This window comes from Chroococcidiopsis sp. CCALA 051, from assembly GCF_003015105.1.
Lineage (GTDB): Bacteria > Cyanobacteriota > Cyanobacteriia > Cyanobacteriales > Chroococcidiopsidaceae > Chroococcidiopsis > Chroococcidiopsis thermalis.
On sequence record NZ_PYCI01000038.1, the window covers coordinates 1 to 49500 of the forward strand.

General features: G+C 44.7%; 46 protein-coding genes, 1 tRNA gene and 3 pseudogenes. 17 read left to right on the forward strand and 33 right to left on the reverse strand.

Annotated features, from left to right (window positions below):
* The first annotated feature begins 416 nt into the window (after nucleotides 1-416).
* Nucleotides 417-773 (forward strand): PleD family two-component system response regulator, encoded by a 357-nt coding sequence (locus tag C7Y66_RS11535; RefSeq protein ID WP_106545690.1) that lies wholly within the window; start codon nucleotides 417-419, stop codon nucleotides 771-773.
* Between the two features lie 74 nt (nucleotides 774-847).
* Here the strand turns inward: C7Y66_RS11535 and C7Y66_RS11540 are convergent, their stop codons facing one another.
* The 3 genes from C7Y66_RS11540 to C7Y66_RS11550 all read right to left on the reverse strand — a co-directional run bounded on the left by C7Y66_RS11540 (nucleotide 848) and on the right by C7Y66_RS11550 (nucleotide 5392).
* Nucleotides 848-2632, reverse strand: a complete 1785-nt coding sequence (locus C7Y66_RS11540) for a right-handed parallel beta-helix repeat-containing protein (RefSeq protein ID WP_146149777.1) — start codon at nucleotides 2630-2632, stop codon at nucleotides 848-850.
* Nucleotides 2633-3189: 557 nt separating this feature from the next.
* A complete protein-coding gene (locus C7Y66_RS11545; protein WP_127023917.1) occupies nucleotides 3190-4110 on the reverse strand; it encodes a hypothetical protein in 921 nt (306 codons plus the stop codon).
* A gap of 247 nt (nucleotides 4111-4357) precedes the next feature.
* The gene (locus C7Y66_RS11550) at nucleotides 4358-5392 is read right to left on the reverse strand and encodes a GDP-mannose 4,6-dehydratase (RefSeq protein ID WP_106545692.1); all 1035 of its coding nucleotides are present in this window, start codon (nucleotides 5390-5392) and stop codon (nucleotides 4358-4360) included.
* A 526-nt stretch (nucleotides 5393-5918) separates the two neighbouring features.
* On the opposite strand from C7Y66_RS11550, the gene C7Y66_RS11555 reads away from it, so the two are divergent.
* Complete coding sequence (locus C7Y66_RS11555) at nucleotides 5919-7160, forward strand: glycosyltransferase family 4 protein (protein ID WP_106545693.1); 1242 nt, start codon at nucleotides 5919-5921, stop codon at nucleotides 7158-7160.
* A gap of 58 nt (nucleotides 7161-7218) precedes the next feature.
* On the opposite strand, the gene C7Y66_RS11560 is transcribed toward C7Y66_RS11555, so the two are convergent.
* The gene (locus C7Y66_RS11560; protein ID WP_106545694.1) at nucleotides 7219-8604 is read right to left on the reverse strand and encodes an alpha-amylase family glycosyl hydrolase; all 1386 of its coding nucleotides are present in this window, start codon (nucleotides 8602-8604) and stop codon (nucleotides 7219-7221) included.
* A gap of 24 nt (nucleotides 8605-8628) precedes the next feature.
* Nucleotides 8629-8949 (reverse strand): hypothetical protein, encoded by a 321-nt coding sequence (locus C7Y66_RS11565; protein WP_106545695.1) that lies wholly within the window; start codon nucleotides 8947-8949, stop codon nucleotides 8629-8631.
* 267 nt (nucleotides 8950-9216) lie between these two features.
* Here C7Y66_RS11565 and C7Y66_RS31770 point away from each other — a divergent pair, with 267 nt between their 5' ends.
* Nucleotides 9217-9390 carry a hypothetical protein gene (locus C7Y66_RS31770; RefSeq protein ID WP_199197377.1) on the forward strand — a complete coding sequence of 58 codons (174 nt, stop codon included), beginning with the start codon at nucleotides 9217-9219 and terminating at the stop codon, nucleotides 9388-9390.
* 245 nt (nucleotides 9391-9635) lie between these two features.
* On the opposite strand, the gene C7Y66_RS11580 is transcribed toward C7Y66_RS31770, so the two are convergent.
* Nucleotides 9636-11135: a S10 family peptidase gene (locus C7Y66_RS11580; protein ID WP_370143933.1), complete on the reverse strand. Its 1500-nt coding sequence runs from the start codon at nucleotides 11133-11135 to the stop codon at nucleotides 9636-9638.
* An 84-nt stretch (nucleotides 11136-11219) separates the two neighbouring features.
* Between C7Y66_RS11580 and C7Y66_RS11585 the strand changes: the two genes are divergently transcribed.
* Entirely contained in the window at nucleotides 11220-12560 is a 1341-nt protein-coding gene (locus C7Y66_RS11585) for a cytochrome P450 (RefSeq protein ID WP_106545715.1), read from the forward strand.
* 2 nt (nucleotides 12561-12562) lie between these two features.
* On the opposite strand, the gene C7Y66_RS11590 is transcribed toward C7Y66_RS11585, so the two are convergent.
* On the reverse strand, nucleotides 12563-12763 hold the full coding sequence (locus tag C7Y66_RS11590; RefSeq protein WP_106545696.1) for a hypothetical protein: 201 nt from the start codon (nucleotides 12761-12763) through the stop codon (nucleotides 12563-12565).
* A 42-nt stretch (nucleotides 12764-12805) separates the two neighbouring features.
* Between C7Y66_RS11590 and C7Y66_RS33375 the strand changes: the two genes are divergently transcribed.
* Nucleotides 12806-12886: a hypothetical protein gene (locus tag C7Y66_RS33375; RefSeq protein WP_370143934.1), complete on the forward strand. Its 81-nt coding sequence runs from the start codon at nucleotides 12806-12808 to the stop codon at nucleotides 12884-12886.
* 43 nt (nucleotides 12887-12929) lie between these two features.
* Nucleotides 12930-13151: a DUF1579 family protein gene (locus C7Y66_RS33380; protein ID WP_370143935.1), complete on the forward strand. Its 222-nt coding sequence runs from the start codon at nucleotides 12930-12932 to the stop codon at nucleotides 13149-13151.
* 190 nt (nucleotides 13152-13341) lie between these two features.
* Here C7Y66_RS33380 and C7Y66_RS31780 read toward each other — a convergent pair whose 3' ends face one another.
* The 13 genes and pseudogenes from C7Y66_RS31780 to C7Y66_RS11660 form a co-directional block, all read right to left on the reverse strand.
* A complete protein-coding gene (locus C7Y66_RS31780) occupies nucleotides 13342-13548 on the reverse strand; it encodes a hypothetical protein (protein WP_199197380.1) in 207 nt (68 codons plus the stop codon).
* 18 nt (nucleotides 13549-13566) lie between these two features.
* Complete coding sequence (locus C7Y66_RS11605) at nucleotides 13567-14694, reverse strand: PepSY domain-containing protein (RefSeq protein WP_158265907.1); 1128 nt, start codon at nucleotides 14692-14694, stop codon at nucleotides 13567-13569.
* 26 nt (nucleotides 14695-14720) lie between these two features.
* Entirely contained in the window at nucleotides 14721-17255 is a 2535-nt protein-coding gene (locus C7Y66_RS11610; protein ID WP_146149778.1) for a TonB-dependent siderophore receptor, read from the reverse strand.
* Nucleotides 17256-17291: 36 nt separating this feature from the next.
* A complete protein-coding gene (locus C7Y66_RS11615) occupies nucleotides 17292-19871 on the reverse strand; it encodes a TonB-dependent receptor domain-containing protein (protein WP_106545699.1) in 2580 nt (859 codons plus the stop codon).
* A gap of 144 nt (nucleotides 19872-20015) precedes the next feature.
* Nucleotides 20016-20984: an AraC family transcriptional regulator gene (locus C7Y66_RS11620; protein WP_106545700.1), complete on the reverse strand. Its 969-nt coding sequence runs from the start codon at nucleotides 20982-20984 to the stop codon at nucleotides 20016-20018.
* A gap of 145 nt (nucleotides 20985-21129) precedes the next feature.
* Nucleotides 21130-21324: pseudogene (locus tag C7Y66_RS11625) on the reverse strand (ABC transporter ATP-binding protein); the annotation flags it as partial.
* Between the two features lie 123 nt (nucleotides 21325-21447).
* A tRNA-Pro gene (locus C7Y66_RS11630) sits at nucleotides 21448-21521 on the reverse strand.
* Nucleotides 21522-21567: 46 nt separating this feature from the next.
* On the reverse strand, nucleotides 21568-21930 hold the full coding sequence (locus C7Y66_RS11635) for a DUF1818 family protein (protein ID WP_106545701.1): 363 nt from the start codon (nucleotides 21928-21930) through the stop codon (nucleotides 21568-21570).
* Nucleotides 21931-21949: 19 nt separating this feature from the next.
* Nucleotides 21950-22474: a sterol desaturase family protein gene (locus C7Y66_RS11640; RefSeq protein ID WP_199197382.1), complete on the reverse strand. Its 525-nt coding sequence runs from the start codon at nucleotides 22472-22474 to the stop codon at nucleotides 21950-21952.
* Between the two features lie 103 nt (nucleotides 22475-22577).
* A complete protein-coding gene (locus C7Y66_RS11645; protein WP_106545702.1) occupies nucleotides 22578-23579 on the reverse strand; it encodes an energy transducer TonB in 1002 nt (333 codons plus the stop codon).
* 111 nt (nucleotides 23580-23690) lie between these two features.
* On the reverse strand, nucleotides 23691-24761 hold the full coding sequence (locus C7Y66_RS11650) for an LOG family protein (RefSeq protein WP_106545717.1): 1071 nt from the start codon (nucleotides 24759-24761) through the stop codon (nucleotides 23691-23693).
* Between the two features lie 190 nt (nucleotides 24762-24951).
* Nucleotides 24952-25284, reverse strand: a pseudogene (gene trxA / locus C7Y66_RS11655) (thioredoxin); the annotation flags it as partial.
* A gap of 378 nt (nucleotides 25285-25662) precedes the next feature.
* Entirely contained in the window at nucleotides 25663-26826 is a 1164-nt protein-coding gene (locus tag C7Y66_RS11660; protein ID WP_015154476.1) for a GuaB3 family IMP dehydrogenase-related protein, read from the reverse strand.
* 549 nt (nucleotides 26827-27375) lie between these two features.
* On the opposite strand from C7Y66_RS11660, the gene C7Y66_RS11665 reads away from it, so the two are divergent.
* The 3 genes from C7Y66_RS11665 (at nucleotide 27376) to C7Y66_RS11675 (ending at nucleotide 32437) form a co-directional block, all read left to right on the forward strand.
* On the forward strand, nucleotides 27376-30012 hold the full coding sequence (locus tag C7Y66_RS11665; RefSeq protein ID WP_106545718.1) for an endonuclease MutS2: 2637 nt from the start codon (nucleotides 27376-27378) through the stop codon (nucleotides 30010-30012).
* A gap of 159 nt (nucleotides 30013-30171) precedes the next feature.
* The gene (locus C7Y66_RS11670) at nucleotides 30172-30771 is read left to right on the forward strand and encodes a DUF3038 domain-containing protein (RefSeq protein ID WP_015154474.1); all 600 of its coding nucleotides are present in this window, start codon (nucleotides 30172-30174) and stop codon (nucleotides 30769-30771) included.
* Nucleotides 30772-30919: 148 nt separating this feature from the next.
* Nucleotides 30920-32437: a DUF4335 domain-containing protein gene (locus tag C7Y66_RS11675; RefSeq protein ID WP_106545703.1), complete on the forward strand. Its 1518-nt coding sequence runs from the start codon at nucleotides 30920-30922 to the stop codon at nucleotides 32435-32437.
* Nucleotides 32438-32558: 121 nt separating this feature from the next.
* Here the strand turns inward: C7Y66_RS11675 and C7Y66_RS11680 are convergent, their stop codons facing one another.
* From C7Y66_RS11680 to C7Y66_RS33385, 3 genes are read right to left on the reverse strand one after another with little or no spacing between them, the layout of a single operon-like run.
* On the reverse strand, nucleotides 32559-33020 hold the full coding sequence (locus C7Y66_RS11680) for a ferredoxin (RefSeq protein WP_106545704.1): 462 nt from the start codon (nucleotides 33018-33020) through the stop codon (nucleotides 32559-32561).
* Nucleotides 33020-33406: a DUF1257 domain-containing protein gene (locus C7Y66_RS11685; protein WP_039716584.1), complete on the reverse strand. Its 387-nt coding sequence runs from the start codon at nucleotides 33404-33406 to the stop codon at nucleotides 33020-33022. Before C7Y66_RS11685 ends, C7Y66_RS11680 begins: the two co-directional genes overlap by 1 nt.
* Nucleotides 33407-33458: 52 nt before the next feature.
* Nucleotides 33459-33668, reverse strand: coding sequence for a DUF2997 domain-containing protein (locus C7Y66_RS33385; protein ID WP_039716585.1), 210 nt, complete (start codon nucleotides 33666-33668; stop codon nucleotides 33459-33461).
* A 336-nt stretch (nucleotides 33669-34004) separates the two neighbouring features.
* On the opposite strand from C7Y66_RS33385, the gene bioA reads away from it, so the two are divergent.
* From bioA to C7Y66_RS11705, 3 genes are all read left to right on the forward strand, one after another.
* Nucleotides 34005-35285, forward strand: a complete 1281-nt coding sequence (gene bioA / locus C7Y66_RS11695; protein WP_106545705.1) for an adenosylmethionine--8-amino-7-oxononanoate transaminase — start codon at nucleotides 34005-34007, stop codon at nucleotides 35283-35285.
* A 109-nt stretch (nucleotides 35286-35394) separates the two neighbouring features.
* A complete protein-coding gene (gene bioB / locus C7Y66_RS11700) occupies nucleotides 35395-36384 on the forward strand; it encodes a biotin synthase BioB (RefSeq protein ID WP_199197386.1) in 990 nt (329 codons plus the stop codon).
* 73 nt (nucleotides 36385-36457) lie between these two features.
* On the forward strand, nucleotides 36458-36997 hold the full coding sequence (locus C7Y66_RS11705) for a GNAT family N-acetyltransferase (RefSeq protein ID WP_106545706.1): 540 nt from the start codon (nucleotides 36458-36460) through the stop codon (nucleotides 36995-36997).
* Nucleotides 36998-37052: 55 nt separating this feature from the next.
* Here C7Y66_RS11705 and rppA read toward each other — a convergent pair whose 3' ends face one another.
* Nucleotides 37053-37742, reverse strand: coding sequence for a two-component system response regulator RppA (gene rppA, locus C7Y66_RS11710; RefSeq protein WP_106545707.1), 690 nt, complete (start codon nucleotides 37740-37742; stop codon nucleotides 37053-37055).
* Nucleotides 37743-37939: 197 nt separating this feature from the next.
* Here rppA and hisG point away from each other — a divergent pair, with 197 nt between their 5' ends.
* Nucleotides 37940-38584, forward strand: a complete 645-nt coding sequence (gene hisG, locus C7Y66_RS11715; RefSeq protein WP_106170681.1) for an ATP phosphoribosyltransferase — start codon at nucleotides 37940-37942, stop codon at nucleotides 38582-38584.
* A gap of 73 nt (nucleotides 38585-38657) precedes the next feature.
* Here the strand turns inward: hisG and C7Y66_RS11720 are convergent, their stop codons facing one another.
* From C7Y66_RS11720 to C7Y66_RS11740, 5 genes are all read right to left on the reverse strand, one after another.
* The gene (locus tag C7Y66_RS11720) at nucleotides 38658-39350 is read right to left on the reverse strand and encodes an ABC transporter permease (protein ID WP_015154463.1); all 693 of its coding nucleotides are present in this window, start codon (nucleotides 39348-39350) and stop codon (nucleotides 38658-38660) included.
* Nucleotides 39347-40129: an ATP-binding cassette domain-containing protein gene (locus C7Y66_RS11725; protein ID WP_015154462.1), complete on the reverse strand. Its 783-nt coding sequence runs from the start codon at nucleotides 40127-40129 to the stop codon at nucleotides 39347-39349. The genes C7Y66_RS11720 and C7Y66_RS11725 overlap by 4 nt, the downstream gene beginning before the upstream one ends.
* Before the next feature lie 129 nt (nucleotides 40130-40258).
* A complete protein-coding gene (locus C7Y66_RS11730) occupies nucleotides 40259-40720 on the reverse strand; it encodes a TspO/MBR family protein (RefSeq protein ID WP_015154461.1) in 462 nt (153 codons plus the stop codon).
* 91 nt (nucleotides 40721-40811) lie between these two features.
* Entirely contained in the window at nucleotides 40812-41285 is a 474-nt protein-coding gene (locus tag C7Y66_RS11735; protein ID WP_106545708.1) for a TspO/MBR family protein, read from the reverse strand.
* Nucleotides 41286-41482: 197 nt separating this feature from the next.
* Nucleotides 41483-42217 carry a glutathione peroxidase gene (locus C7Y66_RS11740; RefSeq protein WP_015154459.1) on the reverse strand — a complete coding sequence of 245 codons (735 nt, stop codon included), beginning with the start codon at nucleotides 42215-42217 and terminating at the stop codon, nucleotides 41483-41485.
* Nucleotides 42218-42375: 158 nt separating this feature from the next.
* Here C7Y66_RS11740 and C7Y66_RS33390 point away from each other — a divergent pair.
* Nucleotides 42376-42531: pseudogene (locus tag C7Y66_RS33390) on the forward strand (SAM-dependent methyltransferase); the annotation flags it as partial.
* 65 nt (nucleotides 42532-42596) lie between these two features.
* Here C7Y66_RS33390 and C7Y66_RS11750 read toward each other — a convergent pair.
* Complete coding sequence (locus C7Y66_RS11750) at nucleotides 42597-43124, reverse strand: GAF domain-containing protein (protein WP_106545720.1); 528 nt, start codon at nucleotides 43122-43124, stop codon at nucleotides 42597-42599.
* Nucleotides 43125-43206: 82 nt separating this feature from the next.
* Here C7Y66_RS11750 and C7Y66_RS11755 point away from each other — a divergent pair, with 82 nt between their 5' ends.
* Complete coding sequence (locus C7Y66_RS11755) at nucleotides 43207-43422, forward strand: hypothetical protein (RefSeq protein ID WP_106545709.1); 216 nt, start codon at nucleotides 43207-43209, stop codon at nucleotides 43420-43422.
* On the opposite strand, the gene C7Y66_RS30510 is transcribed toward C7Y66_RS11755, so the two are convergent.
* The 3 genes from C7Y66_RS30510 to C7Y66_RS11765 all read right to left on the reverse strand — a co-directional run bounded on the left by C7Y66_RS30510 (nucleotide 43410) and on the right by C7Y66_RS11765 (nucleotide 45476).
* Nucleotides 43410-43565 (reverse strand): hypothetical protein, encoded by a 156-nt coding sequence (locus tag C7Y66_RS30510; protein WP_199197385.1) that lies wholly within the window; start codon nucleotides 43563-43565, stop codon nucleotides 43410-43412. The genes C7Y66_RS11755 and C7Y66_RS30510 overlap by 13 nt on opposite strands.
* Before the next feature lie 99 nt (nucleotides 43566-43664).
* Entirely contained in the window at nucleotides 43665-44900 is a 1236-nt protein-coding gene (locus C7Y66_RS11760) for an LL-diaminopimelate aminotransferase (RefSeq protein ID WP_106545710.1), read from the reverse strand.
* Nucleotides 44901-45014: 114 nt separating this feature from the next.
* The gene (locus tag C7Y66_RS11765) at nucleotides 45015-45476 is read right to left on the reverse strand and encodes a GNAT family N-acetyltransferase (RefSeq protein WP_106545711.1); all 462 of its coding nucleotides are present in this window, start codon (nucleotides 45474-45476) and stop codon (nucleotides 45015-45017) included.
* Nucleotides 45477-45692: 216 nt separating this feature from the next.
* On the opposite strand from C7Y66_RS11765, the gene C7Y66_RS11770 reads away from it, so the two are divergent.
* Entirely contained in the window at nucleotides 45693-46598 is a 906-nt protein-coding gene (locus C7Y66_RS11770) for a LysR substrate-binding domain-containing protein (protein WP_106545712.1), read from the forward strand.
* Nucleotides 46599-46720: 122 nt separating this feature from the next.
* The coding region (locus tag C7Y66_RS11775) for a bifunctional acetate--CoA ligase family protein/GNAT family N-acetyltransferase (protein ID WP_106545713.1) at nucleotides 46721-49500 on the forward strand (2780 nt) is incomplete at its 3' end.

Below are 49500 nucleotides of genomic sequence, written 5' to 3' on the forward strand. Positions count from 1 at the left end.
ATAGCGGTTTTCAATTGGATGCAATACACGTCTGGTAGGGGCGCTTTCTCGCTCGCGCCCCTACAAATGTCATCCATACAATCGAGAATTGCTATAAATCACAGCAAGAATGCCAGCGTGTCCAAAAGTGGCTCAAAGATGAATTTAACTAGATTGTTTCTGCTTCAACTAAATTAATCTAGGTCAGCCAATAGTCTAAATGTGTAAATTTTACACATTTAGACTTGCTAATTTTGCTTTTACTGTTATAGCTACTTCCTTGCTATCTGATGTAGCTCGTTAGGTAAATCTCCGCCACGCTAGTTTAGGAAAGCAAAATTCATCTTTATTAACAGCAAGTTTTCCGTAACAGTTTTTGTTACGTATTTGTAAAATTTACTTTTTATCTTTGTCACCTCATATTCAAAAGAGCTGTAATGGAGATTTTAGTAATTGATTATGATGAATATTCTCTACTATTAATTGACGATTTTCTTACCTTGAACAATTTTCAAGTTCTGACTGCAAATAATGCTCGAACAGGTTTACAAATAGCTAGAGAACAACAGCCAAACTTAATTATTTGCGAACTCAATCTACCGAGGCTAAGTGGATACGAAGTTTTAAGAATATTGCGCAGCGAACCATCTACAGCTGGTATACCGTTTTGGTTTCTTTCATTTGAGGCAGACATGGCAACTCGTCGCCGTGCTTTACAACAAGGAGCTGACGGTTATTTTACTAAACCTATAAACTTAAACGAATTACTCTCGGCAATTCGAGATCGGTTTTGACTGCGATCGCCGAGTCGCCGAGACATTTTACGAAAAGCGATCGTATGCTGGTGAGAGCAGCTATGTATGAAGAGTCATCTTTCTAGAAAAGTGTCTTGTGAATCGCCCTGAATAGAGGAACCTGCAACCAACCCAACAGCACCATATTCGTAAGCCCCCACATCTGGCTTTCCATCAGGTATAGGCATGTTTATGCCTAACAAGGGAACCGCAGCGTCGATCGAAGGAGAATGACTGCGCAGGCGAAAGTTCCCTGTTCTCGGATTTACAAATTCCGAAGATACAACCCCTCCCCGATTATTCGAGATTGCAGCGCCACCACTCTTGTCGTAATATGTCGTTCCTGGCAACTGTGCAATATTGTTCGATATCCGGCTATTCTTCGTGCCACCACCCTTACCATTCCAGTTTCCGGCGAAAAAGACAGCCTTATCGTCATAACCCCAGAGGGTATTGTTATCTACAAAAACGTCCTTGATAGCGTGACCGTTATAGTGAATGAATATTGCCCAATTAATTCGCCCACCAGTATTAGTAACATTGTGATGGATGTATGCACCATGCGTTCCATCATCTAGATAAATTGCCATACCTTTTCCATTGTCAACAAAAGAAGTGTTGACTAAGCCAATGTAATTGTATGCAATGACACCACCCTCAAGAGTTCTCTTATCTGTCGGGCGATCGCAGAAATTGCAAATATAAATTCCCGATTGTCCGCTGTCAAGCAGTAGCCGCCCCGTGTCGGAGATGGAGTTATACACGATCTGGGAACGACGTATGCTTCCGGCATGAATCCCCGTGCCAGCACTCTTTCGCACTGTATTTCTGAAGATCCTATTGTCATTACCACTGACAATAATTGGAGCGCCCTGGCTGCCCCAAGCTAAGTCCTCAACAAAATTATTCTCAATGGTTGTGCGACTGCCTGATATTGAGATTCCCGCACCCCATCCGTGTCCGATATACGAATTCTTAACGGTATTATCGGAACCCGAGACAGAAATTCCTGGAAATGCCACATAGCCGTGACCGTTGTAATTTGCTTGAAAGGGAGAATGGTAGCGAAAGATCGAGCGATCGATCGTGCAGTTGACTGCATTCTCCATCCGCACGGAAGCACCTCGAAAGACGATGCCTTTGATTGTCACATTTTTGCGCTGACTCAGATCGAATCCCCACAGTCTTACTTGAGCTTCAACAAGCTTTGATGTCAGCATCTCTTTATTTGGTGGATAGATGTAAAGGGTTGAATTTCCCCAATACCATTCACCTGGCGCATCAAGTGCATTTAAGTGGTTGATGATAAAGCCTCTACCGCTGCCCTCAAATTCATGCCACGCAGGGTTAGAGATCGTCTCGGTAATTTCTGTTAGAGCGAGTTTGTTGCCACTAGAAGAAGCGATCTTGCCTATGTTGGGAGCATAAAAGTTATCTCCATTGAGTCCGAGGAAGTAGCCTCCATTCCAAAAGCCGCTAAATACGTTCATGCCGTTCAAAAACTGGACGTTTGCCCTTCCTCTACCATTGTTATTGACTTGTGTAGCGCCCCATGTTCTCGAATCGAGGTAATCGTTACCTACATTAGGATATCGGGCAAGAGAAAGATAGTTGCCTTGAACAAATACGGCATACACCTTTTTGGGCAGTGAAGTACGGAAGACATTATCTGAATGACGAAACCAATTGCTGACAAGATCTGTACCTGTCACTACAACCCGCTCTCCAGGCGCAGCCACAAAGGTCTGTCCGTCTTTCGGTATGACCGTTTCTCTATACACTCCTTGCCTAATAATGCACGTATCATCTGTCCCCATCGATTCGGCAGCTTTCTGAAGTGTTTTCCAGGGTCTTGCCATCGAGCCATTTCCTAATAAATCATTCCCTGACTTTGCATCGACATAGAAAGTAGTGATAGAGGCACTTTTATATGTGGATAATGTCAACATCAGCATAACAAGACCACAGAATAGTACGAGCTTAGAAACTATTTTCGATCTCATATAACTCCAGTTTTTGATATTTTAAAATCTGCTCGATTTTATCGTTAAGTTACATTTTTAGAGAAACTAGTTATATAGGGAGAATGCTTTGTTGAATTTTTGACATTTAGGCAGGCATTATTATGAAGAATAGACAGAATTATTAATGGCAAGCTCAAACCAGTTAATATTAAGGCAAAATCCATTAAAACAAATACAACAATATCCCAGAGATTGCTCCAGAAAACTTGACAATACTCTGGGATTATTTTCTAAGTAAATTAGCAGTTGTAGAATCTTTCTAAAAATAGACTTTCAGGCGAGATTCATACGTCAAAATCTATCTCTAGAGAATGCGGCTTCGCTCTAAATTTATGTTGGAAAGAAGTGTTAGAACCTAGCGTCTTATCCTTTTTCCTAACATAATTGAAGCTTTAAGAAAAACTATAATTATTTAAAACAAACTTGATTTGAAGGATGAGTCTATCTTTCTTAGTAGGAATATTTGCTCGGTGAAAACAAAACTGATCTTCAGCAAATCCCGACCCCGCTTCTCCACAAATATTGACAATTCTCTCACTACCGTAATAATTAATTAAATCTCGTTCAGATTTATCTCTATCTATGGACAACTGATATTGTAGCTTTTTCTGACTATGACTACCTTTCACATAGGCATGGGGACCGCTGTATAGATCTACATCTGTTAGATAAAACAGAAATTGCAAGCAGCGGTAATCATCCAGATCGTAATGAAATAATCCTTGAGCGAATCGCAAGCGCTCATCTAACTGTTCTACAGGAGTAGCAAAACTCCACCAGAGCATGGTACTTTTAAGAATAGGCTCGCCCACTAAATATTTTGCAGCAATTTGCCGTAACTTAGGGTCATCTCCTAACTTTTTAATTGCCGTACAAGATCGGGAAGGCTTATAATGATAGCCAAATAAGAACGGCTTTCCATATTTAGCCTCTTCTTCTTCTTTATTGCTGAGAGTGAAAGGAAGTTCAAATCTACCATTGCCCAAATAATAGGTTTGATTAGTAAATTCTAAAATTTCGCTTAATACATAATTTGGCAAATGAATTCCTAAGCAAACCCCATCTCGTCTTAGATTTTCCACAACGGAATCAACATCAATTTCCGTAAATAAGGAAGAGTCTGCCGTGGGAATAATAAGCTCTGGTTTACTAGCTAATAAAATCATTAGCGAGCGAATAATATGTATACGCCCAAAAATAAACATGAGTAGCCATTGAGGATTTTTGAATCCATGATCGGTATACTCACCTAGCCTTCGTTTAAACTTAAAATATAGCTTGTACCAGTAAGAATAAGAAATAGTTATGCTCATAGCGAATTCTAAATCTTTGCTACTTTGACTTAACTAGGAAAAATATAGTTGTCAATGAATATAGAAAACTTTCTTTTGAGATGCTACTGCAAATTACGAAAGTAAGCGATACAGAAAAAGTCAGAAAAGTTCAGTCCTTTTAATTACGATCGGTTTTAGTTAAGCTTTATTGAAAACCGCGATCGCAATGTTCGGAATTATTTCGTAATTTTGCTGAACTTGCCAGCTAGTAATGCTGAAAGTCATCCTAAAAAGCTGTAGCTAGACCTAAATATTTATCTCTTTCCTTCTTATTGTAGGCTGCTGTCTTCCTACCATTCAAAAGCTCAGCTTGTGCTTGAAGCATCATTTGTACAACAGCACTATCGTTGAGTTTATAATGCGCTTGCCATCCCAGCTTTTTTCTGGCTTTAGCGGGATTACCTTTGCTAACAGCAATTTCTGTTGGTCTGAATAAACTTGTATCTATTACAACACGATCGCGCCAGTCTAAGCCTACACAGGCAAAGGCTGCTGCTACAAAATCTTCTAATTTGCAACTTTCTCCGGTTGCAATGACGTAATCATCTGGCTGCCCTTGTTGTAGCATTAACCACATTGCTTTAACGTACTCTGGAGCCCATCCCCAGTCACGCTGAATAGAAATATCACCTAAATAAAGCTTTTCCTTACTACCTTTAGCAATTCGGTTAGCTGCGGATACAATCTTTTGAGTGACGAATCTCTCCGGTCGCAAAGGAGATTCGTGGTTGAATAGAATACCAGAACAAGCAAACAAATCGTAGGCTTTGCGGTAGTTAGCAACTTGCCAAAAAGCGGATGCCTTAGCTACGGCATAAGGACTTTTAGGGCGGAATGGCGTAGTTTCATCTGCTGCTTTGCCTTCAGTATCTCCAAAACACTCACTCGACGCAGCATTATAAAACTTAATGGGGCGATCGATAAAGCGTAGGGCTTCTAGTACATTTAAAGTACCAAGTGAGATGCTTTCAAAGGTTTCAACTGGTTGATCGAAAGAGAGGCTGACTGAACTTTGTCCTGATAAATTGTATACTTCATCTGGCTGAAATTTATTCAAAATTTGTAAAACACTACGAAAGTCATTTAGGGCAACGGACTCTAATTTCAATTGTTCGCGGATTCCCAGGCGTAGTAAATTTTGGAAAGAAGAAACTTGTGCGTCTCGTGATGTTCCACAAACAGCATAACCCTTATCGATTAACAACTGAGCTAGATACGCCCCATCTTGACCTGATACTCCAAAAATTAATGCTTTTTTCATAAGAAAACTTACTATTTTCCCCTGGAGAACTCAATCGCAAACTATATTTCAAAAAAAATTATGAGTAGTCGCAAGAATTAAACAATTAACAGCGATCGCAAATTTTTATGCTTTAACGTCCAAAGATTTATAAAAACCTGTTTTATAAGGTCGTTTTGTACAAGTTTTTACATTTTAATTGATCGCTATCAGCTTTAAAAGTCTCTAACATATTCCTCTATAAATTTACATTAATCAATACGGATAAGTTCAGGTATTTCATAGCTAAATAAATCGAGTCAAGACAATCGGAATAGAAAAAGCAAAAAGATACGTTTTTTGATGCAATTTGAGAATAGTTATATAACTGGCGATCGCATTAACTTTTCTATAACTTTTAAACATGAGATTTCATAGTCGTGCTAAACGCTACAGCGTCCTGATATCTTGGTATCTACAATAGCTCTAGTCAGACAATATTACTGAACTTTTCTAGAATGACAAAATTTGACTATTGAAGGAATATGTTGAAAAAGCGTAATTGTATATGAAAATTGCTATCTGGCATAACTTACCAAGTGGTGGTGGAAAGAGAGCCTTATATCATCACGTAAAAGGCTTATTGGAGCGCGGTCATACTTTAGAATCTTGGTGTCCTCCAACGGCAGACCAATCTTATCTTCCTTTAAATGAATTAATCAAAGAAAATATAGTACCACTTGCTCAGTCACCTATGAAAAGAAGGAGTAAGTTTATAAAACAGCCATTTTCACCTTATTTTCATGCGTTGAATAGCATCCAAGCGATGGATACACATTGTCAACAATGTGCTGCTGAAATTAACTGTGGTGGCTTCGATGTACTTTTCGCCAATGCCTGTACTTTTTTTCGCACGACTGCAATTGGTCGATATGTCAAAGTACCAACAGCTATTTATCTTCAAGAACCTAATCGGGAGCTATACGAAGCGATGCCAAGCTTACCTTGGGCAGCTATACCACCTCCGGCAAAGGCTTGGTGGTCGAATAGTTATGTCTCAGCATTTCTCAAAAATCTGATTCAGGTACAAGGGTATAGGCTTCAAGTTCGAGAAGAATTACAGAATGCGCGAGCATTCGATGTAGTTTTAGTTAATTCCCTTTTTAGTCGAGAAAGTGTTTTAAGAGCTTATGGATTAGATGCTAAAGTTTGTTATCTAGGAATTGATACCGAACTCTTTAAGCCATCACAAGTTCCTCGCAAGAAAATTGTCGTTGGTCTTGGAAGTATTTATTCTGGCAAAGGACTTGAGCGTGCAGTTCGCGCTATCAGCACAATACAGAAAGAAAAAAGACCAGATTTAATATGGATCGGAAATTTTTCTGTCAATAATTATCAGCAGAAAGTTGCGCAGCTTGCTAGAACTTTAGAAGTTAACTTCATACCCAAGGTGCGGATCGCTGATGATGAGATCGTCAAACTTTTGAGCCAAGCTTCAGTTATGATTTATACTCCTGTTTTAGAGCCATTTGGTTTTGCGCCTCTTGAAGCAAATGCTTGTGAAACTCCGGTTGTGGCGATCGCTGAAGGAGGAGTTAGAGAAAGTATCAAAGATGGAATTAATGGTTTTTTAATTAACGGTGACGATCCAATTCTGATTGGTAAAGCTATCTCTTCTCTTTTAGATAATCCTGATATAGTAGAAAAAATGGGCGAACGAGCTAGAAAATACGTACTAGAAAATTGGAGTTGGAAGCAAGCAAATGACTGTTTAGAAAATTATTTATTGAGCTTAATAGTTAAACGTTAGAAACCGCTCGGGACGCGCTCGGTTCTGCGGTTGCCTCGATCGCGCAAAGAATTACAAGCTATCTGCCTATCTGACACTGTTGCCAAGGTTCGCGAATGAAGTAAAGGGCATCGCGTCCTTGGACTTCCATACCACCTCGATTCTGCGTTCCCCAGCGATTGACAAATTTCTTGCCATTTTGACGACGTTCGACAGCAACTGTAAAGTTATTTCGTAATTCTCGATAACATCCTTCTATATTCGTCAGAGTTAAATCCAGTACCGGAATGTCGAATTTACCTACCGCTTTATTCACCACAAAAAATCCTTCATTGCCTCGTTCCATCAACAAGACAGTTGCGCTGTCAACGGCAGCTAAAGCGTTCTCCTTGACGTTGCCACCTACCTTAAGGCGTTGGCGCATAATTTGACGGAACTTGACACCAGTTTTGATGTACGGCGCATCAGCATTATCCCAGTTGAGTATTAAAGGAGTACCGCTTTCTCTGGCTAGTACGTAAGCTGTCGCCAGGTAGGAGTCAGAAGGATCGTCATAGGGGTTAATCGCACTAGAATTAATCTCCCGAATCGTATCGTGGTTTCTGCCAAAGGTAACGCTACGCGAGTCATCTATGGCTGTTGGCACTCGCAGCGATCGCAAATCTCCACTGCTAGTAAATGCTGCTTTCATCGAGTTGTAAAGGATAAAGTCTGTCACGGCAGCAATCCATTTGTAATCGTCCGCACGGGTGTCGCTATCTGTAATTACCTCCAGATAATTCCAGGTCTTGCCTTGACTTTCGCGATTAATATAATCGACGTACTCTTTAACAACATTTGCTGGCATGTGCTTGGCAGCGTCAAATCGAAATCCATCAATTCCCAGGTCAAGCAGTTTCTTTAAATGAGCCTTTTGAATTTTTTTCACATTGGCAGTATATTTTAGATCGGGAAGTCCCCCCAACCAACAATTCAGCTCCGAGTTTCTGTTTCCATCGCTATAATTGATATCACAGGGTTTCTTGCCAGGATTGCCTGGAGCAGAATGAAAATCATTTTGAGTCAGACCTGGAAATTTAGTTAAATCTTCAAAATTATCGCCACCACCTAAGTTAGCTGTATGGTTGAAAACAACATCAGCAATGACTTTAATTTGACATTTATGAGCTTGAGCGATTAACTGTTGTAAATCTGCTTGAGAACCTTTTCCTTCAATAACGTCATAATCTACGGGTTGATATCGCGCCCACCATTCTTGACTCGAATTAGATTTTTGGGCTGGAGGAATTTGGATGTGAGAGTATCCTCGATCGGCAAGTTGGCAGACAAATTTTCTGACATCATTATAGTTTTGATTAAAAGCATGAAAAATCGCCACTGGTTGTTCTGCTACTTGTGCCAAACCAGGTAAGTTAAAAGCTATGACTAGGGAAATCGCCAAGACAACAAATTTCTGGCAACGCATAAATTTCTAGAAAGCTAAATTTATTTAATTTCCACAGGTCAAAATCCCTTCTTGAGTGCCGTCGGCTTTCGCTTGTACCTCCACCTTGGGTTGCTGTCCTGGGTAGCATCGGACTAAAACTTTATCGCTACTACGAGTCAAGTACAAAACATAAACGGCTTGACCTTTTAACTTGGCTGGAACGAGTTGCGGCGGGGTAGGTGCAGTGGCGATCGCGGGTACTAAACTGGCAATGCCAAGAAATATAATTATTGCTCCGGCGATCGATCCTGAATAACGGTTGATTGATTGCAACATCGGTCTATCACCTTGACTAACAGTTTTGACTAAAGCCTTTTCATTCACTTTTTCGCTCTAAAAAACAGTAATTCATCCAGAAGTATACGATGCAAAATTAGCCAGCGATCGTATTCTTCATTAACAAACTTGGTGAAGACAAGATTGTCAACTGGCGCGATCGCTCCCGATATCTTGCTAAAATGTGACCACATAGCGATCGCTTTTTGGGAGTCAAAATGAAAAGCGTAGGTATACGCGAATTTAGGGACAAAGCTTCTTAGCTATTTAGCAAGTGATGAAGCGAATGCACAGAGCGCACGCTTCGCAAACGCGGTGAAACGTCACGGCAAGATCGTCGGATTTTATCTTCCAGTTAGGGAATCAGATGAAGCAGAAGTTCAAGCAGCATTGATGCGACTTTCCCGAACAGTGGAATCTGCTTTGATTCAAAGCGATCGGGATGAAGAAAAACTCAGCCAAGATTTGGACTTGTCTCAACCCGAATAGTATGCGCTTAGTTGTTGATACGAATATTTTGGTGTCTGAGCTAATCTGCAAGCGGGGACGAGATTTAATCATTCATCCAGAGGTAGAACTATACATGGCACAGATGGCTTAGGAAGAGACTTGTCATGATTTGGGTAAGCGGGTGGAGAGGATGGGACAAAAGGGAGTGTTTTCCCAGAAGATCGGGCAAAATCTATTAACTGAGGCGATCGCTTTAGCTGATTCTACTTTTGGTTAGCAATTATTCAGGCTATGGCATTTTGATAGAACGCTTGCATTTGAGCAAACCATTGCTGGCGTGATTCAGCCCAGGTATAAAACATATGTCCCCCTGGATAATGTTTCAACGTCAGATTTTGGCGAATTTCAGGATTGAGCTTCATCTGACTGACTAAATGGTTGGAGGCAAAATAAGGCGTAACCAAGTCAAATATTCCATGCGAGATCGACACCTGCATATATGGATTGAGCGTCATTCCCACCCGCAGGTCATCCACCGATCCTTGAAATCCTTGTTTCCAATCACCTTTGAAATCAAATTGCCAAGCTTTGAGCGTTTCTAAATTCAGCAGACGGTAGGTTAAATCAGTTTCCACACCTAAAGTCTGCCGCAAATGACTGTTAATTGCTCCTGTAAACAGTCGATCTAAGCCATCTAGCGTTGGGTCAGTGCCTTCGTAGGTCATGCGATCGGGAAACGGATCGATCGCCGTAATTGAAGCATCGTACAACCCGACGATTCTCTGGCGATCGCGCAACAGTTCCCTCGCAAAGACTTCGATTCTAATTCGTCCACCCAGCCGTTCGACAACCGACAGTGGTATTCCAGTTAATCCAGCCAACTGCTGATAAATCGCCTGACGCTCATCTTCAGGAAACGCCTCTCCCATTGCTAGCATTGGGATTAGACTTTGACGGGCAAATTGTTCGGCAGCAGCTATATGAGCTGGCAAATCTCCTCTTTGCCCAGCCCATTGCGCGCGATCGTGATGCGCTGCGGCGGCTGCTAGCGAGGGTAATACTGTTGCCCAAGTCGTCAGGTTATAATCGTTTGCTTCTAATAAGCTAAATTCTAAAGCTGGAGAGATCGAAATCGCGCCAGAAAGACCAACGCCAAATTCTTGTTGCAGCTGGCGAGCTAACTTAGCTACGCGAAAACCGCCATAACTCTCGCCCGCAATGAAAATGGGAGACAGCCAGCGGTGGTGGCGTGACAGAAACCGCACGATAAACTCGCCGATCGCTTTCAAGTCTCGCTCGACACCCCAAAATTGAGTTTCTTTGGATGAGTCTGGCTCGTTAGAATTAGATTTCTCATTCTTCTGCTCTGGAGTTTCTTTCTCTGGTGGCAAAACGCGGCTGAAGCCCGTACCGATCGGATCGATAAAGACTAAATCCGTAAAGCTCAACCAACTTTCAGTATTTTCTACCACTCGCACGGGTGGCTTTGGCAAACTACCGCGATCGCCAAAATCGAGGCGTTTGGGACCTAGCGCCCCCATGTGCAAATAAGCAGAAGCAGCTCCAGGTCCACCGTTGAAAACAAAAGTTAGCGGTCGCGGTGAAGCTGTATCAGTCTTGACGAGATACGCCACATGAAACATTTGGGCGATCGGTTTTTCTCGCTCGAATAACGTTTGCCACTGAGCCAAAGCTGTGTAGCTTATCTGTTGCGATGGCAGTGATAGTGTATGCTCGGTCTGACTGGATTGATGATTTACTGGTAGGTTAGATGTGTCGGACATATCAGGTGGCGATCGCATTGCACACATCACATGGTAGGCGATCGCGCGATCGTGAGTGAAAGATTTATCAGATGGAGAACGATCGTGTTGGCTCAATTACCAAATCCCATTACTAGTCCTGCTTGGTGGCAACTGATGAATTGGATTGCCGACCCAATTGGGTTTCAGGACAAATGCAGTCAAAAATATGGAGATATATTTACCATGCATCTGAGCGGCATCGGCTCTTATGTAGTCATTGGTAATCCGCAAGCAATTGGGGAAATCTTCAACCAAGATGCCAAATTTGATGTCGGTCGTGGCAATGCAATTGCAGAACCTTTAGTCGGGCGCAATTCACTCATGTTAGTCGATGGCGATCGTCATCGACGAGAACGAAAATTGTTAATGCCTCCTTTTCATGGCGAAAGACTACAAACTTACGCCAAACAAATCTGTCTGATTACCGAACAGATTGCTAGCTCCTGGCAAGTCGGTCAATCTTTTGTAGCTCGGACTACCATGCAAAAGATCAGCCTAGAGGTGATTCTACAAGTCGTTTTTGGCTTGAGTGAAGGAGAACGCTATCAACAACTAAAGCCCCTACTCACAGAATGGCTGGACATGACTGATTCTCCCCTCAAATCCAGCATGTTATTTTTACAGTTTTTACAAAAAGATTGGGGTGCATGGAGTCCTTGGGGGCAGATGAAACAGCGACAACATCACGTTCGCGCTTTGCTGCAAGCAGAAATTGAGGAGAGAAGAGCCAAAGATATCAAAGGGCGTGATGTCCTCAGTCTGATGATGGCAGCACGAGATGAAAACGGACAAGCAATGACCGATGAGGAATTAAAAGACGAACTACTGACGATTTTATTTGCTGGGCATGAAACCACAGCAACAACACTGGCTTGGGCTTTATATCAAATTCATCAACACCCAGATGTCCGCGATCGGTTGCTGCACGAACTAGATAGTTTAGGGGAATTAGCCCCAATGAAAATTGCTCAACTGCCTTACCTAAGTGCAGTTTGTCAAGAAACACTGCGGATGTATCCGGTGATTCCCGTCATTTTTCCCCGCATTACTAAATCGCCAACGAAAATTGCCGGATATTTATTTGAAGCCCAAACAGCCTTAATGCCAAGTATTTATTTAGTGCATTATCGGGAAGACTTGTATCCCAACGCTAAACAATTTCAGCCAGAGCGGTTTCTAGAGCGCCAGTATTCTCCTTCGGAATATCTTCCTTTTGGTGGTGGCAGTCGGCGATGTTTGGGATACGCTTTAGCTGGGTTAGAAATGAAATTGGTCTTGGCGACGATTTTATCCAAGTATCAACTTGCCTTAGTAGAAGATAAACCCGTGCAAATACAACGTCGTGGGTTTACGCTTGCTCCCAATGGTGGGGTAAGTATGGTAGTGAGTGCAAAATCTATTTAGAGTCACGGATAAACATTGATGGTATCCCGCAGGCGTTTGTCTTGTAAGTTGACTCCAATACCTTCAAGTGCTGTAATGTGCTGGGCAAACAACTCTAGCTTAGATTCATCTAAATCTACGTCAGGTAGCAGTGAATCTCGAATTTCCTCTCCTCGTGACTTGGGACGGTAGACTTGCCGAACAGCGCGAGAGATTTCTTTCATTAAAAACTCGTCGGTGAGTGGACGTATGAGGTTGAGGTCAAGATGGGAGCGGATCGACCTGTCGAAAGATCGACGGGAACTGAAAGCGTGCGATCGCGCTCGCAGACTCTAGGTTTTGGCTGAAGGAGAGGGCGAGATGCCTGGCTGCGGTCGCACTACCACTCTGATGACGCTCGGCTACGACCCGCAGAAGCAGCGGTACGTGAGGACGTGGATCGGGTCGATGATGACATACCTCTGGGTGTACGACGGTGGCGAACTGGACTTGGCTGAGACGGTGCTAAGGCTCAATTCTGAGGAACCTTCTATAGACAACCGTTGCGGCTCGATTGCTTCCATTTCGGCTAACAAACGAGTGGCAGCACCGACAGAGTGTTTGAGAAGATGACAGTGAGTATCCATACTCGCTTGTTGATATTCAACACTGCGAGGATGCACGGCTAATGCAACTTTACTTAGATACTGCGTCGCGTGGTAAAAATCTAATACCTGGCTGTGGGTGAGTGGCACAAGACACGTCCAATTCTCTGGTGCGCCATCGGCTAACCCTTGATAATGAGCATGGGGATATAATCGCTTTACCTGTTCGACTTCTCGTTGCATCCGTAAAAAAATGTCTCTCGCCCATGTTCCGGTGCGGCAGCCATATAGGTGGTGTGTTGACGTTCTCCTAAAGCATGGAAATTTTCATAACCTAGCCAACTGCCAAAGATAGTCATTCCTAATAACCCAGACCCAACCAGCCAAGGAATTGCTTTTTGATAGCGATTTTGTTCTTTTGGCACGGTTTTAGCGAATATAAGCTATGGGGGTGAATTATCGAGCGCACGTTCGGCTGGCACAATAGTTCGCTTTGACTTGTCGCGTTTTCGCAAGCGCCACATGATAAAACCCGTAACTAATAGGATGGTAGGAGATAAACCAACGAACAGATAGAGAATACGAGAGGGTAGACCGGCAAAAGTGCCAAAGTGTATGGGTACGAATGAGTCAAATATTCGATCTGCCAAAGATTTTTCCGTTGGTACGTCTACCTTCACGATCTCACCACTAAAGCGATCTATAGAAGCAGACATCACAACCTGGTTTGGTAACTCTTTTGCTATGCGAATTACGCCTTCAGGTTTGGTGGGAAAATAAATTGAGCTAATTTCACCAGGGGGCAGCGCAGCACTAGCTTTTTGTAGTAATGCTTCTGTAAGCTGTATGGGGGCTTTATCTGCGGCTTTAGAGACGAGTTCTACTTCTTTGGGTGGCTGTGGACTGAAGGTGAGTGCATAAATGACTGGATTCATCCATGTAGCAAAGTTCCAGATAAACCCAGTCAACATTGCCATTGCCAGAAAGATTGCAACGATAATGCCAACAACTTTGTGTAAATCGTAATTTAGCCTTTTGGTGGTGGCATTCCACTTAATTTTGAATCCAGTTGCCAATTTGCGCCAACCAGACCAAAGCACAATCCCTGTTAGGCAAAGAATTGTTGCCAGTAACCCAACAATGCCAGCTACGTAAGCACCCCACTCACCACCTAGCAGGTTGATGTGGATATCGTACAAGAAATCGTTATAATCATTGTTCTGCGGACTGCCGAGAATTGCTCCGGTATAGGGATGAATGCGGGCAGTCGTCCACTTGTCTCCTGCTGCCCACCACCACGCCGTGACAGGTTTCGCGAGTTCTTTGGGTATTGTCAGGCTTTCGAGAGTCAGTTGGGGAAACATAGCTTGCGCTTTAGTCACGAGAGTGGCGATCGCCAGACGTTCTTGATCTGGGGCGATCGCCACTTGCCCTGCAAATAAGGAAGTTTGCCACTCATCCAAAATCAACAAACTGCCAGTCATGCCGATCGTCGCTGCTAGAATACCAATTGCTAGCCCAATGTAACGGTGGGCGACAAATACAACATCTCGAATTCGTTTTGTTTTCATTATCAAATTCTCCGTTTCTCCCTTCATCAAAACTCCACCGAAACCCGACCCCGAACTGTGAACGGCGCACCAGGATAGACATTAGCCCTGCCAGAAGCACTTACAAAGTAATCCACATTAAACAAGTTTTCAAAATTCAACTGCACCTGCCAGTTATCCCGTCGATAGTAAAGCAAAGCGTCTGTTCGACCATAGGATGGCACTTCAAAGGTATTCTCTGAATCTCCTTGCCTGTCTCCAACAACAAAAACTCCAGCCCCTAAACCCAGCCCTTGTAGCCCGCCTTGTTGGATTTCATACACAGCCCACAGACTACCACTATGCCGTGGAATGCCCTCGAATTCATTCCCTTCAAGCCCCGTAGTATCTTCGGTAATTTTGGCATCGGTGTGAGCATAGCTAGCGATTACATTCAACCCTGGTAGAAGTTCGCCACTTAGATCGAATTCAATGCCTCGAACTCTTGATTCCCCAGTTTGGATGCTGAAGTCAGGATCGACTGGATCGGTAATCAAGGCGTTTTGCCGAGTAATTTCATATGCTGCTAGAGTTGCCCTGAATTTACCATCAAGAGATTCTGCTTTCACTCCTACTTCAAATTGGTCGCCAGTGACTGGCACAAATGGATTTCCTTCTCTATCTGTGCCAAACTCTGGCACGAACGAGCTACTCCAACTGCCGTAGAGAGAAACAGACTCGATCGGTTGATAGACAAGACCTACACGGGGGCTAAAGGCACTATCTTCAAACGTTTCTGAGGTATCTGCCAAATTATCCTCAGTTTTATTGGAAAACCCGTCAAAGCGTCCTCCTAGTAGAATTTTGACTCGATCGCCGATGGAAAGTAAGTCTTGAGCATAAACCCCAATAGTGTCGCTGGTAATTAACTCGTCAGTATCCGGCTCAAAGCGATCGAAGTAATCGTCAAAATCAGATGAACTCAAGTATTCTGGCTCAAATAGATCGAGCGAGGGGACATCAGGTGGAAATTTCAGCGAGAGGTCTTCAATATTGCGCTGAAGTTCTAAACCAAGAAGTAGGTCGTGTTGAATAATGCCAGTTTGAAATTTACCCAGCACATCTGTTTGTAAGGTATAAGTTTGGGTATATTCCTTATTGTCTCTAGCACTACGAATTACTGTACGATTATCCTCTGCCAGCTCCAGTGCACCAATTCCACGCTGTTCGAGATCGAAGAAAAATGCTCTGAACCGATTACGCAGCGACCAATTCTCGCTAAATTTGTGGTCGAGCAAATAACCAACGTTAACAGCCGTGTACTCAACATTATTATCTGGCTCTCCTAAAAACCGAGAGTCAGGAACTGCTCCTAAAGGATTAGGAAAAATAGTACCAACGGTAGGTAATCCTTCTACATCTGGAATAGATCGATCTTCATAACTGCCTTCTAACGTTAGCTTAGTTCTTTCTCCTAATTGAAAACTCAGGACTGGAAAAATGGCAAATTCTTGGCTATCAACAAAATCAATAAAAGAACCAGCATCTTCGTAAGCAATGTTCAAGCGATACAAAATTGTTTTGTTATCGTTGAGTGGTCCTGTTAGATCGAGATTGCCTTGGTAATAGTTAAAGTTGCCAATTGTAGCTTCAATTTCATAGTTTGGATTACTCTGTGGTTGTTTCGTAGTCAGGTTAATTGTGCCACCTGGCTCTCCACTACCGTAAAGCACCGATGAAGGTCCTTTGAGAACTTCAATTTGTTCCACATTGCCAAGATTCACATCGTAGTTAGCAAAATTAAGTCTTCTAATGCCGTCACTCAGAATGCTTCTACCGCTATAAAATCCACGAATATTATGGAGTCCATATTGTGAGGTTGAGACTCCACTAACGTTACGCAGAGCATCATCTAAATCATTTGCGCCTTGATCTTCTAGTACCTGCTGGGGTATCACCTGAATCGACTGGGGAATATCTTGCAAAGGCGTATCGGTGCGCGTCCCCACGCTGGCATTGGGTACGGCATAGCCTTCTTGCTCCCCTGTCACCACAATCTCAAGTTCTGGTGCTTCGGTTTGAGCAGTTGCTTGGGAAGATACATTCAACACCAAACCTTGCTTACTAGGGACTACTTCGGCATTGGGTGCTTGTTTGCTTCCTGTGATGGTTACTCGAATGCTACTAGCATTCAAAGGTTTGACTGTTACTTGTGCAATCTCTGCGGTGGGATTAGTTGCGGTGAATTCTTGTCGATCTGGTAAAGTTAAGACTGCATTTGGTAAATCGATAACTAAATTCTTTTCAACTGACGAAATTGATGGCTGCAATTTTTGTTCCAAAGGAGTGACGAGAATGACTTGCAACCCTTCAGTAGTGGGATTGAGCCTTACCCCCGTAACTTGAGTTATCGTACTATTTTCTCCCTCTTGAGCCAAAAGCTCTTTAGCACTAAAAGAAACAGGTGGTAATTCTTCAATCGTTTTTACTTGAGCAAAAACAGGTTCGCTCCATAACGGCATCACAGCAGCTAAACCAATCCAAACAGCGATCGCTTTCCATCCCACCTTCACACTCCTCATCAACACATTAAATAAGCTCACTTTTTTAGCCAGATACCCTACTTACTAATGTTCCACTTACCAACTAATTGAGTAAGTCAAACTAACTCGCCTACCCCTTTCTAAGGCTATATCTTCATCAGGAGCTGTCAGAGATTGAGTTGGGAACGCAGAATACTCTTCATTTAATAAATTCTCCACACTTAAAGACAGCGTTCCCTCACCTAAACTTAAAGTGCTAATCAAATCGAGAGTCGCATAATCATCTACAGAGCCTTGGTCTAACCCCGATTCAAAACCGCGATCGCGATCGCCAGAATAGAGAATTTGTAACCGATTGCGCCAGTTTGGTGTTGTCTGATGTTCCACGTATGCAGTTAGCTTCCAAGGATTTACACTAATCGAATCAGCAGCAATAAATTCGCCATTTTCATCTTCAAATTCTCCCTCAGTCCAATTTCCACCAACACCAAATTTCCATGTCTCTGCTAGTTGCCAATCTACTGCTGCTTCTATACCGTAGCGGCGTTCTGGAGCGCGGATCGTTTCAAATACATCTTCGGCAACTTCTTGAAAAAACGAACCTAATTCGGAAGAAGAATAAAATGCTGCTAGATAAGCTTGTAGATTCTGCCATTGTCCGCGTATACCAATTTCGTAGCTATCAACGATTTGGGGTTGGATGTCTTCCAAAGAGCGATCGACCGAGCTACCATCAGGTAAATTGTTCAGCACAAAAAAACCAGGATTAGAAAAACCTTGGGCAAAGTTAGCAAAAAGACTAATATTATCAGTCGCTTTGAAAGTTGCACCAATGTTAAAAACTGTCGCATCAAAGCTAGGATCGCCACCCCGAATACTATCACCTTCAAAGGTTGTATAATCATCAACGCTCAATTGAGCAAATTCTTGACGAATTCCACCCAGAACCGAAAAATTGTCCGTCACATCCCAGATTATTTGAGCAAACAAACCAAGTTGGCTGAGACTAAAAGAAGCTTCGGCAAATTCGTCGCTGACTTGAATAATATCTCCGCCACTTGCATCATATGCTTCAGTATCTAAAGTGAAGATTGAAGAACGATTATCTTCATGCTTATAATCTGCTCCTACCAACAATTTTGCATTTTGAAATAAGGATGTTTCTACTTGCAAATTACTGTTGAAAACTTCTCCTTCAGTCATGAACCTGTATACGCCGTCAAAAATCTCATCTCCGGTTCCTCGATAGTCAAACGCAATCGTATCTTCTCTAATCTTTAGATAAGAAAACTGAGCTTGTAATCTGTTGTTCCCTAAAAAAGCCCTGTTGTCGTAAGCTACGCTAGCAATAGTATTTTGATTGCCAGGATCTCTAGAATCAACGTAATCTTGATTGACTCTCAATGCCCGAATTTTTTGTCTATCTGGAATCTCTCTAGTAATTGGATCGGTAATGTAATTAATTTCTCGGCGATCGCTGGCATGATTAACAGAGAATTGCAAACGTTGTTCTTCTCCTAAAGCGATTCCCAACTTACCTAAAAGATTCAGACGTTCTGAACCTGCAAAAGTAGAATTTTCTTGACGAATAATATCGCCTTGTGGGTCGTAAAATTGATTGTTAAATTGGGTTGCCAAATTCAAGTTGTAGTCGAAAATACCTTCTGTGCCAGCAATGCCATAACCCAACTCGTAAGCAAAGCTATCTCCTTCTAAATTTCCTAAAGCAGCAGAAACACCTAATCTAGCTGTCGATTCAAATCCTTCGATTGGTTGGCGGGTAATAATATTCACGACTCCGCCACTACCACCAGCACCATAAATTCCTGTCGCACCATTGACCACTTCGATTCGTTCGACAGTGTTAGGATCGATGCTGGTCAATCCTGTGATGTTAGAAACATTAGAACCTAGAGGCACTCCATCCACTAAAATCTGCGGAGTTCGACCTCTTAAATTAGCATTAAATCGATCTGTATAATCAGGTGCGCCGTACCCTGGAACGCTATAGTTAAGAATATCCTGTAAACTGTTATTTCCTGTAGCTTGTGCTTCAATCTCTTCTCGGTCAATTACTGTTACTGTACGTGGTAGATCTTCAACTCGTTCCTCCGTGCGGGTAGCAGTCACGACAACTTCCATTTCTGATGCTTCGGTTTGAGCAGTTGCTTGGGAAGATACATTCAACACCAAACCTTGCTTACTAGGGACTACTTCGGCATTGGGTGCTTGTTTGCTTCCTGTGATGGTTACTCGAATGCTACTAGCATTCAAAGGTTTGACTGTTACTTGTGCAATCTCTGCGGTGGGATTAGTTGCGGTGAATTCTTGTCGATCTGGTAAAGTTAAGACTGCATTTGGTAAATCGATAACTAAATTCTTTTCAACTGACGAAATTGATGGCTGCAATTTTTGTTCCAAAGGAGTGACGAGAATGACTTGCAACCCTTCAGTAGTGGGATTGAGCCTTACCCCCGTAACTTGAGTTATCGTACTATTTTCTCCCTCTTGAGCCAAAAGCTCTTTAGCACTAAAAGAAACAGGTGGTAATTCTTCAATCGTTTTTACTCGAATTATTTTAACTTGAGCAAAAACAGGTTCGCTCCATAACGGCATCACAGCAGCTAAACTAACCCAAAAAGCGATCGCTTTCCATCCCACCTTCACACTCCTCATTGACACACTCCAACCAGGGCTTATAGAGAAATCTTGGCAATTATTTCAAGTGGAGATAGTCTACGTGAATTCCGAAGGTTAGTCTATCCCTGGAGGAGCAATTTCGATCCCTACAGGAGGAGTTTTGCAGCAGTTAGGCGATCGCTACAAAATAATCTGCTTTCCCAGACGGCACTCTGTAGGCGTAATCCCAAACTTGTCTTGAAAGGCTCTGGCAAAATGCCCCAGATGAGAGTAACCGACTTCGTTGGCGATCGCTGCCACGCTTAATTTCCCTTCTTGTAACAATAATCGTGCTTGTTCTAAGCGATACATACGCAAGTAAGCAAAGGGAGTTGTGCCGAAACAGGCGCGAAAACCTCGCTTCAACTTCATATGCTCTAATCCTACCTGCTGGGCTAGATCGACAACAGATGGAGGGTTAGCGCAGTTTTGTCGTAAGATCTCTCTAGCTTGATAAATCCGCTCTACAGTGTTGCCGTTGAGCGGACGCTCTCGAACTGCTGCTCGTTCGAGTCGTAGCGGTTCGATCCCAAGCGCCAATAGCTCCAGCGCTTTCCCTTGCAGATATATCTGCTTTGTCAGTCCTTGATAAGGGCAAGCTTGGATCTGCCGCACAATGGCGTGCATGGCAGGAGCGAGCGGGCGATCGCGCCAACACTGTTGCCAATCGTTCGATGTTATTAGCATTTGTAGTTCTGGTGGTAGCTCGCCGGAACTATTGCTGTACATTCGCTTGAGCAAATCTGGCTCAAAGCCAATAGAGAGAAATATTCCTTCCCGATCGGCAGGAGATTTCCAGACTTCCTTGGGTGCAATGCCACTGCCGAACAAGGTGTAATGGCTATTCTGACGACGGGTGGGAATCCACAGAGTAATTTCTACTTCATGCTGCCGTTCTTCACAGGCAATAGTACAGACGTTGGGGTTTGTCCAAGTACTGATTCCCAGCCAGATCCCCTCACACAAATCGATCTCCCAGAAGTGTCCGTCGCCCAACAATTGGGGAGCTTTGCCCTTCACTTCGTAAAAATCGGCAGCAAGTTCTGTCTCAACAAAATCAGTGGTTTCGTACAGTTCCCAGATATCCGATTGGCTGAGAGTAATAGTCATAGAATTTTCGATCTATGGCAGAAGGCAGAAGGAAAAAGCCTTGCAGACAAAGGTGACACGCTACTTTGGTGTCCTTATCTTTGGGCATTTGGCTGTATCATTAAGAACAATACAGTAATTGCTAATCAATATCAACTAGCTGAGATTATATATTCGGAGCTAGCGGGCAGATTTGTAGACCGACAGGAGTTTCAATAATTGCTACATGCACTCCGAAAACTTCCTCAAGATTTGCCGGAGTTAACACTTGAGTTGGAGTACCAATGGACTGAAGCTTGCCTTGTTTGAGTAAAGCAATGCGCGAGCTGTAACGAGCGGCTAAATTGATATCGTGTAACACGACTGTGAACCGTCAAGAATCACCGTGGCTTCAGCCCGGTGAGTATATCAATGAGAATAGATAGAGAAAGAGTTCCAGCCTTTAAAACGCCAGAACTCTTTCTGTATAAAGGATTTGATTGAATCGGAGCGGCGGGATTCGAACCCACGACCTCCACTACCCCAAAGTGGCGCGCTACCAAGCTGCGCTACGCCCCGTTTCACAGCTTAGATATCATAGCATAAGAAACTGCGATCGCGCTATTTAGAAAACAAACAGCATTTGAGCCGCTCGGATGAGATCGGGAACTGCATCCGCCGCCCAACTCACCTCAACTCGCCTACCTGTATTTAGAATCAGTCGCAAGCTATAAGCGTGGGGATAGCCTTCTACTTCCATCCAGATAAAATTACTTTCGGCTTCACAGGCGATCGCTTCCTCATCCATCAGTTCCTGCTCCATTTGGCTCATAGTATTTGATAGTTGCATAGACAATCGGCAAAAATCTTGTAATTCTGCCTGCGTCAGTTCGATCGCCCAGTCCTCAGCACCTACTAAACCTTTAAATTCCTTTGCCTCTGGATCGAATCCAATCCGCCAACCTGCGCCACTCTTAACTATGCGCATAAAGTTTTACATCGTCATATCACCACCAGCGTAGTTGTAAATAGCCGCGTTCTGGTTGACTAGTTTCTTCTTCCGTGAGCCATTCTACGGGTTTGTAAGTGCCAAATACCCGATCCCACCAATCTACAGCTAAACCAAAATTGTGATGCCACATACCGTATTTGTGATGGACATAATGCACGGGCATTTTCATCCAAAAGCACTTGGTTGGATTTTCGTGCTGTAACTGGTGGGCATAAGCAGAAAAAGCAGCATAAGCTAAACTGCCCAGAAACCAACCCATCCCAGCTTCAAGGGAGACAAAGAACATGGCAAACATGGCGATGCAGCTACCCTGAACGTAATCCCGAAATTCCCATACTACACCTTGTCCTTCATTCCGACGGTGGTGATCGCGATGTCTTTCACCAATGCGAGGCGAAACGTGCATCAAACGATGCAACCAGTATTCGACTAGACTCGCTAGGATAAATGCCAAGACAAAGCAAACTCCTCCGATTGCTAGCTTTGTTAAATCGAGCATCACTCCTCCTGAATTGGTCATTGGTCATTCGTCATTTGTCATTCATGGTGGCAGCTAGTAGCTTGACTCCTTTCTAGTCACCAGCCACGAGTCACTAGTCACTAATAACTGATAACTTTTTACGTCATCTTACCCATAGATCTAAACCACCAGAGACGTTGATATTAAATGTAAAACTAATTTTGAGGGAATTGTAGGCAAACCCAGAGGGTAAAGGTGCGAAGGGTGCGGCGCGTCTAATGGCACTAAGGGCGGCGGTATCTGTAGTGTTGGAGCCAGAAGGACGGACGATCCGTAGGTTGGTGACTTGACCCGATCGCGTGACTGTGAAAAACACGACAGTTGAACGAGAATTCTGCGTCATCCCTGGTATCCACTGCTGCCTGACTTGTCGCTGAAGTTGCTGCAAGTAAGAACCCATATCGACATCCTGACGAGCATCAATTCCTGGCGCAGCGCGATTAGAACGGTTGGGATTAGCTGCTAGATCGCGGCTGGAAAGCGTCAGCGGACCACCTAACTTGCTCGCTGCTGAAGATCGCGGCTGAGTTCTGGCTGTAGTTCTAGCAGGCGATCGCTCGGTTGCGGTACTAGGACGATTTGCTGGTTTTTGCTCTAGGTTGGGAGTCTTCGGAACTGGTTTGGAGCGATTGGGAGCAGTGACAATCGGAGGTTGGGCTTGAGGAGGCTGGATTTGGGGTTTTGGTGGCTCTGGACTCTCCCTGCGGTTGCTAGATGGCTGCTGGCGGCGGGGTTGAGCGGGTGACGGAGTAGTACGGGAACTAGTTCTAGGCGCAGTTGGGTTATTCGGTCGAGTTGCTAGAGGTCGTCTGCGATTGGCTTTACCACCAGCGACGGAATCGTTTGCTGCCCGACGTTTGGTTTCTGGGGGCGGTTTTTTTGGTTGGGGAGGAACTTCAACAAATTCAAGTGGAATTGGTTCGGCGCGAGATTGCTGTTTTGGTTTTGGTAGAATGCGAATCCAATAATCGAAGCTGAGGAAAAAAATAACGTGTACGAGAAGTGAGATAACGATACCGAACCAAAGAGCATCAGTATTGTTTCTCCTTCTGCCGTCACGCCAGATTTCTTGTTCCGATTGCTGGAATTCTTTTTGCAACACCATGCCGCGATCGCCTCATAACAGCCGTGCCGACAGTTCGTATACCAGTGTATGTCGATCGGGGCAAAAATGGGCAAGGGGCGGTCGCACTTCTGAATAGTTGCCTTGCTTGCCTTACTTCCTTTCTGGATGAGAAGCAGTTTCTTCTGAAGGTTGTCCCATCTGATTGATCCTAGCAATCATCTGATACAAACGCCCCAAGTCTCTTTGATTAAAATAAAGCACGATCCGGGGCAAGTCTATAGTTTCATCCTGAGTTTCTTGAGGTAAAGCCGCGCTTTTTTCAATCTTGCCTTTCACCAAAATATCGCTGAAATTGTCATTCAATTCTTCAACTTCAGCATCAGATAATTCTGCATCAAGCCGAATTACCAATAAATCGCGTACGTAGCGGCTAGAGTGATAAACCCGATAAAATTGCGTGATCGCGTTACAAGCAACATCTAAGTTATCTGTAATCGTATAAAGACTGGGATCTTCAGGACTAACCAAACCTTTTTGAATCAAATGCTCTTGAATATATTCGCTCCAAGCTTCCCAATAGTCTCCCCCTGGGTGGTCGATGAGTACCATCGGCACGGGACCGAACTTTCCAGTTTGACTCAAAGTCATGCATTCAAATGCTTCGTCCTGCGTGCCAAACCCGCCAGGAAACAGCGCCACTGCATCGCTTTCCCTGAGTAAAAACAGCTTGCGGGTAAAGAAATATTTGAAGTGGATTAATTTCGCGTCACCAACAATGTAAGGATTTGCTTCTTGCTCGAATGGTAGTTGAATATTCAACCCAAAAGAATTTTCCCTTCCCGCACCCTCATTTCCCGCCTGCATGATTCCGCCACCACCACCAGTCATCACCATAAACCCTAACTGAGTGACACAACGGGCGAAGTCTACTGCCATTTTATACGCCGGGCTATCTACTGGAGTACGTGCCGAACCAAAAATTGTTACCTTCCGAACGTGACGATAGGTATGAAATAATTCTAACCCTCGCTCCATATCAGCCAGAGAAGCCGCTAAGATTTTCCAGTCGAGACGGTCGATCTCGCTGTGTGCTAACCGAATAATAGTGGCGATCGCCTGCTGGATCAATTGCCGATGTTGCAAATCTGGCAAATGCTCTAACAGGGTAGCTAAGTCCGATTTAAGCGTGTCTATGGTGTCTAATGAACGGGATGAAGTCATGAGTGCTGCTGCACGGGTCGGCACTCTATTTTAGCGAGATTTGGGACATCTGTTGAGAGGAAATTACAGAGACGCAAAATTTCACGTCTTACAATCAGCAGAATTGCTCCCCTGATGAATGTATAGACCAAAAAGCGCCATATAGCCAAAACCTCAGGCGCTTGCAAGTCTTTTTCGTGCTAACCCAGCTCTACAAATACTTTTCTAAAGTATTCGACAGTGTTGTTTTTGGTACTGCACCTACTACCATGTCAACTTTTTGACCCCCTTTGAAAATCATCAGAGTGGGGATACTGCGGATACCGTACTGACTGGCAATATTGGGGTTTTCGTCGGTGTTGAGCTTCACTACCTTGACTTGCCCGTCGTACTGCTGTGCAATTTCATCGACAACAGGGGCGACCATGCGGCAAGGACCGCACCAAGGAGCCCAAAAATCCACTAACACTGGGATTTCACTATCTAGTACTTCTTGCTTAAAAGAAGAATCTGTAACTTGCGCGGCTGCTGACATGCCTGAAAATCCTTGGCTATATTGTTGCTTACTTTGCTGAAAATTTTATCACAGTAAAACCAAGCATTTTTACCTCCTGAGTATCTGTAATTAGATAGATCCTCTGTGGCGATCGCTGTGCGATTGTAGTTGATGTGAAAAGTAAGGATTACTCTACGTGAATTCCCAGACATAAGGAACCGCCCGAACAGTAGTCCGGGCGGAGTGTGGTGTGAGGAGTGAACGGAAACATGCGTCTCCGCTTCCTCTATTGTAGGCGACTGTTTTATTTTTTCCAGTACTCTTTGCAAGATTATGGAAATTTTTAAGTCGGCTGTTTTTGTTTGAGTAAACTTACTTATGCGTGAAGTCAGAAGTCTCCAAGTCAATACTCAAAACGATTGTCACCTACTTACCCATACCGAGTTGCTGCGCCTTTTGATAGACTTTGCCTTCTGTGAGCAATGAAGGAGCTATTACGACTTCGACTTGTTGCATCTCGCGAATGTCTTTTGCCCCCAAAGTTCCCATGCTCGTTTTTAAAGCGCCCAAGAAATTGTGCGTCCCGTCATCGAGTTGAGCGGGTCCGCGTAAAATTTGTTCGCAAGTGCCAGTTGTCCCGACACGAATTCGAGTTCCACGGGGTAGCACGGGGCTAGGGGTTGCCATGCCCCAGTGAAAGCCTTTACCTGGTGCTTCAGCGGCTCTAGCAAAGGGAGAACCGATCATCACGCCATCTGCACCGCAGGCGATACACTTACAGATATCTCCACCTGTAATCAAGCCACCATCGGCAATTACTGGTACGTAATTTCCGGTTTCCTGATAGTAATCTTCTCGCGCTGCGGCACAATCTGCGATCGCCGTGGCTTGAGGTACACCCACACCTAAAACACCGCGAGAAGTACAAGCCGCCCCAGGACCAATCCCAACTAAAACTGCTGCTGCTCCTGCCTTCATTAAACTTAAAGTCACTTCGTAAGTGACGCAGTTGCCCAACACGACGGGCATAGGCATTTCTTGACAAAATTTCGCCAAGTCAAGGTTGGTAAACTCAGATGGGGCTATGTGAGCTGTGGAAACAACAGTAGCTTGAATAAAAAATAAATCTGCTCCAGCCTTTGCAACAACGCTACCGTATTTACTCGCACCAGCAGGAGTCGCGCTAACAGCAGCAATACCACCTTGCTGTTTAATTTCCCTAATTCGTTGCTCGATTAATTCGGGTTTGACTGGTTCGGCATACAATTCTTGCATCAGCGGCACGAATTCATGAGTTCCTACTGAAGCAATCCGTTGTAAAATTGGCTCTGGGTCGGCGTAGCGAGTTTGAATACCTTCTAAGTTGAGTACGCCCAAAGCTCCTAACTGGGAAAGCAGTACAGCCATCTGTACATCGACAACTCCATCCATCGCACTGGCAATAATGGGAATTTCTCGCTCGATCGCGCCAATCTGCCAGCTGGTATCCGCTAAACTGGGGTCTATAGTGCGTTGCCCCGGAGCCAGTGCAATTTCATCAATGCCGTATGCGCGGCGTGCGGTTTTGCCACGTCCAATTTGAATATTCACGTTTCTTTACCCGTTCCCAAACTATTTCGCTAGAGTACCAAATTCGCGAGGGGTTTGGTTAGAGGTTGGGGAATTTTGTTAGTGAGGAGTGCGTGGCTAGTGGCTAGTGACTAGTGGATAGTGGCTGGTGGCTAGTAATTGCGACTTGCGACTTGATGAATGCTCCCTCAGCAACCAGGTACTCTCTCCCTGCTCAGTAAAAGAGGGATAGTACTACAAATAGGTAGGGAAATTCAGGCTTTAGTACGATTGAGACTGACTGAGAGCGTACTACAATGGAATTAAAGTCAAAATGTATTGTTTGCTCAAATGTATTCAACACTAAGCTAAAGCGAAAAAATTCGCGATCGCACGCACAGAACCCGGTCAAAAAAGCTATAGCTTTCAGCTTTTGCTTGAATTTAACGTAGATTTGATATCTAAAAGCCTTTTATTTTAATTTCTGCGATCTAAAAGTTTTAAATCAAAGACAGAATAATTACTTGAGATAAATTCTGTCCTCTAATCCCTGCTCCCTGCTCCCTTTTAATAAAATTGAAACACCAAGCTTTGATTCAATCAGAAACGTTAGAACTATTAGAATGGTCGCGCTTGTGTCAGCACTTGGCAACTTTTACGGCGACTAAACTAGGAGCGATCGCCGCTCGGAATTTGGTCGTTCCCGACACGCAGGCAAAAAGTCAGGAATTGTTAAACCAAACCAAAGAAGTCTACGAGTTAGATAGTCGTCTGAGTGCTGGGTTGTCGTTTGCCGGAATTCAAGATATTGGCGAATCTTTAGAAAGAGCAGAATTACAAGGTATATTAACCGCAGAGCAGTTACTCGCGATCGCCACAACTCTCACCGGAACGAGACAGTTACGACGCAGCATCGACCAGCAGCAAGATTTACCAGTTTTACAGGAATTAGTCTCTACTGTCAAAACCGATCCTGAGTTAGAACAGGATATTTTGTACTGTATTGACGAACAGGGTAAGGTAGCAGACCGCGCTAGCCCTAAATTAGCAGAGATTCGCGATCGCGTGCGGCAATTGCGCCAACGAATTACCCAAACCCTACAAGGAATCTTGCAGCGCCAAGCCAACGCCGTACAGGAACAACTTATCACCCAAAGAGGCGATCGCTTCGTTATTCCCGTCAAAGCACCGCAAAAAGACGCAATTCCCGGTATCGTCCACGATGCATCCATGAGCGGAGCAACTTTGTATGTAGAGCCTAACGCGATCGTGGCTTTAGGCAATCAACTGCGACAATACATTGCCAGAGAGCAAGCAGAAGAAGAGGCGATTCGCAGACGGCTGACTGAGCAAGTTGCAGCCGTCAAGCCAGATTTAGAAAATTTGCTAGCGGTTGTAACGATAATAGACCTTGCCAGCGCTCGCGCTCGTTATAGCTACTGGTTGCAAGCCAATCCACCCCGCTTTTGCGATCGCTCCCAAGGGGAAAATACAACATTACGTCAATTGCGCCATCCCCTGCTCGTATGGCAAAACCAGCACGAACAAGGGCAGCCAGTCATTCCTGTAGATATTATCGTTCAGCCCCACATTCGCGTCATTACGATCACCGGACCCAACACTGGAGGGAAAACGGTAACGCTGAAAACTCTTGGTTTAGCAGCTTTGATGGCAAAAGTCGGGTTATTTATTCCTGCCAAAGAACCTGTAGAAATTCCTTGGTTTGACATGGTATTGGCAGATATCGGCGACGAACAGTCATTACAGCAGAGTTTGTCTACTTTTTCCGGTCATATTCGGCGAATTAGCCGGATATTAGAGGCGATTGGTGAAGTAGGGAGCAGGGACGAGCTGGGAGCAGGGAGTAGGGGAGAAGGGGACAAGGGAGAGGGGGGAGACAAGGGAGACAAGGAAGACAAGGAAGATAAGGAAGACAAGGAAGACAAGGGAGAGGGGGGAGACAAGGAAGACAAGGGAGACAAGGAAGACAAGGGAGAAATTCTAGCCACTAGTCACCAGCCACCAGCCACTAGCTACTCACTTGTTCTACTCGACGAAGTCGGTGCGGGAACCGATCCAGTCGAGGGTAGTGCTTTGGCGATCGCCCTTTTGCGTCACCTTGCCGACAATGCCGAGCTGAGTATGGCGACAACTCACTTTGGCGAATTGAAAGCGTTGAAATATCAAGACGAGCGGTTTGAAAATGCCTCGGTGGAATTTAATGAGGAAACTTTATCGCCTACTTATCGCTTGTTGTGGGGGATTCCAGGTCGCTCTAATGCTTTAGCGATCGCTGCTCGTTTGGGATTAAAACCAGAGGTGATCGAGCAAGCAAAACATCAGGTAGGAGAAGCAACGGAAGACGTGAACCAGGTCATTGCCGGACTTGAAGCCCAACGGCGACAACAAGAAACGAAAGCCGCCCAAGCCCAACAGTTATTACAACAAACAGAGCGATTGTATCGTCAACTCTCGGAACGGACTGCTCAGCTAGACGCGCGAGAACGAGAATTACGTGCCTCTCAAGAACAAGCAATTCAACAGGCGATCGCCCAAGCTAAAGCGGAAATTGCTCAGGTGATTCGCAAGTTGCAGCAAGGAACTCCTACAGCTCAAGCCGCACAGCAAGCAACGGTGGCGATCGATCGGTTTGCCCAACAGCATACTCCTCCTGCATCCAAGCCCAAAGCCGAATTTCGCCCCCAAGCAGGCGATCGCATTCGCATTCCCCGTTTAGGGCAAACCGCAGAAGTTTTGAACGAACCCAACGATGACGGCGAATTAATCGTCCGCTTCGGACTGATGAAAATGACCGTCAAGTTAGAAGACATTGAATCGCTGGATGGGAAAAAAGCAACACCTCAAGAGAGGAGACAAGGGAGACAAGGAGGACAAGGGGGACAAGGAAGCAGAGGAGCAGAGGGGCAGGGGAGCAGAGGAGCAACAACCAACAACCAACAACCAACAACCAACAACCAACAACCAACAATCAGAACATCCCAAAACACGATCGATCTACGAGGTAGTCGGGTGGCTGATGCGGAGATCGTGCTAGATAAGGCGATCTCCGAAGCGTCTGGAACAATATGGATTATCCACGGTCACGGTACGGGGAAACTCAGACAAGGAGTTCACAATTTTTTGCAACAGCATCCTATGGTAAGTCGCTTCGAGGCTGCGGCTCCTGAAGATGGTGGCTCTGGGGTGACAGTAGCTTTTTTGCGGTAGCGTCAACGTGTAGGATGTGGTAAAAATTGACTGAGCAAAATTTCAGAACCTGAGCTGCTTGAGCGGCAAATTCGTTGCTAGCTGGAGAAAACAAGCCAAAACCAAAGAAACACGGTTTCAAATTGGGTAACAGCTCAGTGTATCTTAGTCGTACCACCTATGCTGAAGACTATGCACTCTAGCGCCCAATCTCCCAATCAAAGTACTAAGTGGAACGATCTCACTCGCGCCGAGCCTGCACCCGTGCAGCTCAACAATATCAAAGCTCAACTCGATCTGATATTGTTGGCGCTAGAAGCTTTAGTAGGTATTGGTTCTGAGGCAATGTTATCGGCAGCAGAAGAATTAAATTTGGCAACAAAAATCCCCGATCGAGTGGCGTTATGGCGCTTGAGGCAATCAAATCCTTTACGTAAAGGTGATGGGGGTAGGAAAAAATTAGATATAGAAGAAGCGCGATCGCTAGTTTTAATTATTTGTCATCTAGCCAAACAATATCAGACTCAAATTCGCCGCGCCGTCATGTTATTAGAGCAGGCGATCGCCAATCGAGAAGTTCCTCATAAAATCGGCGTGTTGGGCGACTACATCGATAGTTTCAGCAATCTCTATCAAGAGCGCATGGAAGATGCCGAACATTTATCAACCAATTGGCTAAGTCAATTAGGCTTCAAGCTCTTAGTCGATCTGTTATTTTATAGCGGTGCTGTCGGTCATCGGCACTTATGGCTTACCTTGCTCGATCGTTCGCAATTGTAACTAGGGAGTCGGGAAAGCGACTAGTGGCTGGTGGCTAGTGGCTAGAGAATTTTAGATTTTAGATTGTTTTTTTCTCCCCTGCTCCCTGCCCCTCTGCTCCCTGCTCTCTGCTCCCTGCTCTCTGCTCCCTACTCCCTCATTTTCGCTTATGTCTCTGTCAGAACCAATTATTAAAAAGTATACGCAAGCTTCTTGTACGTTACAGGTTACCGAGCGCACGTCAGGCTCGGATCGGGGTGCTAACTCGATGACTGCGCCAATTCAGTTCGAGGTGCGCTTTCATGACTCCCAACTGCCAGAAGCGGAGCAAATTCGGATTCAGGGCGATCGCCATTCTTTAGTAGAATTGCATGAAGTTGTCAAAAACTACGTGCAGAGAGTTCTCGCTTCGTCGCCAGAACGATTTAATGCTTTGTTGGTAGAAGACGCTGCCAATACGCCCACCCTACCAGCAGAATTAGGTTCACCTAGCCCGCCTGCACCAGCTCAACCGGGAGGAATATACATTCAACCTGGTGAAGGATTATCCCATAATTTATTTTTAGGAGCTTTAGCAACTCCTAGTACGGGGCAATTCATTCCTTTGAGCATGACGCAACTATTCGATCTGGCAAACGCTTTAGATGAATATGCTGCTGACGTTTTAGCTGTCCCAGTCAACTTTAATAGCCCGACTCGTTTTGCTGCTACTCCTTCTACAGCTTGGGCAGGGATAGCAGCTGTATTGCTGGTAGGAGTAGGTTTAACCGCAGGACTCGCACATCTGCTCAACCGCTCTGACGAGCCACAAACAGCTAGTCGTCCACCACAACAGCCTTCTCCCTCGCCCACCCTATCTCCAGAGGCTGTACCGTCTGTGCCACCCACAAGCGAGCTCCCATCGCCGACGACAAGCCCAACTTTAGGAAATTTACCAAATACGCCAACTGTGGGGAGTTCGCCAATTCCCTCACCTCTGTCAGACACTCCCCTGCCTACCGCGCCAACCACGCCACCCTTTACAACCACTGCCCCACCTGCACCGCCTAACGCTGGAGTTAGCCCTCTACCTGGCATTGCTCAAGCACCATCTGGTTCTACTCAAACACCCAAGTCATCGGCTAATCAACCAGCTAATCAGCCTGCCGTGCAACCAGGTAGCATTGCTACCTTACCAGGAATTACTACCAACAATAACCTTCCCAGTCCTCCCAGCCCCGAGCGCTCAGCTCAGACTCCACCAACAATCGACGTTCCTGCCGCACCACCCAGCAATCCAGCTCCGCCGCCATCAGTAGAAGGCTTGACACCCAGAGAAAGGATTAGAGCGGCTTTAGAAGGTAAGCCAGTTGAAGAGTCGCCAGCTAAACCGTCACGACAAGCACCCCAAGCGGCAGCTTTTGCCCCTACGCCGCAAGTTAATGAAGTCAGAGAATACTTCCAACAGCGTTGGCAGCCCCCCTCTGGACTCAGCGAACCGTTAGAATACAGTATTGTCCTAGATGTAGACGGCTCGGTGCAGCGGATCGAACCTTTAGGCAAAGCAGCTAGAAACTACATCGAGAGTTCTGGTTTACCTTTAATCGGCGAACCCTTTGTCTCCGCTAACCCCCAAGGCGAAACACCTAGAGTTAGAGTCATACTCGGCGCTGACGGGAAAGTTCAGTCTTTTCTGGAGCAAAACTAAATCAGTAGTTAGTTATCAGTTATTTAGTGTAGGGACGTTACATGTAACGTCTCTACTGAGATAAAAATAAGGAGACTGGATTGTACAGTCTCCTCAATCAGCGATCGCCTGTTTGGATATATTAATACTTGGCTTTTTTGCGGGTTAACTGTTGCTTGCGACGGCGCTTTTGGGCAGCAGCCACAGCCCCCTCGACGGGATATCCTACAACTGGGGGAATGACTTGATATTGTCTGTCTTGTTCTAGCCGCTTTAACTCAGTGTAATCGACCCAGTGGATGCAATCTACCGGACAAGTATCGATCGCCTCCTGGATCAGTTCCTCCACGTCACCATCTTGACGGACGACACGAGAGCGACCGTAATCTGGTTCGATGTAAAAGGTGTTGTGAGCGACGTGAGCGCAGTGCTTGCAGCCAATACAAGTGATTTCGTCAACGTATACACCCTTTTGCCGGGTAACACCGCCCAATTCTGGCTCTAGTCCAGAACGATTGGCAGCATCACGCAGATTCCCTCCCAACTCGGGTTCTAGGTGCGATCGCCCCGTGTCGGAATGATTCGATGTGCCAAGATCGTCCATCAGCCACTCCAGCGCTGTACTAACAGCCTGATCGAGCCATCTGAGTTTTTCTGTTGTTCGGTAACTTGAAAACCTTGTCTTGCTGTTTCGTTAACTACGGTGTGGTACGCATAACGCTGCGTCACTTGGCGCAAGAAACCTTCTACTGATAAAGGTTGCTGCCAATATTGCATATCGGCGACGAGTTCGTACTCTTTGCCATTCCAACTAAACCCTACATCGTAACCGTTATCTTGCTCGATTGTCACTTCGGCATTCCGCGTTTGTCCCTGATAGCCTCGGACTTGCCGAGATCCAGATTTCCAATCAACTCCTAGATCGGTAAGAGCTGCTTGCAAGGATGTTAAATTGCGGATCTGAGTTTTGATTTGGCTAAAGTGTGACATAGTGTTTCTAGATCGTCGTAAATTAACTAGGGTAAATAACTAAATAAAAAAGCTACCATTCGCTAAACGATGCTTGAGCGATTGAGACATCAGCTTGTGTATTAACTTGATTAAAATATTCTGATGTTGGCTGCTGGCTAATGGTTTGCCCTAGTTCTGCTTCCAGCGCTGCCGTAACTTCCGTACAGGAGGAACCGACGATCCCCGTAACTTTTTCCTGTACGCGACCATCGGGATAGATGACAAATTCTAAGGTTTCCATGCTTCTAGCCAACACAACAGGTTTTAAGGTTATCTGACACTTATATCCAGCATTTGGGCAGGATAGCTTGCTTTGAGCGACGCGATCCCCTATCTTAATATCCCTACTGCTACATAATGTTTCATCCATCGAATTATATAGATGAAAAAGTTAACAAAATTTAGCAATAGAGTGAACTCGCACAGTAATTATTTGTCAGTTTCGCTTAACTTTCAACAGCAGTCAAGCAGAAAATTAGAGAGCAGGGAGCAGGGAGTAGGGGGGACAAGGGAACAAGGGGAAAATGTATATTGTTGTTTGTCTCCCATTCCTTACCCTTATCTCTAGCCTCTAGTTATGAGCAACTCTCCAATTTGGCATCCTTTTACGCAGATGAAAACGACTCCTCCTCCTTTGAAAGTCAAAAGGGGAGAGGGGGTGATGTTGGAATTGGAGGATGGAAGGCAGATTCTTGATTGTATTTCGAGTTGGTGGGTGACGATCCACGGACACAGCCACCCCGTACTAGCTGAGGCTCTTTACCAACAAGCAAAACAACTAGAACAAGTGATTTTTGCTGGGTTTACCCACGAGCCAGCAGAAAAATTAGCCACTGGGCTATTGAAACATCTACCTAAATCTCTGACACGGGTATTTTTCTCCGATAACGGCTCTACAGCGATCGAAGTTGCGCTGAAAATGGCATACCAGTATTGGTTTAACCAAGGGGAAAAACAACGAACTCGATTCATTAGCTTTGAAGGCGGCTATCACGGCGACACTGTAGGAGCAATGTCAGTTGGTAGTAGTTCTCCTTGGTGGCAAACTTTCAAAACTTTGATGTTTGCAACGGATATCGTACCTTTTCCTGCCACATTCGACGAAGATCTAAACGTCGCTACCCACGAAGCACAGGCTTTGGATTGTCTGGCAGAATTATTGCAAAAAAATTCACACAGTTACGCAGGCATATTTATCGAGCCATTAGTACAGGGAGCCGCAGGGATGCGCCTGTGTCGTCCCCAATTTTTGCAGGAACTTGCCAAACTCGCCCGCACACATGGGGTGCTGCTAATCTATGACGAGGTTATGACGGGCTTTGGTAGAACGGGAGAATTATTTGCTTGTTTAAAGTCAAGTACTTGTCCCGATATACTTTGCTTATCTAAAGGTTTATCAGGTGGCTGTTTACCTCTATCTGTGACTGTAGCAACAGAGGAAATTTACCAAGCTTTTTACAGCGATGATATCGATCGCGCCTTCTTCCACAGTCATTCTTTCATGGGAAATCCCTTAGCTTGCGCCACAGGCAACGCCTCGCTGGAATTATTAACTCAAAATCCAGCCGCATTTGCTGGAATGGAAGCCTTACACCGTCGCTACATGGAAACGTGGTTGAGCGGGCATCCAAAAATCGAACGTACCCGCATCTGCGGTACAATAGCAGCCCTGGATCTGAAAGCTGAAAGCGAAAGCTACTTAAACGCCACAGGTTCAAAGCTGCGATCGCGCTTTCTCGAATTAGGCTTCCTCTTACGTCCTCTCGGTAATACCATTTACCTCATGCCACCCTACTGCATCACCCCGACTCAACTCGAATCGATTTACGAAGTGATTCGTCGGGTTGTGGATGAGTGAGTCAAAAGTCAAAAGTCAAAAGTCAAAAGTCAAAAGTCAAAAGTCAAAAGTCAAAAAATTAGCAACAACCAACAACTGCCGATCGTCAACTACCAACTACCAACTACCAATGCCCCAAACCATCACCTTACCAAATTGGAATCAACTTGCCGATCGCTCCTTAGCAGGAGATCTTATCAGCCGTGAGGAAGCGTTAGCCGTACTCAGCGCCCCTAATGAAGTGTTACTCGAACAGCTAGCAGCAGCTTATAAAGTTCGCAAACATTATTGGGGTAATCGCGTTCGACTGCACTTTTTGCTCAATGCCCAAAGTGGACTTTGCCCTGAAGATTGCCATTATTGTTCCCAATCAAAAATCTCCACGGCAGAAATTGAGAAATATCCGTTGATGGCACAGGAGAAAATTTTAGCTGCCGCAGCACGGGCAGCTAGTTTAAAAGCAGGTACATTCTGCATGGTACTGTCTGGGCGATCGCCAAACGAAACAACTTTTGCCAAATTTTTAGCAGCCGTGCGAGAAGTCAAGGCAAATTACGATTTGAAAATTTGTGCTTGTTTAGGGTTGTTGAGTGAGTCACAAACGCAGCGTTTAGCAGCAGCCGGAGTAGATAGAGTCAACCACAATCTCAACACAGCAGAATCGCACCACGAACAAATTTGTACGACTCATACTTTTAGCGATCGCGTGGCGACGGTGGAGAATGTTAAAGCTGCTGGAATTACGACTTGTTCGGGCGGAATAATAGGGATGGGTGAGTCAGATGACGATATTATCGATTTAGCTCTGTCACTGCGACAATTAGAAGTAACAAGCGTACCAATTAACTTTTTGATCCCAATACCAGGTACACCACTCGCAGGATTACAACAACTCAATCCGCAACGCTGTCTACGGATATTATGTTTATTTCGATTCTTGCTACCATCACAAGAAATTCGGATTGCCGGAGGTAGAGAAGTCCATTTGCGATCGCTCCAACCGTTAGGATTATATCCCGCCAACTCCATCTTCATTGGCGACTATCTCACCACCCCAGGACAAGCAGCACAAATGGATTTAGACATGATTCGCGACGCTGGTTTTGTTTTGGAGGAGTGAGGAGCAAGGAGCGACTATTCTTTGTGTTCTTCTTAGCGTCTTAGCGTCTAACGCTACGCTTCGCCTACGACTGATGCGTGACATAAAAATGGATTTACTTAGCACGGAGATATTAACAAATCGCCTCAGATTAAAACCTGTATCGATGGCGTATAAAGAAGAAATCTTTTCAGAATTTACTGAAGATATTACTAAATATATGTGTCCGCGATCGCCCCAACATATTGCTGAAATAGAAGCATTTATTGAGAATGCAATTGTAGATTTAGAAAAGGGTAGCGATCTAATACTAGCGATCTTAAAAAAGGATTCGCAAGAATTCTTAGGCTGTGCAGGTCTTCATGGTATGCTTGGCAAAACCCCAGAATTCGGTATTTGGTTAAAAAAAACAGCCCACGGTCATAAGTATGGATTAGAAGCAATTACAGGTATCAAAAATTGGGCTGAGCAAAATCTAGATTATGAATATTTTCTCTATCCTGTCGATCGCGCCAACATTGCTAGTCGCAAAATCCCAGAAACATTGGGCGGAAAAGTTGTGAGAGAATACGAACACAAAAAGACAAATGGAAATATTTTATATTTATTAGAATATCGCATTGAGAGAGCGTAGCATCTGTAGGAGCGAGTTTACCAAACATTTGATACTTTCTATTATCATTTACCTATTACCCATTACCATCCCCAAACCGATAACCTTTCCCATAAACAGTATGAACTAACACTATTTCTCCCTTCGCTTCAATTTTGCGTCTTAATAACCGAACTAAAGCAGCTAAAACATTACTGCTCGGTTGTTCCTCTTCAGTCCATAAATATTGATGAATTTGGTCGTGAGTTAAAACTTGTCCGACATGACGCATAAAATATTCTAAAAGCTTAGTCTCTTTCTCTGACAACTCAATCGTGCGTCCTTGACGATAAGCTAAGCGATTTTCCACATCTAATTCTAAATCTGCAACTTGTAAACGTTGAGTTGCAGCTAGATTTAAATCTACAGCGCCTCGCCGTAACAAAGCGCGGACTCTTGCAAGTAATTCGCGTAATTCAAAAGGCTTAACAATATAATCATCTGCACCCGCATCTAAACCTTGCACGCGATCGTCTATCGTATCTTTAGCAGTCAGGAAGAGGACAGGTGTATTTTTACCACTGCGGCGTAATTGCTGACAAATATCTAACCCCGATTGGTGGGGGAGCATCCAATCGAGGATCAGTAAGTCATAAGTCTTCTGAGTAGCCAAATTGCTACCTTTGTTCCCATCATATGCCACATCAACCTCGTATCCTTCACGGCTGAGGAGGCGACTAAGAGGATCGGTTAGTTCAACTTCATCGTCAACTAACAAGATTTTCATATCAATCTTGGCTGCACGGATAGATTACGCGATATTTCTATTCTTACACTGGCTGCAATCTGGCAGTGTCTCACTAATATAGAAAATCAGAATTATACAATCGCGATCGTTCTAGTTTCAGGGCATAATAGTTTTTTGTGAGAATCAGGACTTGTCTTCTGTTTCTTCCCCTATTCCCTACTCCCTACTCCCTAGCCATGATTACCGTAGCACTACCCAAAGGCGCACTTTTAAAAGATAGTATCCGTTTGTTGCAATCTGTCGGTTTAGATTTTAGTGCATTTCTCGATTCCAGCAATCGCCAATTACAGATTCAAGACTCGAATAATATTGCCAAAGCTTTATTAGTACGGGCGCAAGATGTACCCGTTTACGTAGAATATGGACAGGCACAATTAGGAATTGTTGGCTATGACGTATTGCGCGAGAAAAAACCGAAAGTTGCCAATCTAGCCGATTTAAAATTCGGTTCTTGTCGGCTCTCTGTGGCTGTCAAAGCTTCTAGTCCTTATCGTTCGGCTTTAGAATTACCAGCTCACGGAAGAGTTGCTTCTAAGTTTGTTAATTGCGCCCGCGAGTATTTTGAAAATTTAGATTTACCAGTAGAAATTATTACTTTATACGGTTCTGTAGAATTGGGACCAATTACGGGTATGTCTGAGGCAATTGTTGACTTAGTTTCTACTGGTAGAACGCTACAAGAAAATGGATTAATCGAGATTGAAACATTGTTTGAAAGTACGGCAAGACTGATCGCTCATCCCTTAAGCTATCGGCTTAACAGCGGGAATTTTTATCAGTATATCGAACAAATTCGCACGGCAATTATGTCACCTGTTTAGTTGAGTAAAATCTACATTTCAATCCTATGCTTTCAAGCAGAGGTTCCCTGCTCGATCGCTCGTGCGCTCTCTGCTAAGACTGCACCAATCTCCCCTGCTCCTCTGCTCCCCTGCTCCCCCGCTCCCAAGTACCTCGGCGCGTTAAACGGCGTTCCAAAGTAGCGATCGCCCAATCTGCTAAAATTGCTAACACCGCCGCCGGAACTGCCCCTGCCAGAATCAACTGATTGTTGACCATTGCAATTCCCCGAAATACAAACACGCCCAAGCCGCCAGCGCCAATTGCTGCTGCGATCGTGGCAACCCCGATCGCAATCACCGTAGCTACCCTTACCCCTGCTAAAATCACCCCTAGCGCCAACGGAACCTCGACTTGCAAGAGTAACTGGCGATCGGTCATGCCCATCCCCTTTCCTGCCTCACGAATTGCCGGATCGACGTTAATAATTCCTGTATAGGTATTGCGAATAATTGGTAGGAGAGAATAGAGGGTTAGAGCAATTATCGCCGTCCGCGCCCCAATTCCGCCAATTAGCGGCACGGAAATTAAAAATCCAAATAGTGCCAAACTAGGAATTGTTTGCAACACGTTAGCAATTCCCAAGATTGGCTGACGCAGGCTGGGTTTACGGGTGATGCAGATCCCTAGCGGAATACCTACCAAAGTCGCAACACCAATTGAAATTCCTACCAAGAGGATATGGGTAGCAGTTTCCTGTAAAATCTCCGGCGCGTACTTCACCAGAAAAAATTCACTCAAGTTCATTTTCCGTTCTTCTCACCAGAATTATAAATCTGAGCAAACGGTGGTAACCCTTTGATAAAAGCACGCGCCTCTGGCTTGGGAGATTTTAAAAACTCTTCTGGCGTACTTAACACCAGCATCCGTCCTGCTTGCATGAGACCAATTCGAGAAGCCAAAATAAAAGCTTCCTGAATATCATGCGTTACGAAAATTACGGTTTTGCCTAACTGCTGTTGCAAGCGGCGAAACTGCTGTTGAATTTCTAGACGAGTGACTGGATCGAGCGCGCCGAAAGGTTCGTCCATCAATAACACGGGCGGATCGGCAGCTAGCGCCCTAGCGACTCCTACACGCTGTCGTTGTCCTCCAGAAAGTTCGCGGGGGTAACGATGAGCGAATTGCTCCGGTTCCAAACCAACTAAGTTTAACAGTTCGTAAACTCGTGCCTTAATTTGTTTGGGTTTCCAACTTTCTAAAGCTGGCACTAAGCCCACATTTCGTTCGATCGTGAAATGCGGAAACAAACCTGTCTCCTGAATCACGTATCCCATCTGACGGCGTAATTTGATTTCATCCCACTTGGTTGTAGGAATGCCTTCAAACAGAATCTCACCGTGAGAAGGGACGAACAGACGATTGATCAACTTCATGGTCGTAGTTTTGCCACTACCACTGCGTCCCAATAAGACCAAAACTTCACCTCGCCCGATGGTGAAATTGAGATTTGATACCAGCGCCCGTCCGTTCTGAATGAACGTGACATCGCGAAATTCGATTGCAATTGGATTATCCTGCGGCATAAACGACTCCCGAAAGGGGTTGCCTCAGGTAACATTATGTGCTGATTTACCCGCGATCGAAGTAATGGTTGAGCTTTTAGTGTATCAACTTACATGCAAACAGGGGTAGAAGCAAGCTATAACTTATCGCTAGACATCCTGGGGATTCAATTTTGCCATTTCCCAAGTCGTGTAAGTGCCAATCGGACTCCAAATTAGATACGGTAGGAGTAAAGCCGCCGCCCAAGGGGAAACGCTGAGGACAGTTAAGGCTAATAATAGACCAGCGATCGCACCCGTACCACCAATAATCGTCCCAATTTTGAGGCTGCGAGTCCTAAACATCACAGGCGTGTAGGAAACGATTAGAATTTCTACCAACAGGTAAAACCCCATCAGCAACCAGCTACCCGTATTTTCCCACACGATATAAGCCGACCAAGCACCGCAAATAAATACGACCGTCCAAATGACGGGAATTAATGCTTCAAACGTCAACCAGTTAGGGCGGCGCAAGCGCTTAAACCATTTGCGATCGCTTGGTGTAAAGAAATTTGAACCAAGTGCCACCAACAGCGTCACAGCCCCGATTACCATCCAAGATTTAATCATGATTAAGTGAGTAGTAAGTACTGAGTGGCTAGTGGCTAGATTCTTTATTGGTCTAGTCACTAGTCACTAGTCACTGATAACTGACAACTGTTCACTGCTCTGTAGGATTGAGGCGAATCATTTCCCAAGTTGTAAACGTGCCGATGGGGCTCCAAATGGTATAAGGTATGAGCAAAGCTGCTGCCCATCCAGAGATTTGCAAGACAGCTAGTAACAACAATACGCTCAAGAGTACGCCTGAGAAACCAACAAACGTACCGATCGCCAAACTACGTAGTTGTAGCGTCACTGGTAAATAAGCAACGGTAATTAATTCTAAAACTAGGTATAAGCCCATTAATAACCAGGTCTTGAGGCTACCTGGTTCTGCTTCCCAAACAATATAAGCTGAAATTGCCCCACACGTAAAAATCACCATCCATATTACTGGAATTAATGGCTCAAAAGTTAACCAATGTGGGCGTTCCAGTTGAACTGCCCATTTCAAATCGCGAGGCTTAAAGAAAAAGCCACCGAAGGCGACAAGAAACGTTATTCCTCCAATCGCTAACCAAGACGGAATCATTCTTGTTTATCCTTTCCTCAGTCTTCTATCGCGATTGTGACAGTTTAGGGCAATATGAGTACTCAGTCATTGGAGAGAAGTCGAAATTCAGGAACTAGGAGTTATAGCAGTTCTCAGTCGATCGCAGTATACATCTTGTAGGGGCGCACAGCTGTGCGCCCCTACAGACCCTAATATCTCATTCAATCAAGAACCACCTAGTTTGTACTCAAATAGGCTTCTAAGGCTTCCGAACCACCGATAAGCCTTCCATCGATAAAGACTTGCGGTACTGTCATTGCTCCCGTCATTGCCCGTAGAGAACGGGTTGTCGCATCTTGCCCTAAAACGATTTCTTCGTATTCAATTCCGCGTCCTTGCAGCATTTCTTTCGCACGGGTGCAGAACGGACAACCAACTTTGGCGAACAAAGAGACGCACTTCGGTTTTGCCGCTTCTGGGTTAATGTAATTGAGCATGGTTTCGGCATCGGATACTTTAAAGGGATCGCCTGGTTCCTCTGGCTCGATAAACATCTTTTCTACTACACCATCTTTCACCAGCATGGAATAGCGCCAAGAACGCTTGCCAAATCCTAACTCCGATTTGTCTACCAACATTCCCATGCCGTCAGTAAACTCGCCGTTGCCATCGGGAAGAAAAGTTACCTTATCTGCACCTTGATCCTTTGCCCATTCGCTCATGACAAAGGCATCATTGACAGAAATACAAACAATCTCGTCAACACCATTCTCTTTAAAGGCTGGTGCTAAATCGTTGTAACCTGGAACGTGAGTTGACGAGCAAGTTGGTGTATATGCCCCCGGCAAAGAGAAAACTACAACTGTCTTGCCGTTAAATATCTCGTCGCTAGACACATCCAACCATCCGTTATTCTGGCGAGTCCGAAATTTAACACTGGGTACTTTTTGTCCTTCGCGGTTAGACAGCACGGTATCTCCTTCACTTCACAAATCTACATACAGATAGAGCGTACTCGTTATGAGTTCACTTGTCAACTCTTTCGCTCGCGTTGCTATACTACTACATGTACATGTGGATACTACAATTTATCCTGAAGCCCGGGAAACTAGCAGACGAAGATAAAAATATGCCAGAAAATGCTTGGAATACATCCCTCTACGAGAGTAAACATGCGTTTGTGTGGCAGTACGGCGAATCACTGCTAGAGTTGCTGTCACCGCTACCAGGAGAAAGAATTTTAGATCTCGGTTGCGGCACGGGACAATTATCAGAAAAAATTGCGATCGCGAAGGATTCGCAATTAAATTATTTTATATATAGATAGGTGGGCATTGCCCACTCTACTATTTAATTCTGGGTAGATGTAACATAATTAATGACTATAGGCGTAAGCTTGTCTATTACATCTGAAATTATTTCACGATCTGTTTCAGTCCAAACTCTCGGTTGACCGAATACACAGGGTTGTAAAATACCCCATAATTGATTTTTGTCGCATAAATGAGCGTGAATTAAAGCTCGGTGTCCGAAATTTTTACGCTCAAAATCTTTATTGACCACTTTTGGATCTGCTGTCTCTACATCTTCCACAAAAATTGATGGTTCGGCACGCAAAGCGGCTGCAAATAAAGGGTCTTCGTTGTTTATTAAATCGGTGGGTTCTGCTTTCCAGTCTGAATCAGTTACATCAGGATATTCAGGACTGCGACACCAACAACTGACAACTTTACCAATATTAGTTTGAGGATGGCGTAAATAGAGAAAACAGCGATCGCATTGTAATAGATCTCCTAATACTGGTAGTAAAGTTGAAAAAATTGCTTCTGGCGGACGATGTTCGGAGAGAATCTTGCTTAAAATAGTCGAATCTTGCATAGAAATCTTAGCCTTTTGATAGGGTCGATCTGCGATCGCTCTGTCTAATCTAAAAGTATATAGAAAATGCGAGGAAAAGATCATGCCTAGCGGTCATGCAAATCATAAAGGCACAAGCGATAAACCTAATACAAATGCAGCGGGTCAAATGGATATCGCCGCTGACAAATCAACCGATGCCGCCGAAGATGTCTTACCAGAAGGAGTGACAACTAATACAACTAGAACCGATGAATTTGTAGATTATCCTCCTGCATATCAGCGTCCAGAAGAATCAGAATCTAGTCAGGATAAATAAGTGAATTTATGGCGATTGCAAACTGTTAATTCGTGCAAGATTAACTCAAATTCTTGCCAACTAACGTTGGGAATAGTCACTACACTACCAGGAGCCAGCTGCATTTGGCTAACAGGTTTGACGACAGAACTTGTGGTAGTCATAGGAAGATTGACAATATATCGAGTCAGGGCGAGTTTAGATAGATCTTCACCTAAGTATAGAGATTTTTGGTGAACTCGCCCCTACACTGTATTTTCGCTCTACACTTTAAACTTCTCGACAATCCGTGTCATCGCTTCTTCCACGTTCTCGCGACTGTTGAATGCAGAGATACGGAAGTAGCCTTCACCAGCCGCACCAAATCCCGAACCAGGCGTTCCCACCACATTGCAAACTTGCAGCAGCTTATCAAAGAAATCCCAACTGGATAAACCGTGCGGGGTTTTTACCCAGACATAAGGTGCATTCACGCCGCCATATACTTCTAAACCCGCAGCCATCAGTTGAGTACGGATGATTTTGGCGTTTTCTAGATAAAAATTGACAAGAGCGTTAATTTGTGAATTCCCTGCTTCCGAATAAACTGCCTCAGCACCACGCTGCACGATGTAAGATACACCATTAAATTTAGTGGACTGACGGCGATTCCACAATTTCCACAATTCTACATCCGCACCATCAGCAGCTTTTGCCTTGAGAGTTTTGGGTACGACAGTTAAAGCGCAGCGCGTACCTGTAAAGCCAGCATTTTTAGAAAAAGAACGAAATTCGATCGCGCAATCTCTAGCCCCCTCAATTTCATAAATAGAATGGGGTAGATCGGGATCTGTGATGTATGCCTCGTAAGCAGCATCGAAGAAAATTATTGAATCGTTGGCTTTGGCGTAGTTTACCCACGCTTGAAGATGATCTCGCGTTGCTGTCGCACCTGTAGGGTTGTTGGGGAAACACAGATAAATCAAATCGACTTTTTGAGTCGGAATTTCGGCAGTAAAGTTGTTTTCTGCCGTCACGGGAAGATAGACTAACCCCCCATACTCGCCTTTTTCATTTGCCTCTCCCGTATGTCCAGCCATGACATTCGTATCGACATACACGGGATATACAGGATCGGTAACGGCAATTCTGTTATCTTTGCCAAAAATATCGAGAATATTGCCCGTATCGCACTTGGAACCATCAGAAATAAAAATTTCTGAAGCGTCAATGTCGCATCCTCGCGCTTGAAAATCGTGGCTAGCAATCTTCTCCCGCAACCAAGCATAACCTTGTTCGGGACCGTAGCCTTTAAAAGTAGCGCGATCGCCCATTTCATCTACAGCTTGAATCATTGCGCTACGACAAGCTTCTGGTAATGGTTCGGTGACATCGCCAATTCCCAACCGGATAATTTTTGCCTCGGGATTCGCCTCAGCAAATGCATTCACTCGCCGCGCAATTTCAGGAAACAGGTAGCCTGCTTTGAGTTTCAGGTAGTTATCGTTAATCTTTGCCACGATCGATCTCCATGTGTGCCGTAAATAATTTTAAGGGCTGGTGAAAAGTCAAAAGTCAAAAGTCAAAAGTTAAAAGTCAAAATTAACTACTCCCTACTCCCTGCTCCCTACTCCCTAACAACTGAGACGACACAAGCGCAGGTTGTTGAGAATTTGCGCGCCTTGTTTTTGGTAAAATTCGATGCCGCGATCGTTGTTGACGTTCACTGTCCATTCTATGCGTCTGCAATCGTTCTCGCTGGCGAGGGTTGATAAGTAGTTGAGTAATGCGGTTCCGACTCTTTGTCCGCGCATATGTGGCTGTACAAATAAATCGTCGAGCCAGATACTCGGTTTACCGAGAAAACTGGAGTAGGTGTAGAAAAATAAGGCAAATGCGATCGCGCAGTTATCGACTTCTGCTAATAATACTCTCGCTAGGGGCGATCGCCCAAATAATGTTGTCTCTAACTGCTGGGGAGTTGCTTGCAGTTCGTCTAGATATCCATCAAATGCTGCTTTTTGACGGATAAACGAAAATACTTGCTCTAAATCCTCAACTGTTGCTAGGCGAATTTGAATATTGATATTACTCATCTGATGTATCCATTGCGTACTTACCTGTACTGTAAAAAAGCTTTTTTCATATGTCCAATATATATTTAGTAAAATATTTATATTTTAAATATATAAATATGGGAGTTGGTAGGGGCGCACATCTGTGCGCCTTTACGGAGTCGGGAGTCGGGACAAGGAAGACAAGGGGAATAACTACAACTACCAACTACCAATTACCAATTACCAATTACCATCATGGAACTTCGCCACCTACGCTATTTCATCGCTGTCGCGGAGGAATTAAATTTCAGTCGCGCTGCCGAACGCTTGCATATTGCTCAACCACCGTTAAGTCAACAAATCCGCGATTTAGAAGCTGAAATTGGAGTCAGATTGTTCGATCGCACTAAACGACGTGTAGAATTGACTGCTGCGGGTCGAGTATTTTTAGAAAAAGTACGACAGTTACTTAGGCAAATCGAGCAAGCTGTGGAAGCAGCACAACGAGCGAGTCGCGGCGAAATTGGGCGTTTGAGCTTGGGGTTTAATAGTTCGGCGACATATAGCGTTTTACCCACCTTATTAAAAGCCTTTCGAGAACGATGTCCAGAGGTAGTATTGGATTTACATGAATTGACAACGCCGCAACAAATCTTGCAGTTACAACAACAGCAAATTGATGCGGGTATTCTTTACTTACCAATCGATTTAGAAGAAATAGAGTTAGAAATAGTTTCCGTGTTAAAAGAAGGCATGGCGATCGCAATTCCAGAAACTCATCCTCTCGCTACATCCACTCAAATCTCAATTCGAGCCTTGAGTCAAGAATTATTCATTTTGCCACCCGCCCGTTTAGGTAGTGGACTTTACAATCAAATTAGGCAATTTTTTCAACAAACAGAGTTTAGTCCAATAGCAGTGCAAGAAGCAATACAACTACAAACTAGCATTAGTTTAGTAGCAGGTGGTGTAGGAGTGGCGCTAGTACCGACTTCTCTACAAAATTTACAGCGCGCCGGGGTGATATATCGATCGCTTATAGAACCAACTCCTGAAATTGAAATTGCTGTAGCATGGCGAAAGGGAGAGCGATCGCCTATTTTGCAGCACTTTATTGACTCCATATACAAACATTTTTCTGTAGAGATGTTACATGTGTAGAGACGTTACATGCGTAGAGACGTTACATGTGTAGAGACGTTACATGTAACGTCTCTACACATGTAACGTCTCTACAGAGAACTTTTGACTTTAAACTTTTGACTTAGCAAAGGTGAGCCGCAGTGAGACAACAAACGATCGCCGAACGCGCTCATGACATTCTCCGCTCCGAGCAGTCGAGCAACCCCCTCAACTCAATTTTTGCTCCCCAGAACGTTGCTGTAATTGGAGCTAGCGAAAAACAAGGTAGCGTCGGACGTACCCTGCTATGGAATCTCATCAGCAATCCCTTTGGGGGAACTGTATTTCCCGTCAATCCCAAACGTCCTAGCGTATTGGGAATTAAAGCTTATCCCACCATTCAAGATGTTCCCGCGCCAGTCGATCTCGCAGTCATAGCTATCCCCGCACCCGCCGTACCAGGGGCGATCGCAGAATGTGTCGCCGCAGGAGTTAAAGGTGCGATTATTATTTCTGCTGGATTTAAAGAAGCTGGAGTAGCTGGGATCGAGTTAGAACGGCAAGTGCTGGAACAAGCACGTCGAGGCAATCTGCGAATTGTCGGACCTAACTGCCTGGGAGTAATGAGTCCGCATACAGGGTTAAATGCTACGTTTGCTAGCGCGATCGCCCGACCTGGTAATGTGGGTTTCATCAGCCAAAGTGGAGCGCTCTGCACGGCGATCCTCGACTGGAGCAAGCAAGAAAATGTTGGTTTTAGCGCCTTTGTCTCCATCGGTTCCATGCTCGATGTTAATTGGGGCGATTTAATTTACTATCTCGGTGACGATCCTCATACCAAAAGCATCGTCATTTACATGGAGTCTATTGGTAATGCGCGATCGTTCCTTTCGGCAGCTAGGGAAGTTGCACTGACCAAACCAATTATCGTCCTCAAAGCAGGTCGGACGGAGGCAGCAGCAAAAGCAGCGGCTTCCCATACAGGAGCGCTAGCTGGTAGCGATGTGGTATTAGATGCAGCTTTCCGGCGTTCCGGCGTGTTGCAAGTTAACCGGATCTCTGACTTATTTGATATGGCGGAGGTTTTAGCAAAACAACCCCGTCCCAAAGGTCGGCGCTTGACAATTCTGACCAATGCTGGTGGACCTGGGGTACTAACTACCGATGCCTTGATTGCTATGGGGGGAGAACTGTCAGAATTAAGCGAGGAGACTCGCACTGAATTGAATCGATTCCTGCCTACCCACTGGAGCCGCAGCAACCCAATTGATATTTTAGGAGATGCCGAACCCCAGCGTTACACTCAAGCCTTAGAGGTCGCAGCAAAAGACCCAAATAGTGATGGTTTGTTAGTAATCTTAACCCCGCAAGCCATGACTGACCCTACCAAGACGGCAGAAGCATTGAAATCTTATGTAGAGACGTTACATGTAACGCCTCTACAAGATAAACCGATTCTGGCGAGTTGGATGGGCGGTGCAGATGTCATCGACGGGGAAAAGATTCTTAACGATGCTGGCATTCCTACTTATCAATATCCAGATACAGCCGCTCGCGTATTCAGCCTGATGTGGCGATATAGCTACAATTTGCGGGGAATATATGAAACTCCTGCTCTACCAGTAAATTTAGCAGATAGCAACAGCTGTTCTCTGGTGACACAAATTATTGATACAGCACGACAGCAGGGACGCACGATTTTGACGGAGGTTGAATCTAAGCAAGTGCTAGCTGCTTATGGTATTCCCGTCGTTCCGACTTACATTGCCAGAAGTGAAGCAGAAGCAGTTGAATATAGCGATCGCATTGGATATCCCGTCGTCCTGAAACTCTTTTCCGAAACCATTACCCACAAAACCGATGTCGGCGGCGTGCAGTTAAATTTACCCAATGCCGATGCCGTGCGTTCTGCCTACCACAAAATTGAAACTTCTGTCAACCAATACGTCCAAAATAATCCTCCTCACTCCGATATGGGCGCACAGCCGTGCGCCCCTACAAAACCCCACGCACCACGCACGACACACCACGCACCACTATTCTTAGGCGTTACCGTTCAACCAATGCTGAAATTGGATGGTTACGAATTGATTATTGGCAGCAGTCTCGATCCACAATTCGGTTCTACGCTGCTATTTGGCTTAGGGGGACAGTTAGTGGAGGTATTCAAAGATCGAGCGATCGCCCTACCTCCCTTAAATACCACTCTGGCACGCCGAATGATGGAACAAACCCAAATTTACAAAGCATTGCAAGGAGTCAGAGGTAGAAAAAGCATCGATCTAGAAGCACTAGAACAACTTTTAGTATTATTCAGTCAACTCGTAGTCGAACAGCGGTGGATTAAGGAGATTGATATCAATCCGTTGCTAGCTCGTCCTGATTCCCTCCTTGCACTGGATGCGCGGATCGTTTTGCACTCACCGGAAACACCAGAAGATCGGTTGCCGAAACTGGCGATTCGTCCCTATCCCCAGCAGTACGTGAGTCAATGGACGATGAGAGATGGCACGATCGTTACTATTCGTCCGATTCGTCCCGAAGACGAACCTTTAATGGTGCAGTTTCATCAAACTCTATCGGAAGAAAGTGTCTATTTTCGTTATTTTCATTTGATTAAGTTAAGTCAGCGAATCGCACACGAAAGACTAACGCGGATATGCTTTATCGATTACGATCGCGAAATGGCATTAGTCACAGAGTATCGTCATCCACAAACCTCAACAAGAGAAATATTAGCAGTTGGTCGTCTGAGTAAATTACACGGCTTCAACGAAGCAGAATTTGCTATTTTGGTAGGCGATCGCCATCAGCGACAAGGGTTAGGTACGGAATTATTGAGTCGTCTATTACAAGTCGGACGTGACGAAAAACTCGCTCGCATTACTGGCGAAATTCTCGCCGAAAATCGAGCCATGCAAAAAGTCTGCGAAAAACTCGG

Excerpts from the sequence above, each read along its gene's own strand:
- C7Y66_RS11730 (WP_015154461.1), bottom strand. The coding sequence starts at position 40,720 with ATGATTAAATCTTGGATGGTAATCGGGGCTGTGACGCTGTTGGTGGCA.
- C7Y66_RS11675 (WP_106545703.1), top strand. The coding sequence starts at position 30,920 with ATGTCTCTGTCAGAACCAATTATTAAAAAGTATACGCAAGCTTCTTGT.
- C7Y66_RS33380 (WP_370143935.1), top strand. The coding sequence starts at position 12,930 with ATGACGCTCGGCTACGACCCGCAGAAGCAGCGGTACGTGAGGACGTGG.
- rppA (WP_106545707.1), bottom strand. The coding sequence starts at position 37,742 with ATGAAAATCTTGTTAGTTGACGATGAAGTTGAACTAACCGATCCTCTT.
- C7Y66_RS11635 (WP_106545701.1), bottom strand. The coding sequence starts at position 21,930 with ATGCGCATAGTTAAGAGTGGCGCAGGTTGGCGGATTGGATTCGATCCA.
- C7Y66_RS11750 (WP_106545720.1), bottom strand. The coding sequence starts at position 43,124 with ATGCAAGATTCGACTATTTTAAGCAAGATTCTCTCCGAACATCGTCCG.
- C7Y66_RS11770 (WP_106545712.1), top strand. The coding sequence starts at position 45,693 with ATGGAACTTCGCCACCTACGCTATTTCATCGCTGTCGCGGAGGAATTA.
- C7Y66_RS11650 (WP_106545717.1), bottom strand. The coding sequence starts at position 24,761 with ATGACTTCATCCCGTTCATTAGACACCATAGACACGCTTAAATCGGAC.
- C7Y66_RS11590 (WP_106545696.1), bottom strand. The coding sequence starts at position 12,763 with ATGAAAGAAATCTCTCGCGCTGTTCGGCAAGTCTACCGTCCCAAGTCA.
- hisG (WP_106170681.1), top strand. The coding sequence starts at position 37,940 with ATGATTACCGTAGCACTACCCAAAGGCGCACTTTTAAAAGATAGTATC.
- C7Y66_RS11645 (WP_106545702.1), bottom strand. The coding sequence starts at position 23,579 with ATGGTGTTGCAAAAAGAATTCCAGCAATCGGAACAAGAAATCTGGCGT.
- C7Y66_RS33375 (WP_370143934.1), top strand. The coding sequence starts at position 12,806 with ATGGGAGCGGATCGACCTGTCGAAAGATCGACGGGAACTGAAAGCGTG.
- C7Y66_RS11640 (WP_199197382.1), bottom strand. The coding sequence starts at position 22,474 with ATGACCAATTCAGGAGGAGTGATGCTCGATTTAACAAAGCTAGCAATC.
- C7Y66_RS11705 (WP_106545706.1), top strand. The coding sequence starts at position 36,458 with ATGCGTGACATAAAAATGGATTTACTTAGCACGGAGATATTAACAAAT.
- C7Y66_RS11605 (WP_158265907.1), bottom strand. The coding sequence starts at position 14,694 with ATGAAAACAAAACGAATTCGAGATGTTGTATTTGTCGCCCACCGTTAC.
- C7Y66_RS11555 (WP_106545693.1), top strand. The coding sequence starts at position 5,919 with ATGAAAATTGCTATCTGGCATAACTTACCAAGTGGTGGTGGAAAGAGA.
- C7Y66_RS11535 (WP_106545690.1), top strand. The coding sequence starts at position 417 with ATGGAGATTTTAGTAATTGATTATGATGAATATTCTCTACTATTAATT.
- C7Y66_RS11550 (WP_106545692.1), bottom strand. The coding sequence starts at position 5,392 with ATGAAAAAAGCATTAATTTTTGGAGTATCAGGTCAAGATGGGGCGTAT.
- C7Y66_RS11620 (WP_106545700.1), bottom strand. The coding sequence starts at position 20,984 with ATGACTATTACTCTCAGCCAATCGGATATCTGGGAACTGTACGAAACC.
- C7Y66_RS33385 (WP_039716585.1), bottom strand. The coding sequence starts at position 33,668 with ATGGAAACCTTAGAATTTGTCATCTATCCCGATGGTCGCGTACAGGAA.
- C7Y66_RS11725 (WP_015154462.1), bottom strand. The coding sequence starts at position 40,129 with ATGCCGCAGGATAATCCAATTGCAATCGAATTTCGCGATGTCACGTTC.
- C7Y66_RS11580 (WP_370143933.1), bottom strand. The coding sequence starts at position 11,135 with ATGTCCGACACATCTAACCTACCAGTAAATCATCAATCCAGTCAGACC.
- bioB (WP_199197386.1), top strand. The coding sequence starts at position 35,395 with ATGCCCCAAACCATCACCTTACCAAATTGGAATCAACTTGCCGATCGC.
- C7Y66_RS30510 (WP_199197385.1), bottom strand. The coding sequence starts at position 43,565 with ATGACTACCACAAGTTCTGTCGTCAAACCTGTTAGCCAAATGCAGCTG.
- C7Y66_RS11720 (WP_015154463.1), bottom strand. The coding sequence starts at position 39,350 with ATGAACTTGAGTGAATTTTTTCTGGTGAAGTACGCGCCGGAGATTTTA.
- C7Y66_RS11615 (WP_106545699.1), bottom strand. The coding sequence starts at position 19,871 with ATGAGGAGTGTGAAGGTGGGATGGAAAGCGATCGCTTTTTGGGTTAGT.
- C7Y66_RS11545 (WP_127023917.1), bottom strand. The coding sequence starts at position 4,110 with ATGAGCATAACTATTTCTTATTCTTACTGGTACAAGCTATATTTTAAG.
- C7Y66_RS11670 (WP_015154474.1), top strand. The coding sequence starts at position 30,172 with ATGCTGAAGACTATGCACTCTAGCGCCCAATCTCCCAATCAAAGTACT.
- C7Y66_RS11540 (WP_146149777.1), bottom strand. The coding sequence starts at position 2,632 with ATGGCAAGACCCTGGAAAACACTTCAGAAAGCTGCCGAATCGATGGGG.
- C7Y66_RS11560 (WP_106545694.1), bottom strand. The coding sequence starts at position 8,604 with ATGCGTTGCCAGAAATTTGTTGTCTTGGCGATTTCCCTAGTCATAGCT.
- C7Y66_RS11735 (WP_106545708.1), bottom strand. The coding sequence starts at position 41,285 with ATGATTCCGTCTTGGTTAGCGATTGGAGGAATAACGTTTCTTGTCGCC.
- C7Y66_RS11755 (WP_106545709.1), top strand. The coding sequence starts at position 43,207 with ATGCCTAGCGGTCATGCAAATCATAAAGGCACAAGCGATAAACCTAAT.
- bioA (WP_106545705.1), top strand. The coding sequence starts at position 34,005 with ATGAGCAACTCTCCAATTTGGCATCCTTTTACGCAGATGAAAACGACT.
- C7Y66_RS11765 (WP_106545711.1), bottom strand. The coding sequence starts at position 45,476 with ATGAGTAATATCAATATTCAAATTCGCCTAGCAACAGTTGAGGATTTA.
- C7Y66_RS11680 (WP_106545704.1), bottom strand. The coding sequence starts at position 33,020 with ATGGACGATCTTGGCACATCGAATCATTCCGACACGGGGCGATCGCAC.
- C7Y66_RS11685 (WP_039716584.1), bottom strand. The coding sequence starts at position 33,406 with ATGTCACACTTTAGCCAAATCAAAACTCAGATCCGCAATTTAACATCC.